The organism is Mizugakiibacter sp. (assembly GCF_039680435.1).
Lineage (GTDB): Bacteria > Pseudomonadota > Gammaproteobacteria > Xanthomonadales > Rhodanobacteraceae > Mizugakiibacter.
On the sequence record NZ_JBDKSX010000060.1, the window covers coordinates 1 to 56,572 of the forward strand.

A 56,572-nucleotide genomic window follows, 5' to 3' on the forward strand; every position below is an offset into this window, starting at 1 on the left:
AACGTCACACGCACATGGCAGTTGTCGAGGATGGAATGGTTCTGCCCATACGCCTTGTCGATCTGGTTGAGCGACTGTGCAATCAGGAAGCTCCGGATGCCATAGCCCGCCATGAAGGCCAGGGCCGTCTCGAAGAAGTCCAAGCGGCCCAGCGCGGGGAACTCATCGAGCATCAGCAGCAGCTTGTGACGGCGGGCGATGCCGTCGCTGCCGTCGAGTGATTCCGTGAGCCGCCAACCGATCTGGTTGAGGATCAACCGGATCAGCGGCTTCGTGCGGCTGATGTCCGATGGCGGCACCACGAGGTACAGCGACACCGGATGCTCGGCTGCAATCAGGTCAGCGATGCGCCAGTCGCAGCGCGAGGTGACTTCGGCCACCGTGGGATCGCGGTACAGGCCGAGGAACGACATGGCCGTGGACAGGACGCCCGAGCGTTCGTTGTCGCTCTTGTTGAGCACTTCGCGCGCCGCCGAGGCCACCACCGGATGCGGGCCATCGCCCAGGTGGGGCGTTGTCATCATGCGGTGCAGGGTCAGCTCGAAGGGGCTGGCCGGATCGGACAGGAAGTTGGCAACGCCGCGTAGCGTCTTGTCCTCACCTGCGTAAAGTACATGCAGGATGGCGCCGACCAGCAGCGCGTGCGAGGTCTTCTCCCAGTGGTGGCGTTTCTCCAGCGCGCCCTCGGGATCGACCAGGATGTCGGCGATGTTCTGCACGTCGCGCACTTCATGCACGCCGCGCCGCACTTCCAGCAGCGGGTTATAGGCAGCGGAGCGCGCATCAGTGGGGTTGAACAACAGGCAGTGCGAGAAACGCGTGCGCCAGCCGGCGGTGAGTTGCCAGTTCTCGCCCTTAATGTCGTGAACCACGACCGAGGCCGGCCAAGTGAGCAGCGTCGGCACCACCAGGCCCACGCCCTTGCCCGAGCGCGTCGGGGCGAAGGTCAGGACGTGTTCAGGGCCGTCATGCCGCAGGTAACGCGCGTGATGCAGACCGAGAAAGACGCCAGCGGTGCCGGTCAATCCAGCTTTGCGGATTTCCTTCGCCTCAGCCCAGCGCGCCGTACCGTAGGTGGCGACGCGCCGCGACTGTCGCGCACGCCACACCGACATGCCGATCGCGATAAACGCGGCAGTGAAACCGCTCGTCGCGGCGATGGTACCGCCCTTGAGAAACAGGCGCGGCGCATAAGCGTCGTACCAGTACCACCATTCGAACAGCCGCCACGGGTGATAGAAAGGCATGCCAAACAGGTCGAACCAAGGCGCGCCAAGGCGTAGCTGATAGCCCAGGTGTGCAGCGGTCCATTGGGTCGCAGCCCACGTTCCCGCGACCACAATACTGACAACCACCAGTATCTGGCCGAACAGCACACTGGTCCCGTTCATGCCGGCCTCCGACCTGCTCCATCGTCATTGCGACAGGACGTGCCGCGACCCGGAGCTTCGGCGCCTTGGTCAGTGTCGGTCAAAGACCGTTATCGCGATAGCGAAGATCGAAAACGCAAAATTTCCAGCATGGAAAACGTACAGCGCGTCACGGGGTTTGTGTGCGCACGACGGCGTAGCCAGCAACATGTCTCAACATCACGTGCTGCTTGCCAACGATTCAGAACTTCGGCGCTTCCTTGGGCGGGGTGTACTTCGGACCTTTGCCCATGAACAAGCGATGCCGCGCTTCAGAGGCGGCATTGCATTCGGCCACGCCCATCTTCGCGTAGTCGTTTGCGCACTGTTGTTCGACTTCGTGCAGTCGGCCGGGATGCGCCACCAACGAGTCCACCGTGTCGATGGGCGCGGCCCCGCTGCACCCCGCAAGCATGGCAGTCATCAACACCACGCCGATCTTGTTCATAGGACTTTCTCCTGCGACATGAGGCCAGGCCATTGAGGCGCTTTACGGTTTGTCGCCTGGCAAAGGAGCTTGATCGGATCTAACCCGATCGATGAAATGGCGCAATGCCTCGGATGCTTCACCGTCTGGGTGCAAAAGATACGTCGTCAACATGACGGCGCGGCCGGCCAACGGTCGCGTGACGATCTCGGGATGGCGAAAGTCGTCGATGTGAGTCGCGCTGGTGAGACCGATACCGTAGCCTGCAGCAATCAGTGCAATCAGCATGTCGTGCGTGCGCACATGATCGGCCACGATCGGCTCGGCATCCACGGTGCGCAGCACGCGCGCGATCTGCCGCGCACAGCCTTCACAGGCTTCAGGGTGACAGAGTACCAGCGGATAGCGCAGTAGCTCCCCTAGCGGAATCCGCTTGTGCGCCAGCAAGGGATGACGCGCCGGCACTGCAGCTACCAGTGGATCAAGCCACACCGGCTCGCTGACGATCCCGTCACCTACCTCGTCCGACTGAGCAAAACCCGCATCGTAAAGATCGCTGTGCAGTCCCTTAACCTGCTGCGCGAACGGCGTCTGGAACAAACGGGTCTCCACTTCCGGCTCCTCCGCACGACATTGGGCCAGGAGCGCGGCCAGACGAGATGGGACGATGCCATCGGACACTGCAATGCGCAGCGTGCCGTGGTAGCCGCTCGCGGCCGCCTTCACATTGATCCGGGCCTGGTCGAGTGCGGCGAAGACGCGGCGTACGTCTTCGAGAAACACCTGACCAGCCCAAGTCAGGCGCGTGCTGCGCGTGGTGCGCTCGAACAATTGCACGCCAAGATCGGATTCGAGTTCCTTGATCGCACGCGATAGCGGCGATTGTTCGATATGAAGTCGCTCTGCCGCGCGAGCAAAGTGGAGTTCTTCAGCGACAGCTAGAAAGCGACGCATATGACGAAGTTCCACGGAACAATCCCCAAATTGATAGTGCCAAATAGCTGTTTCGGTCCAATAACGCATCAGCAGCGGGGATGGCCATTAGGCGGCAAGCGACGATCGCTGCTCAAGGCCAGTGCCGCAGGCAGCAACATCATCGCTCCGCTGGTCGCGGCCATGCGATGCCGCCTGCTATTGTGTCCTTATCACACAGAAGTGAGGTTTCATGGCCAACATGTGGCCGAAAAGAGCCTTGGGGGTGATTAGTCGAATTCAATCGTCTCCCCTCCGTACTTCAAGGTGGGCAACCGCTTGTCGTCGATCCCCTGCATCCGCGTTGCGCGCGCGATATTCGCGAACCCGTCGTCGGGTCAAATTTGTTGCGACTTCTCGCACCCCAGCCCGCACGGCGTGGTTTCGACCTGCAGCGTCACGTGATGGATATCGAAGCGCGCTTCCAGCATCTGCGCCAGCCGGAGCCGCAGCTGCTCCGCGTCTGATGCATCACCATCCATGATCACATGTGCCGCCATCGCCGAACGCGTGCTGTTCAGTGCCCATACGTGAACATCGTGCAGCGCTGCCACGCCTGGAGTGGCCAGCATTTCGGCGCGAACTCGTTCGGTATCAACACCATCGGGTGCTCCCTCCATCAAAACATTCCCCGCCTGGCGAAGCAGTATCCATGTCCGCGGTAATACCCACAGACCAATCAGCACGGCGATGATCGGATCGGCGATGTAGAAGCCGGTGAACTTGATGATCAAGGCGGCGGCGATCACACCGACCGAGCCGAGCATGTCGGCCCAAGCTTCCAGATAGGCGCCTTTCACATTAAGGCTTTCGCCGCTACCGGCCCTGAGCAATCGCATCGAAATGAGGTTGACCGCCAACCCTAACAACGCAATAACCAGCATGCCGACGGAGGCCACGGATGGCGGTTCACTGAAGCGCCGCGCCGCCTCCCACAGGATGTAGCCGGCGACGAGAAACAACAGCCCACCGTTGACGAGTGCGCCGATGGCTTCCATGCGCGCGTACCCATAGGTGCGCTTTGCGTCAGGAGGACGTCGGGCCAAGCGCACGGCAGTCAGCGAGATCGTCAACGCGATCACATCGGTAGCCATGTGTGCCGCATCCGACAGCAGGGCCAAGCTGTTGGTGAGCAGACCGCCGATGACCTCGGCGAGAAGAAACGTGCCGGTCAGACCCAGCGCCCACCAAAGCGGCTTCTCGTGCTTGACCTCCGTGCCCACATGATCGTGCCCGGTACCCATCATCTTTCTCCGTTCGTGTAACTGCGCCACGCCATACGGAACACCCGCCAGGCCGAGCGCAGAAACAGCAGCAACAGCGCCGACGCAACCACCAAGTCGGGCCATCCCGCGCTGAACAGGCCAACGCCAGCAGCCGCCGCCAACACAGCGATACCTTCGAACACGTCATTGCGCGAGCATTCCCAGGCCGAAGCCATATTGACGTCGCCTTTGCGATAAGGCAGCAGCAAGCGCAGACACACGGCATTGGCGGCCAGGTTCAGCAAGGCCGCGATACCGATCGCCTCGAAGATCGGCACGCCCGGATGCAGGAGACGCCAGCCAATCTGGATCGCGACCGCGAGCGCAGCGCCGAGAATCAGTGCGCCCTTGAACAGCGCCACCCGAGCCTTCGCGCGACCGCTGGCACCAACTACCGCAAGGCTCAAGAGGTAGGTGAGCGCATCGCCCAGATTGTCCAGCCCACCGGACAACAGCGACGACGAACCACTGTAGATCGCCGCGGCCAGCATCATCACAAAGGTAGCGAGGTTGATCGCCAGAACGATTACCAACACTCGACGTTGCCGTGCCTGCAAGGCCGCAATATCGATGGTGGTAGCACAACACGTATCAGTCATGAACCGGTAACCCGATGGCTTGCATGCCTGCTTCAGGCATGGGAATCCCTCATTGCGGTGGCAACTCTACGCGGCCGCCGCCGCGTTATGAAATGACACCGATGCGGAGGCGGGAGTGCTCCCGCCGCCACGATCAGTCGTTGTCCACGCGCCCGTCGATCGGCCATGCTCGGTCCACCGTGCTCTGGTAGACCCAGCCAGCCACGCTCTGGCCCGTACGCCCGTGCAGCCGGATCAACTGCACCGCTCGTTCGGCTTGATCGTCTTCGCAAAACACCAGCAGCTTCACCTGCTTGGTGACCCGTTCGCCCATTTCGATCGAGTAGCTTTGCTCTTGCTCATTGAGTGCGGTGAGCAAGCCCTTTACGTCGCTCACCGACAGGTAACGGAACCCCGCATCCGCCAAGGCATGGATGACGTCAACGACGCGGCCGCGATGGATAAACGCTTTGACTTCTTTCATGGAGTGTTCTCCTTGGCGGTGCGCCGGGCGGCGCGTTCTTCGATCCAGTCGTACAACACCGGCAACAGCACCAGCGTCAGCAAGGTCGAGGTGATCAAACCGCCGACCACCACGGTGGCCAATGGCCGCTGGGTTTCGGCGCCCACGCCGCTGGACAGCAGCATCGGCACCAATCCGAGGATGGCCACGCTTGCCGTCATCAATACCGGACGCAGCCGTAAGGCAGTGCCGCGCACCACCGCGTCGCGCACGGACAAGCCCTTCTCGCGTTGCTCGTTCAGGAAACTCACCAGCACGATGCCGTTCAACATCGCCACACCGAACACCGCGATGAAGCCGATCGCCGAGGGCACCGACAGGTACTGCCCGGTGATAGCCAGCCCCACGAGGCCGCCGATGGTGGCGAACGGCACGTTGGCGAGAATCAGCGCGGCGTATTTCACCGAGTTGAACGCGGTGTACAACAACACAAAGATGAAGAAGATCGTGGCCGGCACGATCAGCGACAACCGCTTCAACGCCCGCTGCTGATTCTCGAACGCGCCACCCCATTCGCTGTAGTAGCCGGTAGGCAACTTCACCTTGGCGTTGATCGCAGCATTGGCCTCCTTGACGAAGCCGTCGATATCGCGACCGCGCACGTCCATCTGGATCACCGCGTAGCGCTGCAACTGCTCGCGACGGATGAACGAGTAGCCTTCGGCCTCGCTGACCTCGGCCACCTGCGACAACTGCACCAGAGCGCCGCCAGCCGTGCGGATCGGAATGCGTTGGATCGCGGGTAGCGAGTCCCTGTCGGCGTTGTCCAGGCGCACGGTGATGTCGAAGCGCTTCACGCCATCAAGCAGCGTGGTCACCGGCTCGCCGCCGATGCCATTATTCACTACGGTGAGCACGTCGTCGGCGTTGAGCCCGTAGCGCGCCAGTGCATCGCGGTCCACGCGGATGCGAATCTGCGGCTTGCCGATATTGGCCTCCAGTGCAAGGTCGGCCACGCCGGGCACACCAGCCAGTACGTCCTTGATCTTGCCGCTCAACCGATCCAGCTCACCCAGGTCATCGCCGTAGATCTTCAAGGCCAAGGTTGCGCGTACGCCGGAGATCAGCTCCTCGATGCGCATCTGGATCGGCTGGGTATAGCTCACCACCGCAGTGGGCACCGCTGCCGACAGTTCTTTCTGCATCGCTTCCTCGATGCTCTCTAGCGTTTCGCCCTTGCGCCACTGATCCTTGGGCTTGAGCGGCGTATACACCTCCATGTAGTTCACGTCGGCCGTCTCGCCCTTCTCGGCGCGCCCGATCATCGCCAGCGTGGTTTCGACCTCGGGAAATTTCTGCTTGATGAGCGCCGAGATCTGCCTGGAGATGTCGATCGACTCATCCAGCGATGCCGACGGAATCGAGGTGATACGCCACATGATCGCCCCTTCCTTGAGGTTGGGCATGAACTCCTTGCCAAGGAATGGGAACAACGCGAGGCTGCCGACGAGCGCCACCATGGCGATCACCACCACCTGCCGGCGCCGTGCCAGCGACCACGCCAGAATCGTCGCGTAGTGCCGCTTGATGAAGGCTACCAGCCGGGTGTCTTTCTCCTCCTTCGGCTTCAGCACCAGTGCCGCCAACACCGGAATCAGCGTCAACGCAAGGATCAGCGAGCCGGCCATCGCGAAGCTGATGTTGAACGCCATCGGCTTGAACATCTTGCCTTCCAGCCCCTGCAGGCTGAACAGCGGCAGGAACACCACGATAATGATGCCGATGGCGAAGGCGATGGGATTGGCCACCTCGCGCGCCGCCGCCAGCACCGCCGCGGTGCGATCCACTGGATCGCCATGCGCCTTGCGTTCGGCCATGATGCGGTAAGCGTTCTCCACCATCACCACCGCGCCGTCCACCATCATGCCGATACCGATCGCCAGGCCGGCTAGTGACATCAGATTGGCCGACAACCCCGCCTGGCCCATGCAGATGAAGGCGATCAGCATGGCCAGCGGTAAGGCCACAACCACCACCAGTGCGCTACGCAGTTCGCCCAGAAACAGGAACAGGATCAGGGCGACCAGGATCGAGCCTTCGATCAGGGCGCGCACGGCCGTCTCCACCGCGGCATTGACCAGTTCGGTGCGCTCGTACACCGGCTTCACCACCACGCCGGGCGGCAGCGACTGCTTGACCGTGTCGAGCTTGGCCTTGACTGCATCAACCACGCTTTTGGCGTTCTCGCCGATGCGGGCCAGCGCCATGCCCAACACTACTTCCTTGCCGTCGCGGGTGACGGCGCCGGTGCGCGGCGCGCCGGCTTCAGTGATGGTCGCCACGTCACGCACGTAGACCGGCGTTCCGTCTTCGCTCTTGAGCACGATGTTGCCCAAGTCCTTGGCGTCCTTCACCAGCCCCAGCCCACGCACGAGGTATTGCTCGCGACCCACGTCAACGAAGTTGCCGCCCACCTGCGCATTATTCGCCTGCAGGGCCTCGATCACATCCTTGAAGCCGAGCTGGTGCGCGATCAGCTTCATCGGGTCGATGCGCACCTGGTATTGCTTCTCTTGCCCGCCCCACGACGTCACGTCGTCCACACCCGGTGCAGTGCGCAGGATCAAGCGGATGGTCCAGTCCTGCAGTGTGCGCAGATCCATGTCGCTGGGTGCGTTCTTGAGCTTTTCATCGGCGCGCTCGACGGTGTACCAGAACACCTGACCGAGACCGGAGGTGTTCGGCCCCATCTCCGGCTTGCCGTAGCCCGCCGGCAGGCGATCGCCGACTTGCTGCAGTCGCTCGTTGACCAGCTGGCGAGCGAAGTAGATGTCCATGCTGTCGTCGAAATACACCGACACGTAGGACAGCCCGAACAGGCTCACCGAGCGGATTTCCTGCACTTTGGGCAGGCCAGCCAGCGCCGATTCCACCGGCGTGGTCAACAGTTGTTCGACGTCCTCGGCGGCCAGGCCCGAGGCTTCGGTATAGACATTCACCTGCACCGGCGTGACGTCGGGGAACGCGTCGATGGGCAGCTGGCGCACCGCTTGGAAACCCAGGAAGCCGATCACCACGAAGGCGATCAGCACCAGCACCTTGTAACGCAGAGAGAATTCGACCAATCGTTCCAGCATCATTCTTCTCCCAGCTGCGAGCGCAACAAGCGCGCCTTCAGGGCGAATGCGCCCTTGCGCACATACGGCATGCCGGGCTTGAGGCCCTCAGTCACCACCGTCCAGCCGTCGCGGGTGTCACCGGTGACGACCGGCGCCGGCTCGAACTGGCCCTTGCCCTTGGCCACGAACACGGTGGATTGGTTCTGTAGCAGCACGATGGCCTCGGCCGGCACGGCGAGCGCCTGCCGTGTGCCACCGACGGCGATGCGGGCCTCGACCAGTTCGCCCGGATGCAGCAGATCCTTGCGGTTATCCACTTCGATGCGCACCGGCACCGTGCGGGTGCGTTCGTTGGTCTGGTGCGAGCGCTGAATCACGGTGCCGGGCAGCGAGGTGTCGTGCGCCAGCACACGCACCGCGTCGTTCGGCTTGACCTTCTCGGCGTCCGCCGGGGCCATCTGCGCCTCGACCCACACCGAGTCTTCTTTGACCAGGGTGAACAGCGTGCGTCCCGGTTCGACTCGTTCGCCGACCAAGAAATCATCGGTCGTGACGCGACCATTGGCGGGCGCCAACAGGTCATAGCTGCCATCGGCCTGGGCCGAACCGGCCTTCAACAAGCCACGGACCTGGCCCTCGGACAGGCCGTAGGCGCGCAGCTTGGCGCGCGCCTGGTCGCGCTGCACCTTCGCTTCGTTGTAGCGTCGCGCGGACACCGCCTGGGGACCCAGCGCGGCAATGCGCTGCCAGTCCTGTTCGGCGACGATCAGTGTCCCTTGCGTGGCGGCTACTTCCACGCTGGAGAGCACGACTAGGGGCTCGCCAGCCTTAACGACGTCGCCGAGCTTGGCCTTGCGGGTGAGCACTTGGGATTCCACCCGCGGGGAGACCAGCACGGTGGAATAGGCATCGGCCTTCACTTCGCCGGGCGCCTTCAATTCATCGGTCAAGGTGCGGACCGCAGCCTTGTCGACCACGATGCCAGCTTCCTTGATGGCACTGGCATCGAGTGCGAGCGGGTTGGCGGGCGTGGCGTCCTGCGCCCAAGCGGTACCGCTGAGGGCAGCCAGCAGAGCGAGGCGGAGCACGCTGCGGTAGAGGAAAGTCTTGTTCATGGGGAAGCATCCTGGATGCGGCCATCGACCCAGTCGGTCAGACGGCCGGCGGCAGTGAGGTAGTCGAACCAGGCCTGCCAGGCCTGGCTTTCCAGCGCCAGTCCGGACAGCGCGGTGTCCAGGCTTTGCTTGAGCTGGACGAGGTAATCGGAGGTACTGATTTCACCGGCCCGCCAGAGCTTTTCCAGCAGCGCGGTGCGATCCTCGAACGCGGCGGCGCGACCGCCACGAAACGCTTCGGCCGCGCCGCGCAGAGCCGTGTAACGGGCCTGGGTTTCTTGCAGTCCGGCGCGCAACACAAACTGGCGCGAACGCACATCGGCCGCGGCCGCATCGGCTTCCGCCAGGGCGGCATCCACTTCGGCACGTCCGGTATTGAGCACCGGCAAGGGAATGGACACGCTCACCCCGATCACCTGGTCGGTGCGGGGTCCACTGCGCACCTGACCGCCGGTCAGGCTGAGCGTGGGATCGGGAATGCGCGCACGGCGGGCGACCTGTACACCCGCCTCGGCACTCGCTTGCCGGCCGCGGGCCTGGCGCAATTCGGGCAGCTCATCGACGGGTATCGGCGTCATGCTGTCCGCCGCCGGCGACAGGCTATCGGGCAACGGTGGCAAGGTGGTTAGCTGATCGCCGCTGACGGCCTGCAACGCGGCACGGGCCGCCGCTTCGTTGGCCGCGAGCGTGGCTTGTTGTACCTGAGCCTCGCCGAGCGCCAAGCCGGCCAGATCGCGCTCCGGACTGCTGATGTCACCCACCTTGAGCCGCTGTGCGGCCAGGTCGTCGAAGCGTTTCATTAACGCGAGGCGACGCTCACCCAAGGCGCTTTGTTGGGTCGCGAGGGCGGCCGTCGACCACGCCTTCAACCAACGGGCGGCCACGTCGCGACGTCGCACATCGTAGGTCGCCTCGGCAGCACGCAGTTGCGCGTCGCCTTGACTCGCCCGGGCGCGACGCTTGCCGGACAGATCCAGCGGCAGACTGATTCCGGCCGTGCGGCGATTGACGTCGGCGTTCTCTGCGTCGAGCGTGATCGATGGGTTGTACAGCGGCTGGGCGGCAGCACGCGCACGTGCGCGAGCCGCATCGCGATCCGCCCGTGAGGCTTGCACCTCGGGGCTGACTTGCCAGACGCGCTGTATCGCTGCCTGCAGCGGGGAGGACGCCAGGGATCGTGATGAGGCACTTATCGGTGGGGAAGGATCGGATGCGGGCGCGGCATGGAGCATCGCCGCGTACAGCAGGCACACGGCGCTGATCGGCACCGAACGTAAAACAGACATGAAGCCATCTCCTGAAAACAGTCACGGAGCGACGCACCGCACAGGCGGTTTCATCGCGCAACGAAGCGGTTTTTCAGGCGATAGGAGGGCGCAGCAGCGAACCGGTCGCTGCTGGTGTGAAGCCGGAGTGGATGGAGAGCGGAGCAAAGCGCGCGTCCATCTTGGCGAGGGGGAGCGGCGTACTCGCCGGCAGCGTCACCGAATGCGCGCAGGCACAATGGCAACTGCGCCCTTCACCCAGAAGACAGGGGTTCGCATCGTCAGTCGATACAGTACTGACGGCGGTATCCGCCAACAGAGTGGTCGGGGCAGCAGCGGTCGCCGAAGCGAATCGTGCCCCCGGTCCATCGGCCACGCAGATCGAACCGCTGACCAGCTTGATCAGCAGTACAGCCACGGCCAGAACCCACAGACCGCGGTGGCGACGCAGGCGAGTCAGTAATGAGGGCGCAGAACGGGGCATCCGTCGATCCTATACGACAGCCGTGTTGTTAGACAATTTCACTTGGGCGCCGGTCGTGATGAATTCAGACAGCCCCTACCGGCACTGTTTGATTCCTATGAAGGATGGTCTACCCCCAACACGACTTCTGTTGCTGGATCGGCGGACACGGCACGCTGCCGTACGAGCAGAACACGCAGCAGTCCCCCGCCTTGGGCCGGAGCAACTCGCCGCACCCCTCACAGTCGTAGAAGAACTGGCAGGCCTCGGTCGGCATGGTCTCGGTGGCTTGGTGGCCGCAATGCGGACAGGTCAGCGTGCTCTGCAGGATGAGTTCGGTCGTCATGCGTTTCGCCGGAAAAATGAGAGTGGAGTGTTGACGGGGCCTTCGCTAGCCCTTACCAATCGTGTCGATTCAGCGGGCATCCACCGTATCGCTGGCCGTGCGGCAGGACGCGCTGGGTGCTGGCGCCAGCAGATCACGGACCGACACCGCCACCATCAGCAGCAGGCCCGGATAGAGCAGCCATCCGGTGCGATGGCCACTGGCCCGCATCACGAATACCGCCACCAGCACCAGCAGCGGGCCGAGCATATCGAGCGCGGCACGCGGCCACTGCCGGTGACTGAGCCAGCCCAACGCGTTAGCAAGCAGCGCGATGGCAGCGAACGCTGGCAGCAAAATGCGGACAAACAGGCCTTCATATGGGCTTAGCGCACTCAGTCCGATCACCGCACCGAGACTGGCCAAGGCGGGAAAGCAATTCACGCAGGCCGCTGCCGAGACGACACTGCCGATCAGTCCGGCCTTGTCGGCCAGCCGAGTAAGCAGAGACATGGGGTTCTCCTTTCGCGTGGAATACCGATGGTCTAAGGTATTCCCGTAGTCAAGTACGGAGTCAAGCCCATGTCTTCCTCGCGGGATACGTTTTCCATCGGCGCCTTCGCCAAGGCAGCCGGGGTCAATGTCGAAACGATCCGCTTTTACCAGCGCAAGCGCCTGTTGGCGGAGCCCGTCCGTCCGCCGGGCGGCATGCGCCGCTACGGAAACGCGGAGGTCGCGCGGGTAAAGTTCGTGAAATCCGCGCAGCGGTTGGGGTTCAGCCTCGATGAGGTGGCGCAGCTGCTGCGACTGGAGGACGGCACCCATTGCACGGAAGCGGCCGGTCTGGCCGCGCTGCGGCTGGCCGATGTGCGCGGCCGACTGACCGACCTCACACGTATGGAGACGGCCCTCGCTGCGCTCGTCGAACAGTGCGGTGCGCGTCAACGCAGCGTGTTCTGCCCGCTGATCGCCTCGTTGCATGCCTGCTGAAATGACGGCAGGAGGGGGCGACGGGCATGACGTCAGTGAAGCGCATCGGCTGAATGTTGCAGCCATGCCTTGGCCACTTCGCCATGGGCCGTCGCGGAGCATGCCTTGGCGGCCTGTCGTCGCATCCGTTCAGTGCGCGCGCCGCGTGTGATCTGTCCGCTGCGCCGTGCCTTGGGTCAGCTCGGCACGCACGCAATGCGCGTCGACGATCGACGTTACCGTGGCATGCCCCGCCACCGCGAACTGCTGGCGGGGCTGCCCTTTGTTGGGAACCACGAAGGATGTCCGCATGACCTCCAGTCGCGCACCAACCGCCGGCAGCGGCGTGACTCGATAACAGACATCCAAACGCTGGCCATCCACATGGCCAATCCAGCCATCGGTGTAAGCATCGGTCGCGTACGCGACGCGGCCGATGGCGAGGTCCGCGAGCAGCAGCGGGAGGCTGAGACAAGCAGCAAACGATTTCATGGTCGTTCTCCAAAATGACGACCGCAACAACACCGCCACGCGCACGCATAACGTGCGTGGCGGTACTGCTTTCACGACCGCCGGCTGGCCCTCGACAATGGGGGCTAGCCGGCGACGTGGCCTGTCAACGTGCCGGACGGATCGCCGTCACCGTGCTGCCCGCACTGGCCTGGTGGAAGGTGAATTGCACCTCATCGCCCACCTTCACGTGCGTCAGTAGCTCCGGCGAAGCCACCTTGAACGGCATCGTCATGGCCGGCCATCCGATGGCGGCAATCGCCTCATGCTGCAGCGTGAGGGTGCCCTTGGTGGCGTCGACCGCCTTGACCACGCCCACGCCCTGCACGTCGGCGGGTGCGGCTTCGTGCATCCCAGCCATGCCCGGCATGTTGGGATCCATCTGCTGAGGGTGGGCAAACACCGGAGCGGTGATAAGCGCAGCGGTGATCGCGAGGGTGATGCATGGCTTTTTCATGAGTCAGTTTCCTTGTGGGTTGGGGTGAAGTGTGGCGTTTGCCTTGCTGACTTTGTGCAGGCGATGACGAACCAGCAGGCGGTACGCCGCGGGTATGACGAGCATGGAAAGCAAGGGTGCCGTGACCATGCCGCCGATCATCGGGGCGGCTATGCGCTGCATCACCTCCGAGCCGGCGCCATGGCCGAGCAGAATCGGAAACAGGCCGGCGAGGATCACCGCGACGGTCATCGCCTTCGGGCGCACGCGCTGCACGGCACCTTCGCGGATCGCTTCGTCCAGTGCTTCTGGGCCGGCGTGGGGATCGAGCGCAAGTTGGTGCTCCCAGGCATGGTGCAGGTAAAGCAGCATCACCACGCCGAATTCGGCGGCCACGCCCGCCAACGCAATGAAGCCGATGATTGTGGCCACCGACACGGCATGCCCAAGCAGCCAGATCAACCACAGGCCGCCGACCAGTGCCAGCGGCACGCTGGCCATGATCAGCAGCGCTTCGCTCACGCGGCGGAACACGGCATAGATCAACAGGAAAATGATCACCAGCGCGATCGGCACTACCACCTTGAGTCTTTCCATGGCACTGGCGAGGTATTCGAACTGACCGGACCACGCCACGGTCGTACCCGGCGGCAATTTGACTTGCTGCGCCACGGTGCGTTGCAGGCTGGCCACCACCGTGCCCAAATCGCTGCCGGCCGTGTCGACGTAGACATACGTGGCCAACTGGCCGGCCTCGCTTTTCAGCATGGACGGGCCCGCCACCACGGCGATGTCAGCCACCTGACCCAGCGTGAGCTGGGCGCCGTTGGCGGTGACGACCGGCAATTGGCGCAAGGCCTCGACCGAGTCACGCTCGGCACGTGGATAGCGCACGACGATGGGATAGCGCTCGCGCCCTTCGACGGTCTGACCGACCGGATCGCCACCAACCACGGTCGCGATCAGCTGCTGCACGTGCTCCTGGGTCAGCCCGTAGCGTGCCGCATCGTCGCGGCGGACATGCACGTCCACGTAGCGGCCACTGGTCGGGCGCTCGGCAATCGCCGAGCTGACACCGGGCACCGTCTTCGCCACCGTTTCGATCCGATCGGCCACGGTCTGCAGCGTGGCCAGGTCGGTCCCCAGCACCTTGATGCCGATCGGACTCTTGATACCAGTGGAAAGCATGTCGATCCGGTTGCGGATCGGCGGCACGAACAGGTTCGTCAGACCCGGCACATGCACGGCCTTGTCCAGCTCCGCCTTGATCTTGTCCATCGTCATGCCGGGCCGCCACTGGTCCTTCGGCTTGAAGGTGATCGTGGTCTCGAACATCTCCAGCGGCGCTGGATCGGTGGCGGTGTCGGCGCGCCCCGCTTTGCCGAACACGTGATCGACCTCGGGTACGGTCTTGATCATGCGATCGGTCAACTGCAGCAACTGCGAGGCCTTGCCGGCGGACAGTCCGGGCAGTGCGGTGGGCATGTACAACAACGTGCCTTCGTCCATCGCGGGCATGAACTCGCTGCCGAGCCTGGTCATCGGAATGATCGCGGTGAGCAGCAGCACACCGGCCAGCACCAAGGTCGCTTTCGGATAGCGCAACACGGCTTCGAGGAGGGGCCGATAGCCATGGATCAAACCCCGGTTGAGTGGATTGTCGCGCTCCGCACGGACGCGTCCGCGGATCAGATAACCCATCAGCACCGGTACCAGGGTCACCGCCAGCCCGGCCGCTGCCGCCATCGCGTAGGTCTTGGTGAAGGCCAGCGGCTTGAACAGCTTGCCTTCCTGCCCCTGCAGCGCAAACACCGGCACGAACGACAGCGCGATGATCAACAGGCTCACAAACAGCGCAGGCCCCACCTCGCCGGCAGCATCGGCGATCAGCGACCAGCGCTGTGCACCTTGCGGTTCACGTCCGTCGTTCGCGTTACGCCAATGTTCCAGATGCTTGTGGGTGTTCTCGATCATCACGATCGCCGCATCGACCATCGCACCGATCGCGATCGCGATGCCGCCGAGCGACATCAGGTTCGCCGTGACGCCTTGCAGATGCAGGGCAATGAAGGCAACCAGCACGCCAAGCGGCAGTGTGATCACGGCCACCAGCGCCGAGCGCAGGTGCCACAGAAACAATACGCAGACCAGCGTCACCACCAGGAATTCTTCGAACAACTTGCTCCACAGATTGCTCACCGCGGCGTCGATCAGTCGCGAGCGGTCGTAGGTGGGCACGATCTCGACGCCAGCCGGCAGGCTGCGCTGCAGTTCGGTCAGCCGCGCTTTCACGGCGGCAATGGTGGCCTTCGCGTTCTTGCCCGTGCGCATCACGATGATGCCGCCGACCACTTCGCCTTGGCCGTCCAGTTCGGCGAGCCCGCGGCGGAAGGTCGGACCTCGCCGCACGGTCGCCACGTCCCGCAGCAGCACCGGCACACCGCTGGCGTTGGTGGTGATCGGCACGTTTTCGAAGTCCGTGCGGCTCTTCAGGTAGCCTTCGCTACGCACCATCAGTTCCGCTTCGCCTTGTTCGATCACTGAACCGCCATTGGCACCGTTGGCGGCGCGCACCGCATCCACCAGTTGCGCCACGGTGATGCCGCGGGCGGCCAGCGCTTGCGGATCGGGCACGATTTGCCAGGCCCGTTCCATCCCGCCCAGGGTGGCGACCTCGGCGACGTTCGGCACCGTCTTGAGCTGATAGCGCAGGAACCAATCCTGCAGCGCACGCAGCTGGCCAAGATCGTGCTGACCGGTACGATCCACCAGCGCGTATTCGTAGATCCAGCCAAGTCCCGTCGCATCGGGACCGAGGGCAGGCGTGACACCTGCCGGCAGGCGATCACGGGCCTGGCTCAGGTACTCCAGGACACGCGAGCGCGCCCAATACAAATCGGTGCTGTCATCGAACAGCACATCGACATACGAGTCGCCGAAGAACGAAAAGGCGCGCACCGTCGTCGCGCCAGGCACCGACAGCATGGTGGTAGCCAGCGGATAGGTGACCTGGTCCTCGACCACCTGCGGCGATTGGCCCGGGTAGCTGGTGCGGATGATCACCTGGGTATCGGACAAATCGGGCAGCGCGTCGACCGGCGTGCGCGTCATCGAGAACATGCCCATCAGGGCCAAGGCCAGTGCAGCCAACAGCACGAACACCCGATGTGCTATCGCCGCGCGAATCAGAGCGGCGATCATGGTTTGCCTCCCATCGGCATGCCCGGCATCGGTGTACTGGCGGCCGGTACCGGTTCGGCGGTGGTGTCATTCAGGCGTTCCAACGCACCGGACAGGCTCGCTTCCGAATCGATCAGGAACTGGCCGGAGACCACGACCTTTTCACCGCCCGTGAGGCCGTCGAGAATTTCCGTATAGCCTCCGGCCGCACGCCCGATGCGCACCGGTACAGCACGGAAATGGCCATCCCCCTCAGCAACAACTACCCGCGCCTGGCTTCCGGTGGCGATCAGTGCGTCGTCCGGCACCACGGGCACGGCTTCGCCGGGTGCGGGACTGAGCTGCACGGTGGCGAACATGCCCGGGCTCAAAGCACCATCGGGATTATCGATCACGATGCGCGCGCGCTGTGTACGGGTGGCGCTGTCGATATCCGGCAGCAGCGTTTCCACGGTGCCGTGGAACCTTTGGCCGGGTAGTGCATCGACGCGCACCGCAACCGGCGTGCCCGCACGCACGACACCCGCCACTGCCTGCGGCAACGCGGCCTCGACCCACACGGTGGACAATCCATTGATCGTCATCAATGTCTGCCCGACATTGACCCGTTGCCCTTCACGCACGTCCAGCGTCGTGACGACGCCCGCCTGCGGTGCACGCAGGGTGATCGCGGCGCCTGAACCATGACGCACGCCCTGGATCTCTGCCGCAGTCAAACCCAATACCTTCAGGCGTTGCAGTGCGGCGGCGCGCAGGCCTTTCGCATCGGCCGACTGCGCTCGCTGGAGCGCGCCGTATTCCGCCAGGGCGCTGCTCCATTGCGGCGCCAGCAGTTCGGCCAAAGGCGCACCGGCAGCAACGGTTGTGTATGGCGCACGCACGTCCAGTTTCGTGATGACTGCATCGACCCGTGCGCTGACCGTCACTGCCTGCCGCAGATCCCAGCTGATGGTGCCCGGGACCCGGATCGCCGACGCCAATACGCGCCGCTCGACCGGTGCGGTACGCACGCCCAGGTTCTGCACCGTCGCTGGATCGATCCGGATGACATCCTTCGCGGCGCCTTCATCGGCATATTTGGGCACCATTTGCATGCCCATCGGTGAAAGCCCCGGCTTGGCGAAATGCTGTGCGGGCACCATGGGGTCGTACCAATAGAGGACTTTTTTGCCACCGGCATCGGAGGCAGGCAAGGCCAGTCCATCGGCCGGCGTCGCCTGCGGATGACGACGGCCGCCGACATACCCGGCCACTAGCAAAAATGCGGCTAGCACGAGGCCAGCAAGGATCATCAGTGCGCGCTTCATGGCGTCGTCTCCGAAGTCGGCAGCAGGTATGCCAGCGAGGCCCATAGCCGTGCCCGTGCAGCCAGCGCATCGGCATAGGTGAGGCGCAGTTCGATTTCGTCGCGCCGGGCATCGAGCCACGGTTGTAGCGAGCCGCCGCCGCGATAACCGGCGAGCGCGGCTTTCGCGCGGTCACGGTCGAGGGGTAGCAAGGTCTCCTTGTAGCGCTGGATCTGTCGATTCCAGCCCTGCCAACTCGCCAGCGCACGCGCTACCGCTTCGCGCTGCGCGCGACGTGCATCGGCGTGATCGGCTTGCACCGCATCCAACTGCGCACGCTTGGCGCTGATACCGCGATCCTGCCGGTTGCGGGTGAACAGCGGCAGGCTTACGCCCACCTGCACGGTCACCATGTCCGAGAGATACGGCGCGCGCCGGCCATAATCCACCGACACGTTCCAATCCGGGTGTTTGGCGGCACGTGCCTGATCCAGCGCGGCCTGCGCGACCTGTTCGCGCGCCTGCCATGCCTGCATCGGCGCCTGGCGGTCGATGTCCCGTTCAAGACGAGTCGCTGTGACCGGCAACTGACCGAAGTCCGGCGCTTCGGCAAGATCAGGAACGCCCTGACCCAGCCATCGCTGCAAGCCCGCCTGGGCAGCGGCGAGATCCGCGTTGTTTGCTTCCAGGCGATTATCGAGCGTAGCGGCTTCGGCACGGGTGGCCAGCGCGTCAGTGGCGCTGCCTTCGCCGCCACGCAGACGTGCTTGTGCGATCTGAACCGCCAAATCACTCTCGTCACGCAGTTCGGCCAGCAGGGTGCGTTGTTTTTGCGTTGCCCAGACATCGATCCAGGCATCGGCGATGCGCTCCTGCACGGTCTGTGCGGTGGCCACGCGATCGGCCTGCGCCGCATCGATCTGCGCATTGGCCAAGGTGCGCTCGGCACGGCGTGCGGCCCGTGACGGAATGGCTTGCATCACGCCGACGGTGCGCATCGTCATCCCGTCCGAGCGCAGGCTGAACGCCCCGGGGCTGGTGACGGGAAAACTGGAGAGCCCAAACGTCAGGGTGAGATCTGGCAACTGCCCGGCACGCGCGCCTTCCTCACGGGCCGCCGCCATATCGGCTGTACGCGCTTCAAGTTGTGGCGCTCGCGCCAAGCCTTGCCGAACGGCCGTTTCAAGCGTCAGTGATGGCTCGATGGCACCGGCCGTCGTTGCCAAAGCTCCCAACAGAAGCGCGGCCAAAACCGACGCCATCAGGCGCCGGACAAAGTGAAAGGACAACATGGATGAACACTCCGTCGATCTGCGATTCGCGCCGTGCCATGCAGCAGGGCGCCCGTCGGTAGGTACCGCGGCGCGTCAGATCAAATCAGGAGTGAGCAGAACAACAATATGGGCGGAGGTGGTGGCGCGCGCAAATGCCCGACACGTTGGAGCGCGCGATTCGATGGCGGAGTAACGGCCGTGACCGATATCAGCATCGGGGGCATCGCGGGCATTGGGTTCAGTGGCACCGACGCCGTGTGGGCCTCAACCTGCGTGGCGTGCTCGGGCATGCAATGCTTCTGGCACAGCGGACTGGCGGGGGTATCCCGATTCTGCGCACAGCCGTCGTCCATGCCCGGCATCGAATTCACCAACGCGGTCGCCGTCGCCGCTTCGAACACAGTCGGGCAAACATAAGCAGCCAGTGCCGTCTGCTGCCAAAGCATCAGCAGCGTCACCAGCCAGAACAGGCGGCGACGTGTGGTGCGACGCATGCGGAAAGGGCGAGCCATGGGCGACACTATATCTCCAAAATACCAAGCATTGCGTTGACTTGAATCAACTACGGGTTGTCGGCCGAGCCGCCCCCGCTGTTCTTACTAGCTCACTCGGAAGCCCGGATCGCGTCACGATAGACGTACTCCCGCCTTTGCCGGCGAAGGCATCGCGCTGGGCACGCCCCATTCGCCGACGTTGCTCATCTCAGCCATGCCGCTTACGGCCCAGCCGCAACGCATTGGCGACCACCGACACGGAGCTCAAGCTCATTGCCAAAGCGGCGATCATCGGGCTGAGCAACAGGCCCGTCAGGGGGTAAAGCACGCCTGCGGCGATGGGTACCCCCAATGCGTTGTAGAGAAAAGCAAAGCCCAGGTTCTGCTTCATGTTGGCGACGGTGCCGTTGGAAATCGACCGTGCCCGCACAATGCCCCGCAAGTCGCCCTTGACCAGCGTCACCTGCGCGCTCGACATCGCGACGTCGGTGCCCGTGCCCATCGCGATGCCGACGTCGGCACCAGCCAGCGCGGGCGCATCATTGATTCCGTCGCCAGCCATCGCTACCCGGTGCCCATTGGCTTGCAGTTGCCGCACGAGGTCGATCTTGTCCTTCGGGCGGACCTCGCCATGGACTTCGTCGATGCCCAGCGTGCGCGCGACCGCATGGGCCGTGGTGACGCCGTCGCCGGTGGCCATCACGATTTTCAGGCCAGCGGCGTGCAGTGATGCGATGGCGCCCGCGGTGGTGGCCTTGATCGGGTCGGCCACTGCGAGCAGGCCGGCCAGGGCGCCATCGACGGCCAGATACATCACGCTGGCGCCGGCTCGACGGAGCTCCTCCGCTGGAATCGAAAGAACGGATGGATCGACCCCGACCTCGTGCATCAACGCGGTGTTGCCGATCGCCAAGGCGGAGCCTCCCACCTTGCCGCGTACCCCGATGCCCGTGGCGGACTCGAAGCTCTCCGGCGTTTCCAGCGCCAGGCCACGATGACGGGCTTCCGCGACGATCGCGTCGGCCAACGGGTGCTCGCTGCCCTGGTCGAGACTGGCCGCCAAACGCAGCACCTCACGCTCGGTGAATCCTTCAGCCGCCAATGCGGTGTGGAATGCCGGACGGCCTTCGGTCAGCGTCCCGGTCTTGTCCACGATCAGGATGTCGATCTTGCGGAGGTTCTCGATCGCCTCGGCATCGCGGAACAGCACGCCTTCCCCGGCCGCCCGACCGGTCGCCACCATGATCGACATTGGCGTGGCCAGCCCCAACGCGCAGGGGCAAGCGATGATCAGTACCGAGATCGCATTGAGAACCGCGAACGTCCATGACGGCTCCGGGCCAAACAATCCCCACACGAAGAAGGTCACGACGGCGATCGCGAGGACCGCGAGCACGAACCAGAAAGCCACCTTGTCGGCCATGCGCTGCATTGGTGCGCGTGAGCGTTGCGCCTGCGCGACCAGTTGCACGATCTGCGACAGCACCGTCGCCGAACCGACTTTCTCCGCCCGCATCACGAGGCTGCCGGTACCATTGAGGGTTGCGCCAATCACGCTGGAGCCGATGGTCTTTTCGACCGGGACAGGCTCCCCGGTCAGCATCGACTCATCGACATGAGAACGTCCCTCGACCACCTCGCCATCCACTGGCACCTTTTCACCGGGGCGCACGCGCAGGCGGTCGCCGACGTGGACATGGCTGAGCTCGACGTCCTCCTCGCCGCCATCGTCGCGCAGGCGACGTGCGGTCTTTGGCGCCAGCCCCAGCAGGGCTTTCAGGGCGGTCGATGTCTTCGAGCGGGCGCGCAGCTCAAGCAGTTGGCCGAGCAAGGTCAGCGAGACGATCACCGCGGCGGCTTCGAAATAGACACCCACGCGGCCATGTTCATGGAACGACGCCGGGAACAGATCGGGGGCAACGGTGGCGACGACGCTGTAGCCGAACGCCGCGCCGACACCGATGCCGATCAGGGTCCACATGTTGGGACTCAGGTTGCGGACCGACTGCACGCAACGAACAAAAAAGGGCCAGCCGGCCCACAGCACTACCGGGATGGTCAGTACCAGCTCGATCCAGGTCCGGGTGTCCACCGGCAACTGGGGAAAGTAGTGGCCGAACATGGCCAGCACGAGCACCACCAGCGTCGCCGGCAAGGTCCACCAGAAGCGGCGGCTGAAATCACGCAGTTCGGGATTGTCCTCATCGTCCAGGCTCGGCATTTCCGGCTCCAGTGCCATGCCGCAGATCGGGCAAGTGCCGGGACCTTCCTGGCGCACCTGCGGATGCATCGGACAGGTGTACATCGTCCCCGCCGGCTGCGCGCCGGTGTCGTCAGATCGCTGGGCCAAATATCTGGCTGGATCGGCGACGAAGCGTTGCAGACAACGCGCCGAGCAGAAATGCTGCGTTACCCCTTCATGCTCGACGTGATGTGCAGTGCGGGCCGGATCGACCTGCATGCCGCATACCGGATCGAGTGCGCCCGCGTTCGGGTTGGCGCCGATGCCAGCATGGTGTTCGTTGGCAGTCATTCTTGCAGTCTCCGGAAGAACCTGTGGTGGTGCCCGAAACTCGGCGCCGGGGTAGCCAGCGGCGACGGTAGGGGTGGTTGTGGCCGGCCCGCCTGTGGGCGAGCCGGCCACGGAGGATCAGCCGCCCATGCTGCGGCAGGCTTCCGCACAGCGCCGACAGGCGTCAGCACATCGCTTGCAGTGTTCCATGTCGTGCGCTGCACATTGCTCCGCGCACCAGTCGCAAATCTTCGCGCACAGCGCGCAGATCTCTTTCTGGAACGGACTGTTGCGCGCCATGGCATCGGCACACATCCGGCACATGGCGGCGCATTCGATGCAACAGGCGGGGCAGTCATTCGAGCTTTCCTTGCCGACCATGTGCGTAAAACAGTTGCCGCACTCGACGGCGCAGTGGTCGCACGCGGTGATGCAGGCTTTGACAGCTTCAGTCAGGTGATGACTCATGATGGGTTTCCTCGGTAGTACCGCATGAACGGAATTTTCCCCAGGCGCTTCCGTGAGCGCGCCTATTCAAGTTCCGCGATTCCGTTGCAAGCCGGCCGGCAGCGATCAGGCCTCGGGTCCATGGGCGGCAAAGACGCGGGATGATCCATCCCGGCCGATCAACATCACCTCGTAGCGCTCCGGTGCGCCCATTTCCATGCCGGGCGAGCCCATCGGCATGCCCGGCGCCGCGAGGCCTCGGGCGTCCGGCCGCTCGGCGAGCAGGCGGCGGATGTCCTCCACCGGCACGTGTCCTTCGATCACGTAGCCGTCGACCAGCGCGGTGTGGCAGGACATGGCGCCGGGCGGCACGCCGAGCCGCGCCTTCACCGCCGCCATCGGCTGATCCTGATGCACGGTGACGGTGTAGCCCTGCGCGCGTATGTAGCCGACCCACGCGCCGCAGCAGCCGCAGGACGGGTCGCTGTACACGTCGAACGCGTTCGCGGCCATCGCCGCCGGCGCGAACAGCGCCGCAAACAACATGCTGATGCTCATGCGGGAAAGCCACCATTTCATCGTCATTCTCCTGATACCGGCGTGGTTTGCCACTGGACGGAGACGATCTTCCAGTCCTTGCCGTCCTGTTCGAGGTTAAGCAGTTCGCGGCTGCGCAGCGTGGTCGGCTTGCCCTTGACCATGGCCTGGATGTCGCTTTCGCTACCGACCATCGCGGTGTCGCCCATCGGCATCGAACCTAAGGAGACCGGGGTGATCTGGGCGTCCTTCAAGAAAGCGATGTCCTCGCCCAGATGGCCGTTGGCGTAGTCATCGCGCGTCTGGGTGTGACCACCTTCGCTGATCGCGGCGTTGGGTGCCAGCAACGCAAGCACCGCCGCCCGGTCGCCGTGCTGCAAGGCCGTATGGAACGCCTGCGCCACGGCTTCGGCCGCCGGTACCGCCTTCGGCTTCATACCCTCCAAGGACAATGAGGCGTCAGCGGCGGCACTCGCTCCGGCTTGTGCGTGAACATGACCCTCCTCAGGGTTGGCACCGTGGCTGTGACCGGCGTCGCGGGACATGTCCATGCCCTTCATGGCAGAAGCCCCATAGGCGTCTTCGTCGGCGGCACCATGGCTGTGGCTGTGGCCACCGTCTTCACCCATATCCATGTCGTGATCTGCGGGAGCTTTGGCCACCATGTCCTTGTACTGCGCGGGCGTCATGTCGGGCAGTTTTTGCAGGAACGCGACCATGCTCCAGATGGTCGGGTCGTCGTGGCTGCCGCCCCATGCCGGCATTGCGCTCATCTTGATGCCGTGCTTGATGATCCAGAACGCATCCCTCGGGTCGACCCGCGTCTGCGACAGGTTCGGTGGTTGCGGATACAGGCCCGGCCGGATTTCCGAGTCCTTCATGCCAGGCTTGAGATGGCATTCAGTGCACATGGCCGCGTATTGGCCGGCCCCCTTAAGGATCAGCTGCGGATCGTTGAGGTCAGGCACCGCGAGGTCTTCTGAACGGACATGGATGGAGCGCTCGCGCAGGGTCTGCAAGACCGCAAAGACCGGTTTGGTGTGGTGGTCGTCGGCACCGATGTTGTAGAGGCCCGAGTAGACAAACACGCCGGCACCGGCCGCCAGGATGGCGAGCACGGCGACGACGGTGATGCTGTGATGCTTGATATGTTGTTTCATGAGGATTCCCCTTAGAACCAGAGTCGGACGCCGGCCACCCACTGCCGGTCGAAGATGGGTTGATGATCGTCACGGGCAAAGTCGGCCGTGGCGCCGAAACGGCGTGTCCAGACCACGCCGATATAGGGCGCGAACTGCCGACGGATTTCGTAGCGCAAACGCAGCCCCAACTGGGCATCGGATACACCGCTGCCGATGCGTCGGGCCGGATCGGACTTGCCGTACGCGTTGACCTCGAATTCCGGCTGCAGGATCAGCCGCTGCGTGAACAGAAGTTCGTATTCGGCGCGCAAGCGGGCGGCCGTGCGGCCGGACGAGCCCACATAGCCTGTGGCTTCCAGCTCGAACCAGTACGGCGCCAGGCCCTGGATGCCGAACGCTGCCCAGTTGCGACCGGGACCTTCGCCCAGTTCGTGGCGTACCCCGAGCTGGGTGCTCCAGAAGGTGGCGACGTTGCGATTCCAGAACGCTTCGACGTCGCCGTCCTCCAGCTTGCCGCGGCTGCGTTCGCCTTCGGTGCGGAACCATAGCTTGTTGATGTCGTTGCCGTACCAGCCTTGCGCTTCCCAAGTCTGTCCGTTGCCGTTCTTGCCATGGAACGCTTCCAGCTGATCGAACAGCAGCATGCCCAGCGGCGCGTTGTCGGCCATGTCCATGCCTTTCATGGGGCCGTAGCCTATGCCGTCGGAATAATCCGGACTGCGCGCATCAGGTGGTGCATTGCCGCCCTGCATCGGACCCATCGTCATGCCGGACATCGAACCCACGCCCGCCATGCCACCGTGGCCTGCCTTCTGCGTATCGGTGGGCATCGTGCCGTGACCCATCCCCTTCATGGCTTGTTGGCTCATGCCAGACATGGACGAGTGATCCATCCCCGATATGGTGTCGGAGGACGCCGCTGACGCGGCAGACGCCGCCGAGCCCGGCATCGAGCCATGATCCATCCCCGGCATGGAACGGTGATCCATGCCGTGCATCGCGCCGTGGTCCATGCCTTCCATGTTCCCCATGTCATGCGACGGGGTGGACGATTTGGCGGGTGCGTGCTTCTTCACTTTCTTGGCTGTCGCTTGCGCGGCCGGCTTCGGAATGCTGCTCGCGCTGGCCGGCATGGTCATCCCAGGCATGCTGCCGTGATCCATGCCCGGCATCGTGCTCATGTCCATGGAGGACGTACTGCTCGACGGAGCCGGAACACTTTGTGCCGACACCACCCATGGCAAGGCCAGCAGCAGCGCGACCAGCAGCGCCGTGTGGCGCGGAGCGATTAAGATATGACGATGTGTTTTCATGACACCACCACCTCGCGGAACATGCCCGCCTCCATGTGGTACAGCAGATGGCAGTGGTAGGCCCAGCGGCCAGGGTTGTCGGCCGACACGGCATAGGTGATGCGCTGGGCCGGTTGCACATTGATGGTGTGCTTGCGCACCTGGAACTGACCTTCAGGGTTTTCCAGCTCGCTCCACATGCCGTGCAGGTGGATCGGATGGTTCATCATCGTGTCGTTGACCAGCACGATGCGCAGCCGCTCGCCGCTGTTGAAATGCACCGGCTTGGCGTCGGAGAACTTCACGCCGTCGAACGACCAGATGAAACGCTCCATATTGCCGGTCAGGTGCAGCTCGATTTCACGACTCGGTTCACGCGCATCGATCGGGCCACCGATGGTGTGCAGGTCGGCGTAGGTCAATACGCGCCGACCGTTGTCGCGCAGGCCTATACCCGGATCGTCGAGGTTGGTCCGCGGCATGTCGACATGCATGTCGACGCCGGGGCCGTACTCGGTGCGCGCGTGGCGGACCATGGGTTGACCGCCGGGCGTGAGATTGCCCATGCCTGGCATGGCCATCCCGTGCATGCCGCCCACGTCCATGCCGGGCATGGCATCCGCCGTATGCCCGCCGCCGTGGCCCATGGGGCCCATCGGCATGGCACCCATCATGTCCTCCATGCTCAGCCACACGCGCGGGTCCATCGCTGGTACGTCGGCCTGCATGCCCTCGCGTGGCGCCAGCGTCCCGCGTGCGTAGCCCGTGCGGTCGATCGACTGCGCGAACAGCGTATAGGCACGCGTGTCCTGCGGCTCCACGATCACGTCGTAGGTTTCAGCCACTGAAATGCGGAACTCGTCGACCGACACCGGAGCAATGTCCTGGCCATCGGCCGAGATCACCGTCATCTTCAGGCCGGGAATGCGCACGTCGAAAATGGTGGAAGCCGAACCGTTGATGAAACGCAGGCGCACCTTTTCGCCGGGTTTGAAGATGCCAGTCCAGTTGCCCGCCGGCGCCGCGCCGTTCATCAGGTAGGTATAGGTATAGCCGGAGACGTCCCCCAGATCGGTGGGATTCATGCGCATCTCATTCCACATCTTGCGCATCGCCAACGCCTGGCTCAGCCCCTTCTCGCGCACGTCGCGGAAGAAGTCGGGCACGGTGGGCTGGGCAAAGTTGAAGTAGTCGCTCTGCTTCTTGAGCTTGGCGTAGATGTGCTCCGGGTCCTCGTCGGTCCAGTCGTTGAGCATGACGACATAATCGCGATCGGTCGGGTAGCGCTCGGGGCCAGCCGGCTCGATCACCAGCGGACCGTACAGCGCGTTCTGCTCCTGGAAACGCGAGTGCGAGTGGTACCAGTAGGTGCCCGTTTGGCGCACTTCAAAACGGTAGACGAAGGTCTCGCCCGGCGCGATGCCATCAAAGGAAATGCCAGGCACGCCATCCATCTGGAACGGCAGAATGATGCCGTGCCAGTGGATCGATGTCGGTACACGCAAGCGGTTGGTCACGCGTAGGGTGACGGTGGTGCCTTCCTTCCAGCGCAGGATCGGACCGGGGATGCCACCGTTGACGGTGGTGGCCATGCGCGGCGCGCCGGTGTAGTTGACCGGCGTTTCGGCGATGTCGAGCGAAAAGTCGGTGCCGCTCAGCACGGTGGGGCGGCCGGGGCTGGTCAATGCCCAGACGTTTGGTGGACGAAGCAGGCCGAAACCAACTACGGCACCGCCGATGGCCACGCCTTGAACGAAGCGCCGACGTGACAAATCCGCCGGGGGCGGGGGAAGCATTTTCATGGGTCTCTCCAGGGCAAGCGATACCGACCATGCGATATCGATCACAGCCGATTGCTTGCGATCATCCACACGACGATCGCAAGCAAAGCTCATCGAAAATGAGGGAGAGTCAGACCGCCGGTGGTCGCAACGGAGGGGCAGTATTTACCGATGGCGCGCTGCTGGGCAGCGGCGTAGCGTAATTGGCGGTGATCGTCGCCGGGGCCACAACGTTAGCTGGTCCGGGTGGCAACGTGCTGCCGCACATGGCTGCACAGTTGCAGGCATGGCCCACTGAACCACCACAACAACCTGCATGGCCGTCGCAACAGGATGTCGACCCTTCGCTGGCCGTGTGGTGGTGACAGTGTTCACTGACCGCCGCAACCGTCGCGTGCATGGCATGCGAATGAGGGCTTCCCGTCATGCCCATCGGCGCAGCGGCCAATGAGTTGATGACCAGCATCAGCCACGCCAGCGCGCCCATCGCCCGGAGGCGACGTGAACGAGCGAGTTGACGCAGCGAGAAGGTCATGAGGCGAGCTTACCCGCGCGACCCGACACCCTCAACTCTGGAGTTGGGTATAGATGCCTCACGGCTTGCTGAAGCCCATGTGCAAGGTGATCTTGTCGCCGGCCTTCAGGTTGGCCATCGTGGATGGCGGAAAATGCACCTTCAAGGCCATCCCTTCGGTGGTCACGTCGACCACGCCCGTGCTTGCATTCACTGCCGTCACCGTCGCCGGCATCATGTGCATGCCCATCATCTTGTGCTGCATGCCTTTCATGCCCGGATGCATGGCATCCATCTTCTGCATACTGTTCGCTTCCGTCTTCGGCATGCTGCTCTGGGCAACGGTGACACCGCTGCCAGCCAGTGCAAACGCCACTAAACCAAGCATGGAATATAGTGATTTGCGAGAAATAGTCATGTGACCGTCTCCAACGCGAGTTGCCATACGCAACTGTATCGATCCTATGCCCACTTATGTGTACGGTAGTTGAAATTCCGGCTAATACCCTTGCTGCAGGCGACTTGGTTACACCTTCAAATAGCCTCAACGCCACAATGAGTTCTCGCATCTAAAGGTTCGGCGGCATCGATTCGCGTGAGCAATATGGCGCGAAGCTGCGAAACCTGGTCGTTACGGGATCGGCCGATAGATGCTGCTCACATATTGCCCATTGGCTGCTGGCTGATGGCTGATGGCCAAGTTTCCAACGATGAGGCTATCCAACCGTAGGGCCTCGCATTCGACCAATCTCCCAACTCACACTCGAGCCGCGCACCGTTACTGCAATCTGCTGCCCCATCCACTGCTCGATGACCGGCTTCCACGGAACCAGGCTGAATCCCATGCCGTCGTCCAACATGGCGTATCGGCCGCTGGCCAGCAGCACGCTGCGCCGGTAGATACCGGCCACACGCTGCCCATCGGTCACCGACCGATGCTCCAGGCCAGTTTCGGCAGCGATGTCACGCGTGGCCTTCGCCAACTCTCTGCTGCGCAGCGTCGCCAGTAGGTTACGCGCCAGAATCACTCGCTGCCCGCGCCGTTCAGCCAACCCCTGTTCCACCAGAAAGTCGGTGCGTTGGCGCAGCGTCTCCTTCACCTCTCCACCAAAGCCCATGTCGCCCAACCCCTTGCCACTTCCAATCAACTGCTGGTCCAGCCAGGTGGCACCGATCACGCGGGTCTGTCGCTCGATGGGCAGGTGTGACTTCAGTTCGATCGCGACGCCACCGCCCAGACGCTGGCTATCGTAGTGGCGGCCCTGTTCGGGCAGATCGTCCGGCACCTTCCATAGCCCCTCGGCCACACGCTCCACGATGCCGGCGCGGCGCAGGGCTTCGAGCCGGCGCACGTGCGCGGCCACTACTTCGTGCGGATCGCGGTCGGGCCTAACCTGGCCTTGGGCGACCGCCAAATGCCGGTCGGTGCGGTAGAGACCATCGACGGCCAGCGCGACGATGGTCTTGTCCGAGGCGCGTGCGCCGGCGGCGCCCTTGGCCTCGACGATGCTGCCGGTCGGGTATTGCTTCAGGTCCGTTCGTGGCGACAGCGTCACATAGTGCGCTTTGCCGTCCGTGCCATCCACGATGAGATAACCCTTGTCGTACAGCTCGTCGGCCAACCCCTTTGCAGCGATGCGGCCGATGATGGCGCGGCCATCCTCGCCCGGCTGGAACACGACCAGTTCGCGCTGCGTGCCGCCCATCGCCCGCTGCATGGTGCGAATGATGTCGCCGCGCTCGCCCATCGCCCGCAGAGTCGACTCGGCCTCGACGTGGATCACCCACGCGCCGGCTTGCGGTTGGCTCGCCAGCCCCATGCGCTGCAAACTTTGCAGGCGGCCAATCAACAGCTCGCGCTGGCGGTGCAGCCGAGCCTCGTTGAGGCGTTCGACATGCACCTGCCCATCGACGGCTTCGCGCTGCAAGGTGCGGTCCAGGCTGGTCCAGCGTTCCTGCTCGATTTCCCGTGCGAGCGTGCGTTGGATCTCCTGTTCGGTGCGCGGCCCCAGCCATTCGGTAGCGAGTTCGGCAGCGCGCTCGCGCAGGCCGCGGGTGAGGTATGCCTGCGCGATGATGAGGTCGCGGCCGGTGTCGTTCTTGCCGCGCAGGACGACGTGCGTATGCGGGTTGTCGGTGTTCCAATGATCGACTGCCACCCAGTCCAGCCGCGTGCCGAGGTCCGCCTCCAAGCGATTCATCAAGTGCCGGGTGTACGTGCGCAGATCGCCCAGCTCGGCGCCGTCCTCCGGCGAGACGATGAGACGGAACTGGTGCCGGTCGCCGTGTCCGCGTTCCTCGAACGCGGTGAGGTCGGCTTCGTCGGTCGCCGCGCCGTATGCCCTGCCCGGCTCGCCGTCGCGGCCCACGCCCTCGCGCTCGATGTAGCGCAGGTGCGTGACGGTCGAGCGTGCTCCGACCTGCTTCAGATATACCAACCGCACCTTGACGGCGGCGCGCCGCGAGTTGGCGGACAGCGACTGCCCGGTGAAGCGTGCCGCCACATGGCCGCGCCCCAACCGCGCGCCAGGCGTCTTGCCGCTCCGGCCACCGGTGGCATTGGCGGCCTTGCTCGTCTGGCGCAACACCTGGTTGATGAAAGCGTCTCCGCGGTGCTTCGGCGCGCCCGGGCGGATACGGAAACGGTCGTCGCCGTCCGAACGGTCGCGTCGGCTCATCGGGAAGCTCCATCCAAGGCCATCGCATCAGCGGATGGAAGGCACGCGATATCTCCTGAGCCGGCCTGACCTTGCTCCAACTCGCGGCACGGTGCCGCGTACCGGCGCGTGCCGCACCACCCCCATGTGCAGACACGCCTTGTGCGCACCGTGGTGCCGTACCCTTCAATCTTGCCCTGCATCTCTCCCCGACCTGACGGCACGGGGATGCGATGCCCCGGCGGCGCTGCGCGATGCGCAGCCTGCCAGCCGGCGAGCGCCTGCCATGCCAGCGGCATGGCGCGCTCAGGGCAAGCCGTCTGCACGGATGAAAACCACAGAGAATGTCGCGCAACGTGCGGCGCGAATGTGGCTGCACGGCTGACACGACGACACGGCGTGGAATACCGGAACGGCACGCCGGATGACACGATGATGCGCAGCGAACCGGCGGTCATCGTGGGCGTGCTTTCAGCCACACCGGATGCGCCACGCCAAGCACGGTGTCGGCGCGCACCGGTCCAAAATACCGGCTGTCGAACGACGCCGGGTTGGTCGTACTGAGCAGGAACAGTTCGCCAACGCGAAGACGCCGGCAGTGTGGCCAGGCATGCAGCGGTCGGCCCAGCCTATCGGTGCGCAACACGGCGGCCATCGGCACACCGTCGATGCGCACAATGCCTTCGGTGATGCACACCTGCTGCGGCGCGACGGCAGCGATCGATTTGAGCAGAGGGATGCGCAATGGCAGGTAACCGCGCCGCGCAGCCAGCGCGGCGGCGGCGGCCGGCAACGGAACCAGCACGATGCTGCCGACGTGCATCGCAGGTGACAGCGATCCAGCATGGCGTGCGAGCGGATCGATGCGATACCAGCCGACCGCCACGCTGTCGGACGGGTTGTACACCAGGCGCGACAGCGGCGACGCAAAGGACGCCCAAGCCAGCGCAGCTAGGCCGCCGGCGGCCAGTGTCGCCACGATGAGGAGAGTACGCCGGCGCGAATAAGGGTGCGGCGCCGTGTCGGTGGTGGGAATGGCCGTCATGACAGCGCCCTCCCCGCCAGCCAGGCGGCGTGCCGCTCGGCGGTGTAAATCGGCAATGGCCCACGCGCGATGAGCCGGTTGCCCAGCATGCGCCAGTACGCTGGCGATACGTCGACCGGCGCGATGCCCAAGGACTCGATGGCGTCGATGAGCGGCAGCACGAGGCGAACCATGCGTTCACCTTCGGCGTGCAGCAGCAGGCATGCGCCCGGCCACACACCAGGGATGCGCTGCGCGGCATCCATCGACGTGCATGCCTGCATCACCATGAGCTGCCAGCGTACCGTGCCGTAGTCGTTGGCCTCCCAGCGGATGCGGCAGAAGATCGACGCCGGCCAGAACGCCGCTACGCGCCGCCACCGATCACGTTGCACGTGATACGCCGGTTCACCGAAGCGCAGATAGAGGTTGAAACGATGCGCGACGTAAGCGAGCGAGACCCGAGTCAATAGCTCGTGATCGATGAGCGCCGCGAATGGCGGTGGCGCGACCGCTGCCACATAAGAAGAAGCATTCATGGGGTGTTCTCCGGGAACTCGCGCTCCAGCTGCACGCGTAGCAGCTCGGCCACCGTCACGCCTTGCGTGAAGGCCGAGACCTTGATGCGCGCACGCAGCGCGGGCGTGATGTCGAGCGTCAGGCGCGCGGTGTAGAGGTCGCCTTTCTGAAGGTCGGCGCCGTCGCCCTGGCGAATCCACGCCTCGGCGTGCGGATTCATCGGTGGACGTGCGCCGATGGCGGTGCGCTTGCTACGTGCATGACTCATGACGGCCACCGCAGCAGCTCGTCGGTCAGTGCCGTGATCTCGCATGCGGCAGCGCTGTTGGGTACCAGTTCACGTGCAAGTTGACCGGCCGCCACGCTGTCGGCAAAGACGATGCGCTGATGGATTTCCGATCGCAGCGATGGCAGCGGTTGTTCGGCGAGCGCACCGCGTGCCTCGCGGCCGATGACGGTGGTGCTGACGCGCCGGTTGATGACGAAGGCGGCGGCGAGCTGTGGCCGGAATACCTGCGCCTCGCGGATCAACGCCACCATCTCGGCACTCGCCCACAGATCGTAGGGACTCGGTTGCACCGGCACCAGCACACGGTCCGCTGCCAGCAGTGCCGAGCGCGCCAGCGCGGCGATGCGCGGCGGCCCGTCGATCACGACATAATCGCTGCGGCGTGCCAGCTCCGGCGCTTCCTGGTGCAGCGTCTCGCGTGCGAGGCCCACGGCGCTGAACAACCGTGGCAGACCCTGCTGGCTGCGTCGCTGGGTCCAGTCCAGCGCCGAGCCTTGCGGATCGGCGTCGATCAGGATGACCTGCTGACCGCGCAGTGCCAGTTCGCCGGCAATGTGCGTGGCGAGCGTAGTCTTGCCGACGCCACCTTTCTGGTTGAGCAAGGCGACGATCATCGGACGGTTCTCCCTGACGGAAAACGGTCTATTGATCGACCTGGGAAACGCGGTGGTTCGGGTCGTGGGTGTGGCCGTTGCTTTTGCGTTTCAGCAGCTGTCCACTGCCACGGCGTGGCTCTATTACCCGTTAGTGTTCTTGGGTTAGATAAGTTAGAGGCCGCGCAAGGCCGCGCGCTGATTGGGTTTGCGGCCGACTTTGTTGCCTGATAGCACGAGGACGTGTTGCCCGATAGCATGATACTTCGGTTGCCTGATAGCACGAGTCCATTCACCGCTTGTCCCCGAGTTATCCCCGTGCCGTGTACGGCACGGGCCGGAAGGTCAGCAGCTCCGCTTTGCGGTTGGGCATCCATTCGATGCCGAGCACATAGCCGGGCAAGGATTGTTTCGCCACCAGCGCACGCAGGTCGACGGCGAAGTCGTAAAACCGGGCCATGCTGCCGGACTTGCGATACAAGTACGCGAAGTCGAACTGCCAGCCGCCGGCCTGGCGTCCCCCGTGTTTGCGCACGAGGCGATACAGCCAGCGTTCGATGCCGCCGGTGAGCCGGAAGTACGCCGGGTCGATGGTCAGCACCAAGGTGGCATCGAGTACGCCGGCATAGAACCAATCCGGCAGGATCAGCTCGATGCCCAGTGACGTACCGTGCACATCGGCCCGCTCCTTCCACTCGTTGATCCACGAGAAGCGATGCAGACGCCGTTTGGTCGTCTCGCGGATTGAGGTTGCCACCGTGGTCGATTGCAGGCGATCCAGTGCGGCCTTGAAGCGCTGATAGTCGCGCAACGATGTGCCGCGCCCGATGAAGCGCAAGATCTCGTAAGGCGTGGCCCGCATCAGCCGCGAGGTCGGGATGCCGTCGTCGCGGGCTTCCACGATCTGGCTCGCGGCCCAGATCAGGATGTCGGCGTCCCAGATCGTGGCGATGCCGTGTTCCTGCGTGCCCTCCACGCGCACGGTCACACCACCGGAATGGAAGTCGATCGGCGTGGTGCGCCGCGACTTCGCCAACGAGAAGAACGGAAACGCCATCAGGTCCTGGCTGTCGCGCGGGGCCATGTCGCCCGGCAACGCGCGGAACAGCGTGAGCTGTTCGCGTGCCGGGCGGGACATGGCGAGGGCCGCCCACGCACTGCCGGTCAGCGTGCACGGCTGCCGGCCGAGTGACGCTCGGCGTACTCGGGGTCAGACGTGGCCTCGAAGCTGCGCGCATCGGCCCAGGCATCAAGATCCGCGACGGCGTACATGACGCGCCGGCCGAACTTGCGAAAGCGCGGTCCGTCGCCGATCACGCGTCGCTTCTCCATCGTGCGCGGCGACAGCCGCAGGTGGTCGGCGGCTTCGTCGTTGGTCAGGTAGCGCGGTGGTTGGGCAGTTGCAGCGGGTTGCGGGGCAACGGTATGGGCGGCATAGGGCCGCACAGGAGCGGGTCGCATGTGGGAAGCCTCCATCGATTGGGAGCACCGGCGGCGACAGTGCTGCCGGATGGAGGCAGTCTCGGAAAAGCGGCGGGTTGCGCAGAGGGTCGTTTTGCAGCGCAGGCAAAACGACCCTCTCCAAGTCATTCGAGTTGTGCGAGGCGGCGGTAGCCGCCGTGCATCAGCGTCCGGCCCCGGCGTACCAGGCGACGCACGCGCGAACGCAGGCCGCCGTCTGCGTACCAGCTTTCGGCGACCGTATCGACACCAAAAAGTCCCGCCCCCGTTTCGCGCAAGGACGCGCCCGCCAAGGTCGCATCGAGCGCCTGCAAGGTGTGTAGTTCCAGCAGCGCGGCAGGCGTGGGACGGCTGCGCGCCAATACCGAAGGCGCGGCGCTACCAGTGGCAGCCCGCTGTTCCAGCCAGGCCGTCAACAAGCGCTGGAGCGTGCCGACCGAGGCGCTGGCGCGGAGGACATGGACGTAGGCCATGCCGTCCGCAAGGCCCGGCGCCAACGCTAGCCGCAGGCAGCTGCCGGGCCAGCGCGCCAGCAGCAAGAGGCGCTTACCGTCGTGGAGAAGGCATTTGTGGCCGGGAATGCGCCAGAAGGCGAAGACAACGGCACCCGGCGGCGGATCGACGTCCGGATAGAGCTGGAGCACGCTGTCGTGGTCGGGGAACCAGACGGGATGCGCATCGCGCGCATCCCTTGCCGGGTCTTCGAGCAGGTGCAGGCCCCAGGCGTGCGCCGCATCGGATCGGCGATGATGGCGCAACCATTCGCGCCGATAGTCGGGGTTCCTGCGCAGGTACTCCCATGCCAGCGCAGGGCCGTCGAGGTGCAGCACGTAGAGATACGCAGCAATGGGATACCAAGGCTCGGCGCTTCGATCGACCATGGTGCACGCTTCCCTCATTGAGCAGGAACATCGCCACGGTCGTCGCTGTGCAGGGACGACGGTATCACTTCAAGGCGTCATCAGGCCTGGGGTAAAGTAACCATCGGTGTCCAGTCCGATAGGCTCCGGCATCTTGCACGTGCAGTCCAAATCGTGACGGCTGTGCGTGCGCGAATCGCACGCAGCACGTAACACCCTGCCGCAAGCCGCGTCCCGCATCGTGACTTTTTCGGTCAGGCAGCCCCCTCTCGCCACGCAAGAGTGGCGTTTCAGACAATCCGGGTATCGAACCAGACCAAGAAAGAAAGGAAGCGAGGCGCGATCAGTCCGGGATCGAGCCGTCGAGCTGTGCCACCCGCACATACCCGGATAGCGGCCGTGCTGCGTGGAAGTACAGGTCGCGCAGGATGGGCCGCCCGAGCGGCCCGACGATAGCGGCCAAATCTGACAGTTTCACCACGCCTAGTGCGGGCATCCCGATGCCAAGATCGATCAATCCCCAGGCTGTATTGCCGTCGGTGGGATCAAGCGCGGCCAGCAGCCAGGTCGCGTGCGCGTCCGGCGTGAACAGTCGTACCACCGGCATCGGGTCGACGGTCTGGCCAGCAGCGCGTGCCTCGCCGACGGCGAGCAGTTGCGCGCGTTGTTCGTCGGTAACGAGCGGCTGGGTCATGGCCAGGAATCCCACGAAACCAACAATGCATGGATACGCTTTGCCGCCAAGGCGCGGAAGCGTCGAAGCGGATGTGTGCTTTCGTGCGGAAGCACGAAGGCGAAAGCCATCGAATCCGTACATGCACGGAAACGTCGATGCGCAATGGCGCATATCAGGAAAGACACGGAAGCGGCTCTCCGGTTCTGTCGAAATCCGTCAAAGCTGATTTCAGTGACAGGACAACAGGCTAAATCGCCACCAATGAGTTAAAGATAACGTGGTTTTGATTGTCCCTCGACCGGACGCTTCTGTCCATGCAGAAGCGCCCCGTCCAACCCGGCCGACCGGCCGGCGCCACCACCTTCGATGCCGAACTGGCCCGGGCATTCGGCGCGGCGGTGCGCGCATTGCGGACGGAGCGCGGCATCGCCCAGGAGTTGCTGGCGAACCAGGCCGGGATCGAGCGTTCCCATTTGGGAAAGATCGAGCGCGGCGAGCACATGCCCACGCTGGCGATCATCTTCAAGATCGCCAGCGCGCTGGAGTGCAGCACGGCTGCACTGATGAGCGCGACGGAAAGCCAGCTCGCGGCGTCCGGCGCGTAGCTTTTGCCGTGCTGCCTCCGGCACCACGGCGCCCCGCCGCAAGGGGCCGGGCGCCGTGGTGGTGGTTAGTCCGCCTGCTGCGGCTTGCTGCGCGACCAGATCAGGTCGTGCGTGCCGCCCTCGCTTTCGATCAGGCGGGCATAGACCGTTGCCGGGAACGAAGGATCGTCGAGGGTCACGGACACGTAGGGCCGTTCGGCCTTGCTGACTTTCTTCCACGCCGCGCCGATGTCGTGGCCGGCCGCCTGTACGCGGAAGTCGGGGGCGTTCTCGCTATCGCCCTTATCGTTGGGAACCAGCTTGACCTTGACGTTGAGCGTCAGGGTGCGGAGCGTGCCGGTGAAGCCGTCTTTCTCTGCGGTGAAGGTGCCGATGTTAGCCATGATGTTTTCTCCTTTCGGGTTGAACAAGGTCGCGCCCATCGCGTCCTTGTTGTGAACCGGCCGGCGGGGGATGGGCCGGCCGCACCGCGCAGCGGGCGCAACACCGTGGAGCACCCGGAAGCGAAAAGAATTTGCTGCGCGAGGAAGCCGCGCAGCGGCGGGGAAATTGTTTTCGCTGGAGGGTTGCGGCCATGAAGCCCAAGGCGCAGCCGCGCCCTCGCCAGGATTCACAACGAGACAAGGACGCAGGGGCCGTCCGCCACCGAAAGGAGACAGGGCCGACTCGACATTCCGCACGACGGCTGCACCGGCTCGTGCCCTGACGAGGGCAAGGTCAACACCCCAGCGACAGGCGAGAACGCCCCCTGGCGCAACGTGCAGCGACGTGCTTGAGGCGTGGCGTGGAAGTTCCATAGGCAAGGCCGGGCGGCGTGTCGGTGAACCGTCCTTCGTGACGGCCAGGCGGCGAGCCACCAGCGTCGAGGACGGCACGCTCCGGCACAACCTGCTGCAGCAAGCTGGGGCGTAGCCCCACGGGCCCCGCCCATGGCGGGGGGCGCGCGAACCCGGCAAGCGGAGCGCGCAGCGCCGTCAGGCGCGAAGGCATGAGGGATCGAAGCCGGATGGCCGTGACGGCGCAGCCGGCACGGGGCGCAGCCCGAGAGCCCGGCGGCGCGCAAGCGCCGCCACGCCCTGTTCCCGCCTCCCTAACCAGCTACGCCGAAGCGAACGCCCTACAGGATGAAGCTGCCCTGGTCGGCATAGCCGTGCGGCTCGATCGCCACCGCGGCCACCCGTGCCTGCACGGCACGCTTGCACGAAAAACCCTCGCCGCCGTCCTGTATCCACGCGCCGAGCCGGCGCTCCAGCCAGCCATGCGCGGACGCCGCACCATCCTCGATACCGCCGCAACGATCCGCCTCGATCTCTCCGTTGCGCGGGTCGAGCAGCACATGGATCGACAGCTCATCGCCGCTGATCGCGGTAACGGCGGCGGTTGCCGACAGATCGCCGTCGAAGGTGAAGCGATACAGGCCGCGCCTGCCGCCGTTGTTCTTCGGATCGGCACCGGACCACCAGTCCTCACCCGGCGACAATCCGAACAGATGCTGCTCCAGGCCGGCGTTGATCGCCGCCACCATCAGGTTGCGCCACCCCGTCCAGCGCACCCCGCGCTGCTTGCGCAGCGGAAAGGTCTTGAACGGCGAGTAGGAACGATCCAGCTCCGGCAGCAGATGCAGGTCGTCGGGCGGGTTGTAGCCCAGTTGCCGCAGCCGCTGCACCGCACGCGCATTGTTCGGTTTGCTGGCCTCGGCAGTAGCGCGACCGGCGAGTGCGGCGCGTAGCGCCGCATGGGTTCTGAAGCCGAGCGCGGCGGCCACAACCTCGCTCATGTGCGCGGAACGGACGCCGTTAACGCGACGCTCTGCCCGCTCCTTGAGGTTGCGGACGGCGGCTTCGGAAACAAAGTAGGTAGATGCAGACATGCCGAATTCCTCTGTGCATGGCCGATGTCTGCCGATTACGCATCGACCGAAGGAATGGGCACGGTCAACGTCATGGATGAAGCGGTAGAGAGCGTCGTTTAACCCGGCAGAAGGTTCAGCGCGACGCGGCTGACACGAACATCATAGCGTCCGATGGCCGGGAAGCAAGGCGTTGGAGAATGCCCCGGACTTCCCCCGTCGCCGCCTGGCCGAAGGCGGCGACGGGACGATTTTGTCGTGAAACCGGGCGCGGCAAACTTACCGCACCCGGTTCGGGGGAAAGCCCCGGCGCAGTGCGCCGGGCCATGCCGCGGAGTCACGCGGCCAGCGCGTGAGCCTCCGCCTCGTTGGTGGCATCCTCCGGCGCATCGTCATCGCTCGCCGCCTCCGGTCCACCTTCCGGCTCCGTGTGGTGCCCGGTCTGGAACATCGCAGGCATCCAGCCGGTGCCCTCGGCCAGCCGTTCGGCTTCGCTGGCCATGTCGCCCTTCTTGAGCTTCGACAGGCGGGTGACGTGCGCCGGGGCGTACCGCCCGACGGCTTCCAGAATCGCGACCTTCGATACGTGCCGGAAATAACCCCCGGCGGTCGGCTTCCACCATGCGGCCATATCCATCCCCACGGCCTGCGCCAGTTCCACGCCGGGCTGGTGCTGCGTGGTGCGCGGCGTCACCACGTCCACGGTGGCCGCGACGCACACGGCCAGCAGCCGTACCAGCTCATCTTGCGACTTCGCCAGCAGCGCCGCGAACAGTTCGGCGCTGTCCCGTGGCAATCCGTCGCGCGCGACTTTCTGCGCCGTGCACAGCGCCACAGCGGCAGGCGATTCCGACACGTCCGGGGCAAGGCTTTCCAGCCGGCCCTTCACGGTCAGGCGCACGCCAAGCGGCAGGCCGTTGCCATAGGTGCCGGGCTGCAAGACAGTCTGCACCATGCCATGCGCCAGCGCGGCCAGCGCGACGTGCGGGTGCTGCGCGACTTCGATTTGCAGCGCCGCCGTGCGGTGGGCGCTCAACCGCTGCGCCAGCCGGTCGGAGACGTTCGCGGCCTTCGGTGCTTCGTCGGTATCGCCTTCGTCCTCGTTCGTCGCTCCGCCTTCCGCGAAACCCTGCCGCAGCCGGTGCAGCGTGCGCAGCGCCTTGGCCTCGGGCTCGCGCAGCAGTCCGCGATGGATCACGGTTTCGCCTTCGCGGTCGATGGTAACGATGGCACCGGCCACGGCACGCACATCCGGCGCGTAGTCCTGCAAGGCGTCCTCGATGGCTTGCAGTTCCCCAACCAGTTGGTCACGGCGTTCTTCCAGCGTTGCCACCTTGTCCTCGTCCTCGGCGTCGTAGGCTTCTTCCAGCGTCGTGTCGATCTTGTCGAGACGGCCTTGCAACGAAGCGATGCGACGAGCTTCGCGCGCAGTCGGCTCGCGGCGCTGGCGCGGCGCGTTCTGGAACGTCTGCCGGTCGGCGTGGCGCATCTGCGGCACGGCTTCCACCCATGCCCAACCTTCGGCACGCACTTCCTCGGCCTGCATGTCGAGCTTGCCGCGCACCAGCGTTTCCAGCAGCGCAGCGTCGGTCAGGTAGGTTCCTGCATCGCCTTCAGCGAACAGGTCGCGGCGGATGCCGCCGCCCGCCTCGGTGTAGGCGTCCAGCCCGACGAAACGCACCAGCGCATGACTGGCGCTGATTTCGCGCCCGGTCAGGCGCTCGCGCAGCGCGGACGCGCCGCGTTGCCACTCCGGTGCAGCGTAGAACGCGGCTTCCTGCGCAGCGTGATCGTCGGTGATGGTCAAAGCCATCAACTGCTCCAGCGTCACATCACCGGCGCGGTAGTCGGCCAGAAGGCGCGGCGAGACATTGGCGAGCTTCAGGCGGCGCTGCACCACCAGCGGGGACACGCCGAAGTCGGCGGCAATGTCCTCGATGGGGCGGCCTTCCTTCACCAGTGCAGCGAACGCCTCGAACTGGTCGGCGGGGTGCATCTGCTCCCGCAGCAAGTTCTCGGCCAGGCTGACGGTGCGCGCCGAGGCATCGGGCACCAGCAGGCACGGCACTTCGTGGTCGGCACTGATGCGCTTCTGCTTCGCCAACAGCTTCATGGACGTTCGGCGACGATCTCCAGCCACGACTTCGTAGTTCTCGCCATCGGCGGCGAGGATGACAACGAGATTTTGCAGCAGGCCAACGCGGGCAATGCTCGCAGCCAATTCCGGGATGGACTGGCGCGGCGTCGTGCGCGCGTTGCGCTTGGAGCGGCGCGGTAGCAGCCGCGACAGTGGCACCAGGATCAGGTTCTTGGTGGGGTCGGCCACTTCCAGCGGCGCGGCGGCTTCGATGACATGGGCTTCGGCTTTGGTAACAGCATTCATGGTGAACACTCCAATCGGTTGAGGGATGCAGCAGCACGGGAAGCGGTAAGGGCTGCTGCCCGCCCCTGCCGCTGTGGGGTTCAGGCTTTCAACTGGCGCAGGCCATCGGCCAGCAGCCACAGGGCGCGATTCAGGCGCAGGTCTTGGTCGATGCCCTGCACAGGGCGAGTGGTCTGGCGGCGACCGCTTGCAGCGCGTGCGGACAACCCGCCCTTGATGAGATTTTCCTGCGTGCGGTTGACCACGCTCCTCAGGTCGTGGCGGCTGTCGTCGTGACGGCGCGGCGCGAGCAACTGCGTTTCGGTGATGGGCGCGGGCTTGCCGGGGTCGTCGTACTTCAGCGCCAGCGCGGCGCGGGCGAACACTTCCGATTCCCCGGCGTCCAGCGTGATGGCCTGCATGGCGTCGCGGGATGCCTGCGCACGCTCGAAGCCATGCAAGACGTCGTAAGCGCCTTCGATGACGTGTCCGGCCACGTCGCCCTTGTGCGGTACGCGCACGTCCGCCACGGTGTCGCCGCATACCAGCCCGTTCTGGCACACGAACCGGAACATGCCGGCGAGCATCTGATAGCTGCTCGTGCCGTCGTGCGAGTTCAGCAGGATGATTTCGTTGGCTTCGCGGCCATTGATCTGGCTGGCGTGGCGCAGCCGGATCATGTGCTTGGTGTACTCGCGGCGGTCGTCGTGGCGCACGCGGGTCTGGCACACCATGAACGGCTCGAAGCCTTCCCCGCGTAGTTCCTGCAGCACGGTGGCGGTGGGGATGTAGCTGTAGCGCTCGGAGCGACTTTCGTGCGGGGCGTCCGCGAAGATGGACGGAGCTACGGTGCGGATTTGGTCGTCGGTCAACGGATAGTCCGAACGCAGCACCGGCGAATGGGAAGCGAAGCGGGAGGCAAGTTGCATGGTCGTTCTCCTGACAGGGGTTGCTGTTCAATCCCCACCGGATTCCTAGATTCGGAGCCCGCTTTGGACTTCCGGTGGGGTCGGCGCGGAGACCTGGGCCGGTCTCGTTGCCACCGTCTTTCCTGAGTTCATCGCCCGCGACGGTCAGGAGCGCGCGGACGGGGGCCGTCAAGGAGGCAAGCGCAGGGTTGGTGCGGCCCGCAGGTGCAGCCGAGGACACGGCCCTGCGCGCCTTGACGGCACACGGCCGCGGGCTACAGTCGCGGACAAGGTGATGAAGTCAGGAAAGGCGGATCGACGGGCAACAGCCACTGCGTCGGCGCCAAGCCACGCAAGCGAAGCGCGCAGGCCCGGATCCCCGAACCGGGCCGAAGGCGTCAGCGATATGGAAGGCTGGCGAATGCCAGTCCCGTCAGGGATGAGCGGGTGGCGAACCTGGAGCAGCGCGATCCGCGCAGCGGAGGCGCAGAACTTCCACTCGCTTATTATTCATTCCGACCGCCGGCGACGGCTGCAGAACAGAACGTACAATCACAAGCAACCCGATGATGAAAGAGCATCGACCGCACGGGAGCGCCCCCACCACCTTGGAGGCAGACATTCTCAAGGTTCGGGCCTTTGAAATGGTTACAGTCCTCTTCTACGTGGAGGACTTGCGTCAATTCATCGTGCATTCCATTCGGTTCACCGACAAGCTGCTTGGCTCGATCCGGCTAACTAACGGGGAGACTAAAACCAAGGAGGGCAAACAGATGGATCTAGCGCGTGCAGCGCTGGTTTCCGAGGGGATCATCAATCAAGCCGAGAGCGACGAACTGTTTGATCTGATCAATTACCGCAATCTTATTGGGCACCAAATCCACGAGCTGACTGTGGATGTGGGGGCCTATTCAAATCGGACTCGTCTTGACCCCACGACCTATGAGCCCATCCCTGCCTATGACTACACGGCAGCAAAGCGGGCGAAGACACTCCGTCTCAAGGTCATGGAGGGAATGGCAGGCAAGTTCGTCATGGCAGTGAGCATGAGTAGTCTGGAGTTCGAGGCTGCCGAGAAGACTTATTGGGCCGAGATCGAGCGGCTGAAGAAGAAGATCAACAAGGGTATTGAACGGGCCAACAAAGCAATCACGGAAACGAACCGCGCCATTAGGTCCGTGCCCGAATCCGTGAGGGCGATGGCACAGCCCTATCACCCTCGCAACATCCGAGAGAATGGTTCCTTGACCAAGGCGGGCCGGACCTGCGCATTTCAACTCTTTGACGCCAAGGCAACTCCATTGGCTGTCGCCTATATGATGCGAATTTCGTTGAGGTCGGCAAATCGTTGGTTCAAGAAGTGGCAGATTCAAAACGGCTAGCTCATCGTAGCAACGCGCAAAGTCTTGTCTTTCGGCTTGAACCTCGCCAACCCGAGCGCCTGGCCGGTGAGGCCGCAGGCGTTAACTGTTAGTCTACGGGCCGCACGTCATTCACTCAGAGGATCTGCCATGGCTGTCAAACTCGATGGACTATCGCCGAAAGAACTGCAGGCGCTGATCGACCAGGCGCAGTCGCGCATGGAATCTGCCCGCGCGGCGCATATCCAGAGCGTCAAGGCCAAGATCGACGCGCTTCTCAAGAGCGAAGGCTTGCAGCTCTCCGACATCTACGCGGGACGGGGCGGCAAACGTGGCAAGCGTCGTGGCGCGGGGGTACCCAAATACCGCAATCCGGCCGACCCTTCCCAGACTTGGACCGGTTACGGCAAGCGGCCGATGTGGTTCCAGCAGGCGCTGAAGCGATCCGGCGTGACCGAGGAATCGCTGCTGATCACGCCCTCCACCCCGAAGAAGTCACCCGCGAGCAAGGCCGCCCGGAAGCAGGTGACGAAGAAGCCGCCCCGGAAGGCGACTAAGTAACGCCATCCTCTTTGGCGGGCTCGCCTCCGGAGCATCCGGACCCCTGGCTCAATCCTCCCAGGTTTCCGCCGTCGCCAGTTGCCGGGCCAACCAGGCGTCGTCGAGCAATTCCTCAAGGATCGCCAATGGAATCGTGCGCCAGTCGTAGCGATCCATGACCGGCGGAAACTGCTTTGGAAAGTGACACTGAAGGAAGGTCCGCTCGTCTTCCAGAGGAACTAGTTGCTCGTTGACCCAAGCATAGATTGCGTAGGGATGATTCGCCGTTTTCAGCAGAAGCTGGATAGGCTTTCCATTCACCCGGCAATACTTTCTTTCGTGATGATCGAGTGTGGTCGTCAACACGTCGGTGCCTTCGCATCGTGCTCGCGTCAAGAAATCGACCGCACATCGATGGATCGGATAGACGCGGACCCGGACGCCCCTGAGCACCGCCTCATCACCGTATTTGTCCGTCAACCATGCCCGCGCCGCGACCAAGCGATGGTTGCCGTTCGCGCATTCGGCCACCCCACCGAAGATCGACAGCCTCAACTGGTAGAGGCTGCTCGGTGCCGGGAAATACGCTTCTTTGGTCGGCGACTCGAAATAGTCGAAGACGTCGCTCGACCAGCCGTCGCCATGGATGCGATACGTGATCGTTCGCCAGGTATCGCCCGGCGACCAGAAATCCCGACGGCCCAACGCGACGATGCGGGCCACCGGCACGTCCACATAAACGGTTTGCTTGGCTTCAAAGTCAACGAGTCCATAAAGCCCGAGGTCCCTGTCCAGATAGACCGGACGGTCCAGCGATGCGCCGCTGGCCGTCCTGGCCGCGGTGTGGATGTGTTCAATAGCAGTCAGTGGCATCGATGCAGTGCCGGCGGTGGATGCTCCCAGTATGCCAACCTGACGGCGCGTAGCGCCGAAGGCGCGACGGTATCGGCTCCGCAGAAAGAAAAGCGGTGCGTCGCCCTGCAAGGCGACGCACCGGAGGGCGCCCAAGCGCGATCAGTTCGCCGGCCGCGCCATCATCGACTGAAGCCGCTCGATCACGCCGGGTTCGACGAATACGCACGGCAGGTCAGTCGCGATCGGCATGTTGAACACGCGAACGAACACGTCGCATCTCAGGTGCGCCACGCGGTCCGTGCGATATGCCTGTTCGGGCTTCAGTTTTGCACCGCCCGCCGGCGATCCGCTGCGTTGCGGATCACACTCGATTAGCGCGACAAAACCATCGTCAAACAACTTCTGGTGTTCGGCGCACAGGCCCCAGCCGGTGGCCGTGTAGTGCTCCATGCTCGCGCGCAGACGGCGATCCAGCAGGATGGTGCCAGTCTCGAAGCGAACGCCGCAGACAAGGCAAACGTGTTGTTCGAGGGAAACGTGCGATTTGTCGTTCATGACGATCTCCGGTTGCACGGGCGGAATTGCCCGGAACCGTCGCCAGCACGGCGCAGCGCAAGCCGTCAGGGGGCGAAGCCGACCGCTAGGACGCCAGCGCCATCGGCGCGCAGCCCTTGACGGCGAGAACGCCGTGATACGGTGAAGGGAACAGCAAGACCGCCCAGCCACCTCCCAGGAAGGCTCGGACAGGCAAGCGGAGTGCGCTGGCCCCGATCTCGGAGCCGTACCGAAGGCGTCAGCCGGGCGGAGCGAGGATGGAAGCCCGAAGGGGCGAGACTTGCGCAGCAAGGCTCGATGCGCAGGACGACAGCGCGACCGGCCATGATTGTCGGCCGGCGACGCTCAATTGAAGCTCAATCAGCCAAGGGAGACGACGGCCATGCCCCAACAGGAAAAGCTCGATGCGCTGTACCGGCTTCTGCAAGAGATGACGCTCTGCGTCAGAAAGGATGTCGTATCCACAAGCACGCGATGGACGGAGCGCATCGAGAAAACGCTGATGCTCGCCTTCATCACCGCCATGATTGGTCTGGCCATCACCGCCGTTTGGTACCGGCTCGCATCGAATAAACCTCTCCACGGCGTACCCGAGCCCATCAAGGTCATCTACCTTGTCGGCATGCTTTTGGCAGCGCTGTATATGATCACCATCATCATAAGTCTCGCGAGCATGCTCTGGCGGCATCGCCGCGAGCGTTTCGCCGCGGTTCTCAGGCCGCTCAAAAAGGACCTTTCCCAGGATCTCGACTTTCTGCTCCAGCTCGGAGACTTCGACAAGCCGACGTTGACGTATGGGCTTGTCCAGTACCGCCATCACTACGGAGTTTCGGACGGTCGGGTAGCCATGCTTGTCGGCGACATCCGCAAGATCGGACTGTTCCCCGCACTGATGGCGGTCGCCGTCGCCGCGGCGGCCCTACTCAAGGCAAGCGGCAGCAATCCCTTCCTCTGGGCACCTTTGATTCTCGCCGGTTGTTTCTATCTGGTGAGCGTCGTGGTGATTGGGCAGCGCGAACGGGCCAGCCAAGTGGTCGCGCTGCTGGAATACGCGGTTGACCAAGCCAACCAGCCGGAAACTATGGGTCCGGCCCTCAACGTCGGGCACGATGAGCGCGTTTCCAGCGTGCAACAACAGGGATCCGTCATCGCGGAACGCAGCACAAACACGAATGCGGCCGCCCTCCAGGTGGCACCATGATCCGTGTGAGGATCGATTTGCATGGCGCAGCAAAAAGGGGGCCGAAGCCCCCTTGGCTTAAAGCAGACCGCGCTCGGCGAACGACACCGTGCTGTTGCCGGCAATGATGAAATGATCCAGCGTGCGTACCTCGATCAGCGCCAGCGCCTCCCGCAACTGGCGCGTGATCATTCTGTCCGCTTGGCTGAGTTCGGGGTTTCCGCTCGGATGCGGGTGCGCCAAGATCACCGCCGCCGCATTGAGCCGCAGCGCTTCCTTGACGACTTCGCGCGGATGCACCGACGCACCGTTGAGGGTACCGCGAAACATCTCGACGTATTCAATCAGGCGATGGCGATTGTCGAGGAACAGCACTGCGAACACTTCGTGGTCGAGCCCGGCCAGCTTGGCGCGCAAATACGTCCTCACGTCGGCCGGTGAACTGAAATCGGCACCGCGCTGCATCTTCTGGTCGACGACCTGGCGTGCCGCCGCCAGGATCTGGTTGGCCGTCGCGCTGTGATAGCGGCCACGCGCATCGCGCACCAGCAGCGAGGATTCGGCAGGAGAGGAAATGTGCGACATGATCGTGCTCCGGTTGCTCGGGCGGCATTGCCCGGCACCGGCGCCAGCACGGCGCAGCGCAGCTGTCAGGGGACGAAGCCGGCCGCGAGGACGCCAGCGTGCGAGGCACGCGCAGCCCTTGACGGCGAGACCGCCGTGATACGGTGAAGGGAAACAGCAAGCCGCCCACCCACACACCACAACATCGGCAAGCGGAGCGCGCAGGCCCGCGAGGGCCGAAGGCGTCAGGGATCAAAGCCGGGTGGCCGCGACTCGGTACGAGGTGCGGCGCGCAGCCCGCGAGCCCGACGGCGGCATGCCGGGACGCTATCGCAGCAACCGTCTTCCAGTTGGATAAAACAACTATGGATACAGCAGCTGTCGACATCGCATCCTTCAACATCGACCGCGACGAAGTCCCTTTTGTCATGCCATGGCCTCGGCCTGGGAATCCGGCCGCTCTGCTCGCCTTCCATCGCTTCCAGGAATGGCAGACATTCATTGCAGAACGTGGACTGCACCCTGCCATACCGCGCATTGTTGGCGACAAGTTCCGCCGTGCCCAGCGACTCTACGCGTTAGCGTGGATAGACGCGGATCTAGTGAAAGCCGGCGAACTGGTCGCACTTACCGCGCTCGAACTGACGTTGACAGATCGGTATGGCGGTTTCTTCCGCCAACGACCCGCCCAGGCAGGCAACAAGCGAAAGCGCAGGCAGACGCCGATGTTGCACGACTTGCTTGAATACCTGGTAGACGGCGATGGCCTTACGGATGCGCAGCTGCCCTTCACGCGGCGCTACGGCGGCTCGGTCATCCCCATGTTGTGTCGTGGCCGGGCGACATGTAACGGATCAAGCACGGGGAATGTCTCGCAACCGATGCTCGCCGAGATTCGTAACTCGCTCGCGCATGGCGACCCATTCGATGGCCTGCCGTGGAGCGGCTTGCTCGAACTGGTCCGCGACCTGATCGAGTACGCCTACCGATCCTATTTGCTAGAAGCCCAAACAGGGGGTAGCCATTGAAAACCGGCCGTATTTCAATCAAACCCGACCTGGCACCCGTCGGGGTGACTTTGCCTCTCGTCCTCCTATGCCGGCTGCGGTCGAAGGCGGTGGCACCAGAATTGCCGAAAAAAATCCATATCTGAAGCCAACTTGGCCAATTTGCTACCATGGCTGACGACTGGCAGGCGTTGGGACCGGGTCTGCGGCCGTAGTCACAGGGGAGTCGAAGTAAAGTACGCCATGGCGCAACGAAAACAGCGCCATCCCCTGCTATGCCGCCGGATCCGCCACAAGAAGCGGACATAGGGACTTGGGCATGGCCGAGGCATCCACCGACAGGTTTTCAGCCGGCGAGCAGGGGCTGGGATACATCTACCAGGCACGCCTCGCACTGCTGCATCTCTTGCAATTACCTGAGGACACCGCCGTCTTCCTAGAAAAGGATGACGACCTCGATTTCATCGACGGAGGCGGTGGCAAGTCTCTGGCCTCACTCAAGCACAAGGCGGTCGGCGACAGGCTGACCGACCTGTCGACCGACTTCTGGAAGTCCGTCAACATCTGGCTCGCGCGGTACAACCGTGATGGTCGCATCGCATCGAACCTGCGGTTTTTCTTGTTCACCACAGGCACGGTATCGGCCGGCTCGTTCCTGGCTCGCCTCCTCCCCAACCAGCCCATCGCCTCCGGCGATGCGGCCACGCTGGCCGAGTTGGCCGATGCCACGCTCGCCAAGTCGACGTCGCAACTCATCGCGCCGATCACCACGGCGTTCAACGAACTAAGTGATACCGAGAAGCAGGATTTTCTCGAACGCATTCTGATCCTCGACGGCAGCCCGCGCATCGGTGACATCCCAGCCACCATCAAGGACAAGCACATGCGAAGCATCCGTCGCGAGCACCGCGAGTTTGTTTTCGAACGGCTGGAAGGCTGGTGGACTGACGCCGTGATCAAGCAGCTGAGTGGTGCCAGGACAGAAGGAATCTTCGGTTACGAAGTCTCAGACAAGCTGTCCAACTTCGCCGAGGAATACAAGGCGGACAACCTCCCCATTACCTTCCGTGGAAAGGTGCCCACCGACGAGATCGACACTGAGAACGATCCGCGCTTGTTCGTGGCGCAATTGCGCGAGACCGGCATTTCCGCCAACCGGATCAGGAGCGCAATCCTCGACTACTACCGCTCGTTCGAGCAACGATCGGCTTGGGCACGCGAGAACCTGCTGGTGTCTGGAGAAGTCGAGGAATATGAGGATCGTCTCGTCGACGAGTGGAGCCGCTATAAGGATGTCGTCTTCGAAAAGCTGAAGGACGATAGCGCCGAGGATGCGCTTCGCGATGCCGGCGCGACCCTCTATAACTGGGCGGAGTTCGAAACCGGGAAGATCGAATCCCTGCGCATCCGCGCGCGAGTCACGGAACCCTATGTCCTTCGCGGCAGCTTCCACATCCTGGCGGATGCCACACCGGAACCTAGGGTCTACTGGCATCCCAGGTTTCTCGACCGCCTCGGCAAGGTGCTGGGGGTGGCCCCATGAAGCGATGGGACCAGCGCCCGTTTGAGATTCGGAACCTGTTCAACCCAGCCTTCTGCGGCTTGGTCCTGTTCCGCGCCCTGCATGGCTACGAGGAAGAAGATGCCCGCGGCATGCCCTTCTCGCTGTCGCTGCTGGTACTGCCGCTGTGCCTGCACAAGGATTCGCGCGAGGTGATCGCCGGCAGTCCACGCAGTTACCTTCTCAAGACCACGGAGAGGAACCAGCAGGTCATGGTGGGCTTCGCCAACCGGGTCACGCAGATGCTGCCCTACGCCTTCGAGGGATTCGGCCTACTGATGGAAAGGGGCTGCATCGCCGTCGCGAACGATGGTCGCATCCAGACCGTGCCCAAGAAGGTACGCACAGCCGTCAAGGGGACCGATGAGACCATCACGTGCCAGAAAGTGGCTCGTATCGTCGGAAGGGAGTTCGCGCGCATCGCCGACCGGGCGACCATTTACACGACTTTCGGAATTCGCCCATGAAGATCTGTTCCATCCACATCTACAGCCACGACGGCCAGCGCCGTGATCTCAGGTTCAAGGTGGACGGGCTCAACGTCATCACCGGTCGTTCCTCCACCGGCAAGTCCGCGCTCTCCGACATCATCGAATACTGCATGGGACGCTCCACGTTCAACGTCCCCGAAGGCGTCATCCGCGACAAGGTGGCCTGGTTCGCCGTGATCTACCAGTTTGAAAAGGAGCAAGTACTGGTCGCCAAGCCAACCCCGCCCGGCGGCGGCGCCAGTTGCAGCACGGCAATGCTGCGAAGGGGCGCCCAGTTGCAGGCTCCCGAATTCAAAGACTTGGCGGTCAACACCGACGACGACAGCATCGTCGAACTGCTGTCGCGCCTACTCGGCATTCCCGAGAACCGTACCGATGTCGCGCTCGAACACAGTCGCGACAGCTACGATGCGAACGTCAAACACACGCTCTACTACCTGTTCCAGAAGCAGGGACTAGTTGCCAACAAGGACCAGCTCTTCTACCGCCAGAACGAGCAGTTCCAGCCGCAGGCAATCCGCGACACGCTGCCGATTCTGCTCGGCGTCTCCTCCCACGACCGATATGAACTGGAATCCAGGCTACGCACGGCTCAGCGGGATCTGAGGATCAGCAACAAGAAGCTGGAACAGGCGCGCGATACCGTCGATACATCGCACGAGCAGGCCATCGGCCTCTACTCGGAAGCCAGGGCGGTCGGTGTCATCGGCAACACAGACGGGAGCCCGAATGCCGACGGCGTCGTCGACACTTTGAGGTCGACGCTGATGTGGAAGCCCGAAACGGTGCCTGACGACGACGGCAGCCGGGTTTCGCTTCTGGAAGAAGAATTGGGCCAGCTGCGACAGGATCGCCGCGACACCCAGACCAGGATCGACGCGGCGCGCCAGTTTGCCAAACGGGCGGGTGGCTACGAAAGCGAGGCTGCCGAACAGATAGATCGTCTGGCCTCGATCAAGGCGCTGCCGAAAAATCCCGACAGCGGCGAATGGCAATGGCCGTTCAGCGAACGGAACTTGGCGCTGGAATCCCCGGTCGCCACCGTCCTGCTCAACGAGTTGGCGTCGCTCGATAAGGAATTGCGCATCGCCACCGGCCAGCGCCCGAAACTTGAAGCTTACCTGGCCGAACTGACCGGCAAGGCAGACGAGATCGCGGGCACCATCAAGCAGAAGGAAGCGGAGCTGTCCGCGGCGATCTCGGCCAACGAGGTCATCGCCCAGATGGGCACCCGCAACAACGCAGCTGCGCGTGTGGTCGGCCGGATCAGCCTGTTCTTGGAAACGCTCCTCCCGAACGAGGATCTCGCCAAGCTGGAAGCGGAGAATCGCCGCCTCAGCAACAAAGTGAAGCAGCTGGAGGAACAGATCGGTGCCGACGACAGCAACGAACGCCTGACCTCGATCCTCAACAACATATCGGCACAGGTGTCGCGGTACATCCAGAAGTTCAACGCCGAGTTTGGCCCCTATCCTGCGCGGCTCAACCTGCCGCAGCTGACGATCGTCTTCGATCGACCCGAGCGTCCGGTTCCTATGGGCCGGACCGGTGGCGGTGAAAATCACTTGGCCTACCACCTCTCGGCACTACTCGCCTTGCATCTGTTCGCAGCGCAGAACAACCGCCCGATCCCGCGCTTCCTGCTGATCGACCAGCCAACCCAGGTCTACTTCCCGTCCGAGCAGGTCTATAAGAACGCTGATGGCTCGGTGCAGAACACCGAGGCCGACGCCGACCTTGATGCGGTACGCCGACTGTTCGAGCTGTTACTGAAGTTCACGCAGGAGGACGCCCCCAGCTTCCAGTTGATCGTCACCGAGCACGCGAACCTCCGGGAGCAGTGGTTCCAGGCTGCTTTGGTAGAAGAGCCCTGGACCAAACCGCCTGCACTGGTTCCCGAGGATTGGCCGTAGAGACGACGCCCGCTCATTCAGGGACGTAGCCAACATGGAGATCGTCGGTGTATCTAGCGCAATTGAAAATATCGAATTTCAGAAAGCTGCAGACAGTCGATTTGAGCTTCCAGCCCGGATTGAACGTTCTGGTCGGGGCCAACAACGTCGGCAAGACCGCCGTCATCGACGCGCTGCGTGCTCTGCTGGCGGGATACGACGAACCCTACCCTCGACTGGATAGCGAAGACATGCACCGCCCCAAAGGTGGGGCTCCAGCAGGTGATATCGAATTCCGATACATCTTTCGCGACCTGGATGTGGACGATGAAGCCGACTTCCTCGCAGCACTGAAACCCGGCGACGCCGGCAGGCTTGAGGCCCATATCTCCATCCGTTACTCGGAAGCCGACAAGACCGGCCGACTGCGTGCCAAACGCTGGTGTGGCGACCACGAGGACCTTGGCCTGACCACCGACATGATGGAGAACTTACGCGGTGTCTATCTGCCGCCGCTGCGGGATGCCTCGCAGGGACTCAAGCCCAGCCGCAGCAGTCAGTTGTCACGCCTATTCCAGCTCCTCGCCGACGACGCGGGACGCGAAGGCATCAACGACGCGCTGAAGAAGCTCGACGAAGAACTGAAGAAGCATGAGCCGGTCGTCAACACGCATACGGCGATCAAGGGTCGCCACGACAGCATGCTCGGCCCGCAGCTTGCCCAGGTGCTCGACCTCGGCTTGAGCGGCAGCGATTTCCAGCGGCTGGCTTCGCGCTTATCGCTGCTGGTGGATACGTTCGAGATCGAGCAGAACGGACTCGGCTTCAACAACTTAATCTTCATGGCCGTGGTGCTCAGCGAGCTGGCCAAGAATCCTGACGCGAGATACCGCAGCTTGATCGTCGAGGAACCGGAAGCGCACCTGCATCCGCAGCTCCAAGCCGTGCTGCTCAGCTATCTGGAGATGATCAAGGCGGTTAAGGGCGAGAAGCCCGTCCAGTTGTTCGTCACCAGCCATTCCCCAAACTTCGCCAGCATCGCCGACCTCGACAGTCTGGTCTGCCTGGTCGACACGGGGAATTCCGTGGAGACGTTCTTTCCACGCACGATCACCTTCGACAAGGGAAAGCGCGAGAAATTGGAACGCTATCTCGACGTGACCCGTGCCGAACTGTTCTTCGCCCGGCGCGTCATCTTCGTCGAAGGTGCCGCCGAGTTGATGCTGGTAAGCGTGCTGGCGGAGAAGTGCGGTCACAAGCTACGCGTGCATGGCGTCAGCCTGATCAGCGTCGAAGGTCTGAACTTCGATTCGTTCCTCCCGCTGTTCGGCGAAAAGGCATTGAAGATCCCGGTGGCAGTCATCACCGACGCTGACCCGACTGCTGAACCGGAAGGCGGCGGGGAGGCGCAAGCTCTCTATCCGGCGCTTGGCGACGCGGTGAACGTGTCGGACAACACTGCCAAGATGAAGGAACGTGAAGACACCTTCGTCAAAGTCTTCCACGGACTCAAGACGCTGGAGTACGACCTGGCGCTACATGCCGACAACCGAACTGCGATGCTGGCCGCTCTCTCGGAGCTTCACCCAAAGATCGGCAAAGCGGTCTCGGCGGCGGTCGACGCTGCTGAAGGCGACGCGGCAAAGGCGCGCGCTCTGTTCAGCGGCATGTTCGAGCGCCCGCAGAATAACGTGCAGAAAGGCCGCTTCGGCCAAGCCTTGGCACAGGTGTTTGTCGATGGCGCCGCCTGCGTGGTACCGGACTACATAAGCAAGGCGATCGCCCATGCCTGCCAGGTTCAACAGGCCGCTCCATGACTCAGGTATCCGACGAGCAGCTGCAGATCATTGGCGCGCCGCTCGCGCCGATGTCCGTGATCGCCTGCGCCGGCAGCGGTAAGACGTTCACCGCCGTGCGCCGGCTTGCGCAGATGCGTCAGCATCTCGGTGAACACCGTGGCCGCGTCGCTCTCCTCTCGTTCTCCAATGTCGCGGTGGACACGTTCAGGCGCGAGTACCAAAACCTGGCGCAGAACACGTCCGGCGGATTTACTCATGATCGCGTCGAGATCGATACATTGGACGGGTTCATCACCCGCAATGTCCTGCATCCACATGCCTATCGGACGATGGGTGCGCAGCAGGCCGTGTTCCTGGTGACAGGCGGAGAAGCATTCCTCAACGGCTTCAAGTTCCGGACCGGCACGTACCCGCGCGATATCACGAAGATGCAGGTCGGCTTCGACCGCGGTAGTGTCTACTTCTGCTATGCGGACAACGACAGGACGCAAAGGCTGGACACCGCGTATGCGACGGGTCTCGTCCACCGTCTCGGGCGGGTGGGTGCCTACACTCACAACCTCGGGCGCTACTGGTGTTACCGCGTGCTGGACGACCAGCCCAACATCCTGCGCGTGCTGATCCGCCGCTACCCTCATATCCTGATCGACGAGGCGCAGGACATCGGCACGGTGCACCAGGCCATCATCGAGCAGTTTATCAACGCTGGCTGCCAGGTCTCGCTGATCGGCGACCCGAACCAAGGCATCTACGAGTTCGCCGGTGCGAACGGGATTTTCCTGACGCAGTACGGAGAACGGCAAGGCGTCAACAGTCTCGGCCTGACCAGGAACTACCGCTCCGTACCGGCAATACTGGCTCTTGCCAATGGGCTCTCGGCGCGTACCGACACCGCTGATCGGGGTGCACCCGAGACGACGCATGGCACATACTTCGTGCCCTACCGCAATGCCGAACGCGAGAACCTCATCGCCGCGTTCCAGGCTGCGGTGTTGGGCGCCGGCCTGAATATCGAACGCTCGGCGGTGCTCTGTCGAGGTCGTGACATGGCCGACCGGCTCGCCGGCAATGAAGGTGCACCGGGCCAGGGAACCGTCAAGGCTCTGGCACAGGCCGCGATCCTGCGGGATCGGCATCATGACTATCTCGGCGCGTTCAAACTGGTGGCTGCCTGTATCGTCGGCTTGCTGGCCAATCCGCCGCATGGACTCGTCGCACGGATCACGCAGCCTGCGCGCTACCCGGATGATCGGTTACTGCGCCGGCTCGTATGGACGTTCACCCGCGACCCGGATTTGGGGCTGCCCGCCGTTACATTGATCGGGGACACGCAGTGGCATCCGCAGCTACTGGAAAGGGCACGGGCACTGTTGGCGACGATCGAGCAAGAGCACGGACTGGCGGGCGCGAACAACCTGGGTAATAAGCTCGCGCGCAGAGGTTTGCCCAATACGCCGCTGATCGCTGCGGTCGATTTGGCGGCCAACAACGACGTGGTGCGAGTCCGCGTGGATACGGTGCATCAGGCAAAAGGCGAAAGCCTCGATGCAGTGCTGTACCTGGCGAACCGTGACCATGCCAACGCGCTATTGACCGGCGTGGATACCGAGGTTGGTCGCATCGGCTATGTCGCAGTAACCCGTGCTCGCAACCTCTTGTGGCTCGGCATACCGGCCAATGCGCTGGAGGAATTGCGACCGGCGCTGCTCGCTCGGGGATTTCAGGCGGCGGGCGTCGCAGGACTGGCGTGAGGGCCGGCAGTTGAACCTAAGAGTGTCAGAGGATGGCCTGCGGCCCTATCAGCGTCGACGCAACAGTTTGAAACTCGGCCCGGCAAGGCTTGGCTTCTACTTCGGCGTCTGCAGTGGCCACAGTGTCTGGCTAACCGGGGCATCACGAAACTCGCACATATGCGAGTCGTCATGGACAAAGATCGCATCGAATACCAAAAAGGCGCCCATCTCCATCAGGAGCGGCGCCAGGTACGTTGCCGCCTTGGCATAGCTGACGGCCGGCAACGGCCAGTTGTCGTAAACGAGCAGCCAGTTGGTCCGGTATCGAACAAACCCATCGGCGGTCGCCTTGGGCAACTTCTCCTTGACGTAGTGGGCTATTGCTGCCGCCCATTCGCGCTCCGGCGAATCGCCGACCCAAGCGCCACCGGGCGCATCCGCCTCGATCTCGCGCTTAAGTTCCGCGGCTGTCTTCCGTGGTTCACCCGGCGTAACGTGCGGGATGAAGTAAACATCCGGCCCCAAACCCTTCCCTCGCAGGAACTGCGCACGAGCAACGTTCTCGGGCACAGCTTCCGTATGTTCGATCCCGACGTCGTCGCCATCGGGCATGGCCAACAAGAAATCCGGTTTGTCCCGGTGGGTAAGCGTCAATGGAAACGAAAGCCGTTCCGCCGGCAGCGTCGCCAGCAAGTGTGCGATGCCGTACCGCTCTACATGGCAAGGTTTGCGCCCTTCCGAGCGCGCGGGAACCTCGATATCCAACTCGGCCAACCTGGCCTTTAACTCCGCCCAGGTGTCTGCCCGCAGGATGATGTCAGGCATCGGAGGGTCGCACTTCTTGAGGGGCCGCAGTGTGGCTACGATGTAAGTCCGAAACCACCGCGATCAACCTGTTGATCGGCTCGGCTAACCGCTTTGGCAACACGCGATGCTCTGTGTGCTTGCTCAACTCCGCAATCCAGCGATGCGCGATCCAGACGTCATCTTCCGGATGGTTGTTGTCCACACCGTTGCAATACTTGTATCCAACGAGCGCATCCGTGTGCGATAGCAGCACGCGCGCCATCGTCATGTGGAAACGATGGGCCTGAAGGTCTGCCGGGCCTTTGGGGCGTGGAAGCGTAAGACGCAGGCATCGCTGGTCGTTGAAGTCCTTCCAGTCTGGTCCAACGACCTGTCCCGCGCGCTCCAGCATCTTGCGCGATTGCTCGTTTTTCCCGTTGACCAACGCCACGGCGACCGCGTTCTTCGGGTATTCCAGCTTGTCGGCCAGCACGTTCATCCAGTGCACAAGCTTGTGCAAGGTGGCATCGTCCGCAAACACCAGGAACTGGTGACGTTGTTCGCTGTCGAGAAACGCCGGAAGTTGCGCGTAAAGGGGGTACAGTAGATCGTGGAGGTAGATATATGTCTGCCGGCGTCCTTGCTCGTGGCTCCGCGTGGTCGCAGTCAA

At 63.7% G+C, this 56,572-nt stretch carries 54 protein-coding genes (1 of these 54 cut by a window edge); 12 read left to right on the top strand and 42 right to left on the bottom strand.

Features of this window, described 5'->3' with window-relative positions; all coding sequences use genetic code 11:
• The 12 genes from traG to merC all read right to left on the bottom strand — a co-directional run.
• The coding region (gene traG / locus ABFC67_RS06250; RefSeq protein ID WP_346737184.1) for an IncP-type conjugal transfer protein TraG at nt 1-1,391 on the bottom strand (1,391 nt) is incomplete at its 3' end.
• A 220-nt stretch (nt 1,392-1,611) separates the two neighbouring features.
• Nucleotides 1,612-1,857 (bottom strand): EexN family lipoprotein, encoded by a 246-nt coding sequence (locus ABFC67_RS06255; protein WP_318159447.1) that lies wholly within the window; start codon nt 1,855-1,857, stop codon nt 1,612-1,614.
• Between the two features lie 42 nt (nt 1,858-1,899).
• Nucleotides 1,900-2,805 carry a LysR substrate-binding domain-containing protein gene (locus ABFC67_RS06260; protein ID WP_318159446.1) on the bottom strand — a complete coding sequence of 302 codons (906 nt, stop codon included), beginning with the start codon at nt 2,803-2,805 and terminating at the stop codon, nt 1,900-1,902.
• Nucleotides 2,806-3,146: 341 nt separating this feature from the next.
• Nucleotides 3,147-4,052, bottom strand: a complete 906-nt coding sequence (locus ABFC67_RS06265; protein ID WP_318159547.1) for a cation diffusion facilitator family transporter — start codon at nt 4,050-4,052, stop codon at nt 3,147-3,149.
• Nucleotides 4,052-4,672, bottom strand: coding sequence for a cation transporter (locus ABFC67_RS06270; protein ID WP_318159445.1), 621 nt, complete (start codon nt 4,670-4,672; stop codon nt 4,052-4,054). Before ABFC67_RS06270 ends, ABFC67_RS06265 begins: the two co-directional genes overlap by 1 nt.
• A gap of 133 nt (nt 4,673-4,805) precedes the next feature.
• The gene (locus tag ABFC67_RS06275; RefSeq protein ID WP_318159444.1) at nt 4,806-5,135 is read right to left on the bottom strand and encodes a P-II family nitrogen regulator; all 330 of its coding nucleotides are present in this window, start codon (nt 5,133-5,135) and stop codon (nt 4,806-4,808) included.
• Nucleotides 5,132-8,251 (bottom strand): CusA/CzcA family heavy metal efflux RND transporter, encoded by a 3,120-nt coding sequence (locus ABFC67_RS06280; protein ID WP_318159443.1) that lies wholly within the window; start codon nt 8,249-8,251, stop codon nt 5,132-5,134. Before ABFC67_RS06280 ends, ABFC67_RS06275 begins: the two co-directional genes overlap by 4 nt.
• Nucleotides 8,251-9,348, bottom strand: a complete 1,098-nt coding sequence (locus tag ABFC67_RS06285; protein ID WP_318159442.1) for an efflux RND transporter periplasmic adaptor subunit — start codon at nt 9,346-9,348, stop codon at nt 8,251-8,253. The genes ABFC67_RS06280 and ABFC67_RS06285 overlap by 1 nt, the downstream gene beginning before the upstream one ends.
• Nucleotides 9,345-10,493, bottom strand: a complete 1,149-nt coding sequence (locus ABFC67_RS06290; RefSeq protein ID WP_318159546.1) for a TolC family protein — start codon at nt 10,491-10,493, stop codon at nt 9,345-9,347. The genes ABFC67_RS06285 and ABFC67_RS06290 overlap by 4 nt, the downstream gene beginning before the upstream one ends.
• Nucleotides 10,494-10,707: 214 nt before the next feature.
• On the bottom strand, nt 10,708-11,031 hold the full coding sequence (locus ABFC67_RS06295) for a hypothetical protein (protein WP_318159441.1): 324 nt from the start codon (nt 11,029-11,031) through the stop codon (nt 10,708-10,710).
• Between the two features lie 175 nt (nt 11,032-11,206).
• Nucleotides 11,207-11,422 carry a GDCCVxC domain-containing (seleno)protein gene (locus ABFC67_RS06300; protein WP_318159440.1) on the bottom strand — a complete coding sequence of 72 codons (216 nt, stop codon included), beginning with the start codon at nt 11,420-11,422 and terminating at the stop codon, nt 11,207-11,209.
• A gap of 69 nt (nt 11,423-11,491) precedes the next feature.
• Nucleotides 11,492-11,914 (bottom strand): organomercurial transporter MerC, encoded by a 423-nt coding sequence (gene merC, locus ABFC67_RS06305; RefSeq protein ID WP_346737185.1) that lies wholly within the window; start codon nt 11,912-11,914, stop codon nt 11,492-11,494.
• Nucleotides 11,915-11,983: 69 nt separating this feature from the next.
• On the opposite strand from merC, the gene merR reads away from it, so the two are divergent.
• Nucleotides 11,984-12,391, top strand: a complete 408-nt coding sequence (gene merR, locus ABFC67_RS06310; RefSeq protein WP_318159438.1) for an Hg(II)-responsive transcriptional regulator — start codon at nt 11,984-11,986, stop codon at nt 12,389-12,391.
• A gap of 129 nt (nt 12,392-12,520) precedes the next feature.
• Here the strand turns inward: merR and ABFC67_RS06315 are convergent, their stop codons facing one another.
• The 5 genes from ABFC67_RS06315 to ABFC67_RS06335 all read right to left on the bottom strand — a co-directional run bounded on the left by ABFC67_RS06315 (nt 12,521) and on the right by ABFC67_RS06335 (nt 19,074).
• A complete protein-coding gene (locus ABFC67_RS06315; protein ID WP_318159437.1) occupies nt 12,521-12,862 on the bottom strand; it encodes a hypothetical protein in 342 nt (113 codons plus the stop codon).
• Nucleotides 12,863-12,986: 124 nt separating this feature from the next.
• The gene (locus ABFC67_RS06320) at nt 12,987-13,337 is read right to left on the bottom strand and encodes a copper-binding protein (protein WP_318159436.1); all 351 of its coding nucleotides are present in this window, start codon (nt 13,335-13,337) and stop codon (nt 12,987-12,989) included.
• Between the two features lie 3 nt (nt 13,338-13,340).
• Nucleotides 13,341-16,517 carry an efflux RND transporter permease subunit gene (locus ABFC67_RS06325; protein ID WP_318159435.1) on the bottom strand — a complete coding sequence of 1,059 codons (3,177 nt, stop codon included), beginning with the start codon at nt 16,515-16,517 and terminating at the stop codon, nt 13,341-13,343.
• On the bottom strand, nt 16,514-17,803 hold the full coding sequence (locus tag ABFC67_RS06330; protein WP_318159434.1) for an efflux RND transporter periplasmic adaptor subunit: 1,290 nt from the start codon (nt 17,801-17,803) through the stop codon (nt 16,514-16,516). Before ABFC67_RS06330 ends, ABFC67_RS06325 begins: the two co-directional genes overlap by 4 nt.
• Nucleotides 17,800-19,074, bottom strand: a complete 1,275-nt coding sequence (locus ABFC67_RS06335; RefSeq protein ID WP_318159433.1) for a TolC family protein — start codon at nt 19,072-19,074, stop codon at nt 17,800-17,802. The genes ABFC67_RS06330 and ABFC67_RS06335 overlap by 4 nt, the downstream gene beginning before the upstream one ends.
• Before the next feature lie 180 nt (nt 19,075-19,254).
• On the opposite strand from ABFC67_RS06335, the gene ABFC67_RS06340 reads away from it, so the two are divergent.
• Entirely contained in the window at nt 19,255-19,473 is a 219-nt protein-coding gene (locus ABFC67_RS06340; RefSeq protein WP_346737186.1) for a hypothetical protein, read from the top strand.
• Nucleotides 19,474-19,758: 285 nt separating this feature from the next.
• Here the strand turns inward: ABFC67_RS06340 and ABFC67_RS06345 are convergent, their stop codons facing one another.
• From ABFC67_RS06345 to ABFC67_RS06420, 16 genes are all read right to left on the bottom strand, one after another.
• On the bottom strand, nt 19,759-22,083 hold the full coding sequence (locus tag ABFC67_RS06345) for a heavy metal translocating P-type ATPase (RefSeq protein WP_318159431.1): 2,325 nt from the start codon (nt 22,081-22,083) through the stop codon (nt 19,759-19,761).
• A 117-nt stretch (nt 22,084-22,200) separates the two neighbouring features.
• Nucleotides 22,201-22,530, bottom strand: a complete 330-nt coding sequence (locus ABFC67_RS06350; RefSeq protein ID WP_318159430.1) for a four-helix bundle copper-binding protein — start codon at nt 22,528-22,530, stop codon at nt 22,201-22,203.
• A 105-nt stretch (nt 22,531-22,635) separates the two neighbouring features.
• Nucleotides 22,636-23,088 carry a DUF411 domain-containing protein gene (locus tag ABFC67_RS06355; RefSeq protein ID WP_318159429.1) on the bottom strand — a complete coding sequence of 151 codons (453 nt, stop codon included), beginning with the start codon at nt 23,086-23,088 and terminating at the stop codon, nt 22,636-22,638.
• A 2-nt stretch (nt 23,089-23,090) separates the two neighbouring features.
• On the bottom strand, nt 23,091-24,206 hold the full coding sequence (locus tag ABFC67_RS06360) for a c-type cytochrome (protein WP_318159428.1): 1,116 nt from the start codon (nt 24,204-24,206) through the stop codon (nt 23,091-23,093).
• An 11-nt stretch (nt 24,207-24,217) separates the two neighbouring features.
• Nucleotides 24,218-25,501 carry a copper resistance protein B gene (locus ABFC67_RS06365; protein ID WP_318159427.1) on the bottom strand — a complete coding sequence of 428 codons (1,284 nt, stop codon included), beginning with the start codon at nt 25,499-25,501 and terminating at the stop codon, nt 24,218-24,220.
• The gene (locus tag ABFC67_RS06370; RefSeq protein ID WP_318159545.1) at nt 25,498-27,282 is read right to left on the bottom strand and encodes a copper resistance system multicopper oxidase; all 1,785 of its coding nucleotides are present in this window, start codon (nt 27,280-27,282) and stop codon (nt 25,498-25,500) included. Before ABFC67_RS06370 ends, ABFC67_RS06365 begins: the two co-directional genes overlap by 4 nt.
• 572 nt (nt 27,283-27,854) lie before the next feature.
• A complete protein-coding gene (locus ABFC67_RS06375; protein WP_318159426.1) occupies nt 27,855-28,193 on the bottom strand; it encodes a hypothetical protein in 339 nt (112 codons plus the stop codon).
• Nucleotides 28,194-28,491: 298 nt separating this feature from the next.
• Nucleotides 28,492-30,453, bottom strand: coding sequence for a relaxase/mobilization nuclease and DUF3363 domain-containing protein (locus tag ABFC67_RS06380; RefSeq protein ID WP_318159425.1), 1,962 nt, complete (start codon nt 30,451-30,453; stop codon nt 28,492-28,494).
• 433 nt (nt 30,454-30,886) lie between these two features.
• On the bottom strand, nt 30,887-31,477 hold the full coding sequence (locus ABFC67_RS06385; protein ID WP_346737187.1) for a S26 family signal peptidase: 591 nt from the start codon (nt 31,475-31,477) through the stop codon (nt 30,887-30,889).
• The gene (locus ABFC67_RS06390; protein WP_318159423.1) at nt 31,474-31,995 is read right to left on the bottom strand and encodes a DUF2840 domain-containing protein; all 522 of its coding nucleotides are present in this window, start codon (nt 31,993-31,995) and stop codon (nt 31,474-31,476) included. The genes ABFC67_RS06385 and ABFC67_RS06390 overlap by 4 nt, the downstream gene beginning before the upstream one ends.
• Complete coding sequence (locus tag ABFC67_RS06395) at nt 31,992-32,243, bottom strand: chromosome partitioning protein ParB (RefSeq protein ID WP_318159422.1); 252 nt, start codon at nt 32,241-32,243, stop codon at nt 31,992-31,994. Before ABFC67_RS06395 ends, ABFC67_RS06390 begins: the two co-directional genes overlap by 4 nt.
• The gene (gene parA, locus ABFC67_RS06400) at nt 32,240-32,878 is read right to left on the bottom strand and encodes a ParA family partition ATPase (RefSeq protein ID WP_318159421.1); all 639 of its coding nucleotides are present in this window, start codon (nt 32,876-32,878) and stop codon (nt 32,240-32,242) included. The genes ABFC67_RS06395 and parA overlap by 4 nt, the downstream gene beginning before the upstream one ends.
• A gap of 289 nt (nt 32,879-33,167) precedes the next feature.
• The gene (locus ABFC67_RS06405) at nt 33,168-33,995 is read right to left on the bottom strand and encodes a replication initiator protein A (RefSeq protein WP_318159420.1); all 828 of its coding nucleotides are present in this window, start codon (nt 33,993-33,995) and stop codon (nt 33,168-33,170) included.
• A gap of 26 nt (nt 33,996-34,021) precedes the next feature.
• Nucleotides 34,022-34,318 (bottom strand): helix-turn-helix domain-containing protein, encoded by a 297-nt coding sequence (locus tag ABFC67_RS06410; protein WP_318159419.1) that lies wholly within the window; start codon nt 34,316-34,318, stop codon nt 34,022-34,024.
• Between the two features lie 125 nt (nt 34,319-34,443).
• Complete coding sequence (locus tag ABFC67_RS06415; RefSeq protein WP_318159418.1) at nt 34,444-35,199, bottom strand: DUF2285 domain-containing protein; 756 nt, start codon at nt 35,197-35,199, stop codon at nt 34,444-34,446.
• 322 nt (nt 35,200-35,521) lie between these two features.
• On the bottom strand, nt 35,522-35,872 hold the full coding sequence (locus tag ABFC67_RS06420; RefSeq protein ID WP_318159417.1) for a DUF2958 domain-containing protein: 351 nt from the start codon (nt 35,870-35,872) through the stop codon (nt 35,522-35,524).
• Nucleotides 35,873-36,168: 296 nt separating this feature from the next.
• On the opposite strand from ABFC67_RS06420, the gene ABFC67_RS06425 reads away from it, so the two are divergent.
• Nucleotides 36,169-36,459 (top strand): helix-turn-helix transcriptional regulator, encoded by a 291-nt coding sequence (locus ABFC67_RS06425; RefSeq protein ID WP_318159416.1) that lies wholly within the window; start codon nt 36,169-36,171, stop codon nt 36,457-36,459.
• Between the two features lie 65 nt (nt 36,460-36,524).
• Here ABFC67_RS06425 and ABFC67_RS06430 read toward each other — a convergent pair whose 3' ends face one another.
• The 4 genes from ABFC67_RS06430 to ABFC67_RS06445 form a co-directional block, all read right to left on the bottom strand.
• Nucleotides 36,525-36,842, bottom strand: coding sequence for a DUF736 domain-containing protein (locus tag ABFC67_RS06430; protein WP_318159544.1), 318 nt, complete (start codon nt 36,840-36,842; stop codon nt 36,525-36,527).
• 734 nt (nt 36,843-37,576) lie between these two features.
• Complete coding sequence (locus ABFC67_RS06435; RefSeq protein WP_318159415.1) at nt 37,577-38,329, bottom strand: hypothetical protein; 753 nt, start codon at nt 38,327-38,329, stop codon at nt 37,577-37,579.
• Between the two features lie 316 nt (nt 38,330-38,645).
• Nucleotides 38,646-40,691 carry a ParB/RepB/Spo0J family partition protein gene (locus tag ABFC67_RS06440; protein ID WP_318159543.1) on the bottom strand — a complete coding sequence of 682 codons (2,046 nt, stop codon included), beginning with the start codon at nt 40,689-40,691 and terminating at the stop codon, nt 38,646-38,648.
• Between the two features lie 80 nt (nt 40,692-40,771).
• On the bottom strand, nt 40,772-41,599 hold the full coding sequence (locus tag ABFC67_RS06445; RefSeq protein ID WP_346737188.1) for a DUF932 domain-containing protein: 828 nt from the start codon (nt 41,597-41,599) through the stop codon (nt 40,772-40,774).
• Nucleotides 41,600-42,147: 548 nt separating this feature from the next.
• Here ABFC67_RS06445 and ABFC67_RS06450 point away from each other — a divergent pair.
• Nucleotides 42,148-42,960 (top strand): hypothetical protein, encoded by an 813-nt coding sequence (locus ABFC67_RS06450; RefSeq protein ID WP_346737189.1) that lies wholly within the window; start codon nt 42,148-42,150, stop codon nt 42,958-42,960.
• A gap of 129 nt (nt 42,961-43,089) precedes the next feature.
• The gene (locus ABFC67_RS06455; RefSeq protein ID WP_318159412.1) at nt 43,090-43,500 is read left to right on the top strand and encodes an H-NS histone family protein; all 411 of its coding nucleotides are present in this window, start codon (nt 43,090-43,092) and stop codon (nt 43,498-43,500) included.
• Between the two features lie 48 nt (nt 43,501-43,548).
• On the opposite strand, the gene ABFC67_RS06460 is transcribed toward ABFC67_RS06455, so the two are convergent.
• Both ABFC67_RS06460 and ABFC67_RS06465 read right to left on the bottom strand, forming a co-directional pair.
• A complete protein-coding gene (locus ABFC67_RS06460) occupies nt 43,549-44,352 on the bottom strand; it encodes a hypothetical protein (RefSeq protein WP_318159411.1) in 804 nt (267 codons plus the stop codon).
• Between the two features lie 141 nt (nt 44,353-44,493).
• Nucleotides 44,494-44,889, bottom strand: a complete 396-nt coding sequence (locus ABFC67_RS06465) for an ATPase (protein ID WP_318159410.1) — start codon at nt 44,887-44,889, stop codon at nt 44,494-44,496.
• Nucleotides 44,890-45,271: 382 nt separating this feature from the next.
• Here ABFC67_RS06465 and ABFC67_RS06470 point away from each other — a divergent pair, with 382 nt between their 5' ends.
• Entirely contained in the window at nt 45,272-46,090 is an 819-nt protein-coding gene (locus ABFC67_RS06470; RefSeq protein ID WP_318159409.1) for a hypothetical protein, read from the top strand.
• Nucleotides 46,091-46,147: 57 nt separating this feature from the next.
• On the opposite strand, the gene radC is transcribed toward ABFC67_RS06470, so the two are convergent.
• A complete protein-coding gene (radC, locus tag ABFC67_RS06475) occupies nt 46,148-46,654 on the bottom strand; it encodes a DNA repair protein RadC (protein WP_318159408.1) in 507 nt (168 codons plus the stop codon).
• A gap of 344 nt (nt 46,655-46,998) precedes the next feature.
• Here radC and ABFC67_RS06480 point away from each other — a divergent pair, with 344 nt between their 5' ends.
• The 6 genes from ABFC67_RS06480 (at nt 46,999) to ABFC67_RS06505 (ending at nt 55,134) form a co-directional block, all read left to right on the top strand.
• The gene (locus ABFC67_RS06480) at nt 46,999-47,661 is read left to right on the top strand and encodes a hypothetical protein (protein ID WP_318159407.1); all 663 of its coding nucleotides are present in this window, start codon (nt 46,999-47,001) and stop codon (nt 47,659-47,661) included.
• A gap of 298 nt (nt 47,662-47,959) precedes the next feature.
• On the top strand, nt 47,960-49,183 hold the full coding sequence (locus tag ABFC67_RS06485; RefSeq protein WP_318159406.1) for an ABC-three component system protein: 1,224 nt from the start codon (nt 47,960-47,962) through the stop codon (nt 49,181-49,183).
• Nucleotides 49,180-49,668, top strand: a complete 489-nt coding sequence (locus ABFC67_RS06490) for a three component ABC system middle component (RefSeq protein ID WP_318159405.1) — start codon at nt 49,180-49,182, stop codon at nt 49,666-49,668. Before ABFC67_RS06485 ends, ABFC67_RS06490 begins: the two co-directional genes overlap by 4 nt.
• Nucleotides 49,665-51,605, top strand: coding sequence for a DUF3732 domain-containing protein (locus ABFC67_RS06495; protein ID WP_318159404.1), 1,941 nt, complete (start codon nt 49,665-49,667; stop codon nt 51,603-51,605). The genes ABFC67_RS06490 and ABFC67_RS06495 overlap by 4 nt, the downstream gene beginning before the upstream one ends.
• Nucleotides 51,606-51,652: 47 nt before the next feature.
• Nucleotides 51,653-53,401 carry an ATP-dependent endonuclease gene (locus tag ABFC67_RS06500; protein WP_318159403.1) on the top strand — a complete coding sequence of 583 codons (1,749 nt, stop codon included), beginning with the start codon at nt 51,653-51,655 and terminating at the stop codon, nt 53,399-53,401.
• Nucleotides 53,398-55,134, top strand: a complete 1,737-nt coding sequence (locus ABFC67_RS06505; RefSeq protein WP_318159402.1) for an ATP-dependent helicase — start codon at nt 53,398-53,400, stop codon at nt 55,132-55,134. The genes ABFC67_RS06500 and ABFC67_RS06505 overlap by 4 nt, the downstream gene beginning before the upstream one ends.
• A 96-nt stretch (nt 55,135-55,230) precedes the next feature.
• Here ABFC67_RS06505 and ABFC67_RS06510 read toward each other — a convergent pair whose 3' ends face one another.
• Nucleotides 55,231-55,941 (bottom strand): hypothetical protein, encoded by a 711-nt coding sequence (locus tag ABFC67_RS06510; RefSeq protein WP_318159401.1) that lies wholly within the window; start codon nt 55,939-55,941, stop codon nt 55,231-55,233.
• Nucleotides 55,934-56,572, bottom strand: the 3' end of a protein-coding gene (locus ABFC67_RS06515) for a hypothetical protein (protein ID WP_318159400.1). 660 nt of this gene lie beyond the right edge of the window; only the last 639 of its 1,299 coding nucleotides appear in the window; its start codon lies off the right edge, out of view; the stop codon is at nt 55,934-55,936. The genes ABFC67_RS06510 and ABFC67_RS06515 overlap by 8 nt, the downstream gene beginning before the upstream one ends.

Excerpts from the sequence above, each read along its gene's own strand:
- ABFC67_RS06255 (WP_318159447.1), bottom strand. The coding sequence starts at position 1,857 with ATGAACAAGATCGGCGTGGTGTTGATGACTGCCATGCTTGCGGGGTGC.
- ABFC67_RS06265 (WP_318159547.1), bottom strand. The coding sequence starts at position 4,052 with ATGGGTACCGGGCACGATCATGTGGGCACGGAGGTCAAGCACGAGAAG.
- ABFC67_RS06270 (WP_318159445.1), bottom strand. The coding sequence starts at position 4,672 with ATGACTGATACGTGTTGTGCTACCACCATCGATATTGCGGCCTTGCAG.
- ABFC67_RS06275 (WP_318159444.1), bottom strand. The coding sequence starts at position 5,135 with ATGAAAGAAGTCAAAGCGTTTATCCATCGCGGCCGCGTCGTTGACGTC.
- ABFC67_RS06280 (WP_318159443.1), bottom strand. The coding sequence starts at position 8,251 with ATGCTGGAACGATTGGTCGAATTCTCTCTGCGTTACAAGGTGCTGGTG.
- ABFC67_RS06285 (WP_318159442.1), bottom strand. The coding sequence starts at position 9,348 with ATGAACAAGACTTTCCTCTACCGCAGCGTGCTCCGCCTCGCTCTGCTG.
- ABFC67_RS06300 (WP_318159440.1), bottom strand. The coding sequence starts at position 11,422 with ATGACGACCGAACTCATCCTGCAGAGCACGCTGACCTGTCCGCATTGC.
- merC (WP_346737185.1), bottom strand. The coding sequence starts at position 11,914 with ATGTCTCTGCTTACTCGGCTGGCCGACAAGGCCGGACTGATCGGCAGT.
- merR (WP_318159438.1), top strand. The coding sequence starts at position 11,984 with ATGTCTTCCTCGCGGGATACGTTTTCCATCGGCGCCTTCGCCAAGGCA.
- ABFC67_RS06315 (WP_318159437.1), bottom strand. The coding sequence starts at position 12,862 with ATGAAATCGTTTGCTGCTTGTCTCAGCCTCCCGCTGCTGCTCGCGGAC.
- ABFC67_RS06320 (WP_318159436.1), bottom strand. The coding sequence starts at position 13,337 with ATGAAAAAGCCATGCATCACCCTCGCGATCACCGCTGCGCTTATCACC.
- ABFC67_RS06325 (WP_318159435.1), bottom strand. The coding sequence starts at position 16,517 with ATGATCGCCGCTCTGATTCGCGCGGCGATAGCACATCGGGTGTTCGTG.
- ABFC67_RS06330 (WP_318159434.1), bottom strand. The coding sequence starts at position 17,803 with ATGAAGCGCGCACTGATGATCCTTGCTGGCCTCGTGCTAGCCGCATTT.
- ABFC67_RS06335 (WP_318159433.1), bottom strand. The coding sequence starts at position 19,074 with ATGTTGTCCTTTCACTTTGTCCGGCGCCTGATGGCGTCGGTTTTGGCC.
- ABFC67_RS06345 (WP_318159431.1), bottom strand. The coding sequence starts at position 22,083 with ATGACTGCCAACGAACACCATGCTGGCATCGGCGCCAACCCGAACGCG.
- ABFC67_RS06350 (WP_318159430.1), bottom strand. The coding sequence starts at position 22,530 with ATGAGTCATCACCTGACTGAAGCTGTCAAAGCCTGCATCACCGCGTGC.
- ABFC67_RS06355 (WP_318159429.1), bottom strand. The coding sequence starts at position 23,088 with ATGAAATGGTGGCTTTCCCGCATGAGCATCAGCATGTTGTTTGCGGCG.
- ABFC67_RS06360 (WP_318159428.1), bottom strand. The coding sequence starts at position 24,206 with ATGAAACAACATATCAAGCATCACAGCATCACCGTCGTCGCCGTGCTC.
- ABFC67_RS06365 (WP_318159427.1), bottom strand. The coding sequence starts at position 25,501 with ATGAAAACACATCGTCATATCTTAATCGCTCCGCGCCACACGGCGCTG.
- ABFC67_RS06370 (WP_318159545.1), bottom strand. The coding sequence starts at position 27,282 with ATGAAAATGCTTCCCCCGCCCCCGGCGGATTTGTCACGTCGGCGCTTC.
- ABFC67_RS06375 (WP_318159426.1), bottom strand. The coding sequence starts at position 28,193 with ATGACTATTTCTCGCAAATCACTATATTCCATGCTTGGTTTAGTGGCG.
- ABFC67_RS06380 (WP_318159425.1), bottom strand. The coding sequence starts at position 30,453 with ATGAGCCGACGCGACCGTTCGGACGGCGACGACCGTTTCCGTATCCGC.
- ABFC67_RS06385 (WP_346737187.1), bottom strand. The coding sequence starts at position 31,477 with ATGACGGCCATTCCCACCACCGACACGGCGCCGCACCCTTATTCGCGC.
- ABFC67_RS06390 (WP_318159423.1), bottom strand. The coding sequence starts at position 31,995 with ATGAATGCTTCTTCTTATGTGGCAGCGGTCGCGCCACCGCCATTCGCG.
- ABFC67_RS06395 (WP_318159422.1), bottom strand. The coding sequence starts at position 32,243 with ATGAGTCATGCACGTAGCAAGCGCACCGCCATCGGCGCACGTCCACCG.
- parA (WP_318159421.1), bottom strand. The coding sequence starts at position 32,878 with ATGATCGTCGCCTTGCTCAACCAGAAAGGTGGCGTCGGCAAGACTACG.
- ABFC67_RS06405 (WP_318159420.1), bottom strand. The coding sequence starts at position 33,995 with ATGTCCCGCCCGGCACGCGAACAGCTCACGCTGTTCCGCGCGTTGCCG.
- ABFC67_RS06410 (WP_318159419.1), bottom strand. The coding sequence starts at position 34,318 with ATGCGACCCGCTCCTGTGCGGCCCTATGCCGCCCATACCGTTGCCCCG.
- ABFC67_RS06415 (WP_318159418.1), bottom strand. The coding sequence starts at position 35,199 with ATGGTCGATCGAAGCGCCGAGCCTTGGTATCCCATTGCTGCGTATCTC.
- ABFC67_RS06420 (WP_318159417.1), bottom strand. The coding sequence starts at position 35,872 with ATGACCCAGCCGCTCGTTACCGACGAACAACGCGCGCAACTGCTCGCC.
- ABFC67_RS06425 (WP_318159416.1), top strand. The coding sequence starts at position 36,169 with ATGCAGAAGCGCCCCGTCCAACCCGGCCGACCGGCCGGCGCCACCACC.
- ABFC67_RS06430 (WP_318159544.1), bottom strand. The coding sequence starts at position 36,842 with ATGGCTAACATCGGCACCTTCACCGCAGAGAAAGACGGCTTCACCGGC.
- ABFC67_RS06435 (WP_318159415.1), bottom strand. The coding sequence starts at position 38,329 with ATGTCTGCATCTACCTACTTTGTTTCCGAAGCCGCCGTCCGCAACCTC.
- ABFC67_RS06440 (WP_318159543.1), bottom strand. The coding sequence starts at position 40,691 with ATGAATGCTGTTACCAAAGCCGAAGCCCATGTCATCGAAGCCGCCGCG.
- ABFC67_RS06445 (WP_346737188.1), bottom strand. The coding sequence starts at position 41,599 with ATGCAACTTGCCTCCCGCTTCGCTTCCCATTCGCCGGTGCTGCGTTCG.
- ABFC67_RS06450 (WP_346737189.1), top strand. The coding sequence starts at position 42,148 with ATGAAAGAGCATCGACCGCACGGGAGCGCCCCCACCACCTTGGAGGCA.
- ABFC67_RS06455 (WP_318159412.1), top strand. The coding sequence starts at position 43,090 with ATGGCTGTCAAACTCGATGGACTATCGCCGAAAGAACTGCAGGCGCTG.
- ABFC67_RS06460 (WP_318159411.1), bottom strand. The coding sequence starts at position 44,352 with ATGCCACTGACTGCTATTGAACACATCCACACCGCGGCCAGGACGGCC.
- ABFC67_RS06465 (WP_318159410.1), bottom strand. The coding sequence starts at position 44,889 with ATGAACGACAAATCGCACGTTTCCCTCGAACAACACGTTTGCCTTGTC.
- ABFC67_RS06470 (WP_318159409.1), top strand. The coding sequence starts at position 45,272 with ATGCCCCAACAGGAAAAGCTCGATGCGCTGTACCGGCTTCTGCAAGAG.
- radC (WP_318159408.1), bottom strand. The coding sequence starts at position 46,654 with ATGTCGCACATTTCCTCTCCTGCCGAATCCTCGCTGCTGGTGCGCGAT.
- ABFC67_RS06480 (WP_318159407.1), top strand. The coding sequence starts at position 46,999 with ATGGATACAGCAGCTGTCGACATCGCATCCTTCAACATCGACCGCGAC.
- ABFC67_RS06485 (WP_318159406.1), top strand. The coding sequence starts at position 47,960 with ATGGCCGAGGCATCCACCGACAGGTTTTCAGCCGGCGAGCAGGGGCTG.
- ABFC67_RS06490 (WP_318159405.1), top strand. The coding sequence starts at position 49,180 with ATGAAGCGATGGGACCAGCGCCCGTTTGAGATTCGGAACCTGTTCAAC.
- ABFC67_RS06495 (WP_318159404.1), top strand. The coding sequence starts at position 49,665 with ATGAAGATCTGTTCCATCCACATCTACAGCCACGACGGCCAGCGCCGT.
- ABFC67_RS06505 (WP_318159402.1), top strand. The coding sequence starts at position 53,398 with ATGACTCAGGTATCCGACGAGCAGCTGCAGATCATTGGCGCGCCGCTC.
- ABFC67_RS06510 (WP_318159401.1), bottom strand. The coding sequence starts at position 55,941 with ATGCCTGACATCATCCTGCGGGCAGACACCTGGGCGGAGTTAAAGGCC.